The following is a 49522-nucleotide window of genomic DNA, read 5'->3' on the forward strand; positions in this document are numbered from 1 at the left end:
GATCGACACTGTCGTCGCGGTCGCCGGCAGCGCGAGCAGCCGGGGCACCAGCCGCTGTCCACCCGTACCGCCCGCGGGCGGCCACTGGATCAGTCGGAAGGTGGCCTGGACCAGGGTGCCGGACCGGAGCGTCGGCCAGGACTCCCGTACCGGATGACCGTCGTGGTGGGCCAGCTCGCCCAGGACGCGCAGCGCCGCGGGTACGCCGAGAGGCCGCGCGGTCAGCGACCCCAGCCGGCGGACGATCCGGCGGACCGTGCCGGCGAGCACCCGGCGCAGATCCTCCTCAGACCAACCGTCCACCCGCAGCACCCGGACCGCCAGCACCGCCCGCTCCCGCCCGGCGAGCCGTCCGTCGGTGAGTTGCCGGTACGACGTGCCGACCGTGCCACCCGCCGCGGGCACCGGCGCCGGTGCTCCCGCGAGCAGCAGTTGGACCCGCAGCGGGGGCACGTCCGGCCCGGCCGGGGGCAGCAACGCGGACGGCGCGGGGATCGCCTGGGACGCGTCACCGAGCAGATCGCCGGGGTCGCCGAGCTCCAGTAGCGCCACCAGGCCCGTGGTGTCCTCCAGCACCGCCGCCGGCCCGCCGGTCAGCTCCGTCGACCGGATGACGGTGCCCGGAGCGACCAGGTCGAGCAGTTCGGCCGCTCCGGCCGGCCCGGCCAGCGCCCGACGACGCGTCAGGTGCCCGACGGCGGTGCCCAGCCACTCGAAGAGCCACCGGCCCCGGACCCGGACCCACGCGGCCGCCACCAGCAGCACGGCCACCAGCACGGCCGCCGCGGTGACCGGTGCGGCCCGGCCAAGCGCGGTGAGGACGAGCGCCGCTGCCACCTGCGCGGTGACCAGTTGGCCGGCCCGCACTCCCGCGCCCGCACGTCGGCCGAACGAGGCCCAGCGGCCGACGGGCGAGCGGCGAGGAACTGTGCCGTCGGCTGAGCCCAGGCTGCGGTCGGCAGAACCGGCCGACCCGCTCGGCCCGCTTGGCCCGCTCGACCTGCTCGACCTGCTCGGCCCGTTCGGCCCGTTCGGCCCGTTCGGCCCGTTCGGCCCGTTCGGCCCGTTCGGCCCGATTGCTCGCGGCAGGGCGTTCGGCCCGGACCCGACCGGGGTCGCCGGGTGCGGCCCTCCGGAGGTGATCGCCGGCACCGCGCCTCCTCGACCAGTGGGGACCGTGTCGGGCGGCCGGCCGCCCTCGGACGGCCCGTCACGCGCCGCGACGTGGCTGCGGCACATCGTAATCGACCGATGGCTGTCGTGGTTGTCCACAGGGGAGGCGCGTGGGGTAGCAGAACCGCTACCAGGCCGCTACCGTCAGCCACGAAGTTCATCGCTGACCCGCGTCTCAGTGCTCGACGACCGGGCCAAGCGAACGACGCGTCCCCAGAGCGGGCGCGTCGACGGCCAGGTGCGATCAGAGAGATGAGGTGACGTCCTGGTGTCCCAGACCCAGGCAGAAGCCGCGGTGATGCAGCAGACCGCCGCGAAGTTCGAGCAGGTCGACCAGTCGTTGCAGTCCATGCTGACCGGCCTGCTGGCCGAGCTGGAGGTGTTGCAGCAGGCCTGGCGTGGCGCCGGTGGCCGGTCGTTCGAGCAGGTCAAGCAGCAGTGGTCACAGGACCAGGCGGCGCTGCACCGGGCGCTGCGCGAGACCGCCGGGGCGGTCCGCACCGCCGGCCGGCGTTACAACGTCTCCGACGACGAGGTGGCCAGCCGGGTGGCCGGCACCAACCGCGGCGGCATCCAGCTGCCGCTCTGATCCCGCTCGGGAGGGGAATCCGATGGACCATGGTGTGCTGGTCGTCAACTTCGCCGCGCTTCAGCAGGCCGGCGCGGACATTCAAAAGGCGCTGAAGACACTCGACTCGCAGCTCGGCCAACTCGAACGGGATGCCGCCCCGCTGGTGGCGAGCTGGACGGGCGAGGCCCGACAGGCCTACGAGCAGCGGCAGGCGCGGTGGCGGTCCGCCTCGCAGGATCTCCAGGCGATGCTGCGTGACATCAAGTTGGCGGTGGACGACTCCGCCACCGACTACCTGGACACCGAAAAGAAGAACACCGGGCTGTTCCAGTGACCGCAGTGGGCCGGGAGCGCTGACCGTGGTCGGGTCGGCGCCCCGACCTCTGTGGGTCAGGGGTCACGGCGGTGGGCTGGCGGGGTCAGGCCTGGTCGGCCGGGCGCCAGCGTCGGCGGGCACCGCGGGGCAACACCAGGGCGAACAGCGCCACGGTGACCGCCGTCGTGCCGACCACCGCACCGATCAGCAGGGCCCGGTCCCGCGCGATCGCCCGGCGGGCCTGGCGGGCGAGCAGTGCCGGGTCGGCCCGGTGATCGGCGAGCGCGGCGACCGGGCGAGGGTCGGTCGCTCGACCGCCGCTGGTCTCGGTGACCGCCCGGTACGGGTTCAGCACGCCGGCGCCGTACCCGCCGTGGCTCGCGCCAGGAGCGGGATCGGCGGTGGCGATGATCCGCTCCATGACCTGGGTGGCGGTCAGCTCGGGCCGATACTCGCGCACCAACGCGGCGGTGGCGGCCACGAACGGTGCCGCGTAGCTGGTGCCCTCGACCCGATGGTGGCCCGCACCGGGTGCGGCGGTCAGCACCTCACTGCCCGGTGCGACCAGGTCGACGTACGAACCGGTCTGCGAGAAGGCCGCCCGCCCACCGTCCGCGCCGATCGCCCCCACGCCGAGCACCCCGTCGTAGCCGGCGGGGAACGGTCGGGGGTCCCCGCTGTCGTGCAGGTTGCCGGCGGCGGCCACCAGCACCACGTCCCGGTCGACCGCGTACCGCACGGCCGAGCGGACTTCCGGGTCGTCCGCGTACAGCACCACGGACAGGTTCACCACGTCGGCGTCGTGGTCGACGGCCCAACGGATGGCCCGGGCGAACTCGTCGGCGCTGACCGTACGCCCCGACTCCCGCCCCTGCACCACCTGCTGCTCACTCACCCGCACCGGCAGAATCCGGGCACCCGGAGCCAGGCCGCGGAAGGCGACTCCGGGGCGGGGTGCCGCCGCGATGATGCTCGCCACGCCCGTGCCGTGCCCGGCGCAGTCCCGACTGCCGTCCCCGCCGGGGTCGAGCAGGTCGGTGCCGGCCAGCACGCGCCCGGCCATCTGAGGGTGCATCCGGTCCACCCCGGAGTCGACCACCGCGACGGTCACCCCGGCACCAGTGGCCAGCGGCGCGAGCCGGGCGGGGTCGTACCGTTGCTGCGGCCAGGGCACGGCCGTGACCGGTCGGACGGGGGCGAGCGCGGTCGCGCAGGCCGGTGCCGCCCGGAGGCTGCCGGCGGCGGCGTTGGTGGGGAGGGCCGGTACGGTCAGCAGGCTGACGGCCAGACCTGCGAGGACCGGGCGCGTGATCGACCGGGACATCGACAGCCTCCGTATCGTGTCGGCTCCGGGACGGGATGTTATCGCCTCGCCCGCGCCAGGGCAGACCGCCGATGGCCAGCAATTGTGATCTTGGTACCACCTTGTAGGTTGTACGCGATACCTGTGGCCTGTTCTCGGAAGGGGAGGTGGCCGTGACCGAATGGGAGCCGGCCACGGAGGCCGAGGTGGCGATGCGCGACGCGCTGCGCGCCAACGATCAGGAGCTCTACTTCCGGCTCCTGTCCCGCACCGATCTGTTGTTGCCGGTCTCCGCGCCGGCGCAGCCCGGCCAACCACCTGCCGGCTGGGGCACCTGGACCACCGGCGGTCGGACGCACGTGCTGGCTTTCACCTCTCCCGCCGCACTGCGGGCCTGCCTGGGCGAGCACCCCGGCAGCAACCGCCGCATCCCCTTCGCCGACCTCGCGGTCAGTTGGCCCAACGACGAGTGGTGGCTCGCCGTCAACCCGGGTCTGCCGGTCGAGGGCTACCTGCCGGCCTGGTTCGTGTCGCAACTCTCCCGGGGTGACGTGCGGCTGCCCGGTCGCGCCATGGGTGCCCGCGCCCGCCTGGAACGGGTGGAGAACCTGGCCCGCACCCGGACCGGCACGCCGGGCCGGGATGCCGCGCCGGCCGCTGGATCGCCTCCCGCAACGAGTGCGGCGTCGGCCGGCCCCGACCCGACCCCGCCCGCCCCGATCCCGCCTCGGCGGCCCGCCCGGGGTGCGGTGCCCCGGGTGAGCGCCCCGTCGGCGCCGGGCACGGCGTCCCCGACGCCCGGCCCCGTTGAGCCGTCGCGCCGATCCGGTGCGGAGGACCTGCCCGCCGCCGGTCAGCGACACCCGACCGACCCGCCCCGACCCGGCGCCTCGGGCCCCGGCGCCCTGCCCCGCTCGGGCCGGCCGTCCCGGTTCGCACCGTCGGCGCCCTCCGACCGTCCTCGTGTCGGTCCGGCCGATCAATCGGGCCCGGGTGCGGGCTGGCCGGCAGCTAATCGGCCGGGCGACGTCGACGGCCTGGCCGCCGGCAACGGCAACGGCGGTCCCGAGGCCGCTCGGCGCTCCTTCTTCGAACCATCGTCCGGGCGAGATCGGGCATCCGACCCAACGCCGGGCGGGGGTCGTTCCGGCGACCGTGCCGCCCCACCGACCCGATTCGGGCCAGGCAGCCAGCCGTTCCCACGCCGCCGTCCGGCCGACGAGACCGCTACGCGGGCCTTTCCGATGACGGATCCGGACACCACCCGGCCGCTGCGGCAGCCGGCGGGCGACCTCGGCGCGTCCCGAGGGGTGCGAGCACCGGCACCCGACGAGGAAGCCACCCAGCCCCTGCCTCCACGACGGCCCGATCCGGTGGCAGAGGAGCCGACCCGCGCCTTCCGGATGACCGCCGAGCCTCCGGCCAGGGCGGCGGGGCGGCCCAGCCCTCAGGCGGATGAGACTCAGGCGATCCCGCGCGACCGGCCGAGCCGATTCGGGCCGGTGGAGGAGCTGCCCGCGTCCGTCGCGGAACCGGTGTCCGGCCCGCCCGCGCCGCGCCGCGGCTTCACGCCCATCGTCATCGAGGGCACCATCATCGAGTCCCACGACCTCACCGACCCGGTCGAGACCAGCGGCCCGGTCGACGCGCCCCGGCGGCCCAGCCCCGCCGAGGCCCCTTCGCCATCGTTCGGCTCGGCGGCCTCCGGTCCGGGCCTGTTCGGTCCGTCGTCGTTCAGTCCGGGCCGGGCCGGTCCCCCGTCGTTCAGCCCCAGTCAGCCCGGTCCAGGCCCGTCCGCTCCGCGTCCCTCCGCGCCGGCCGAGGCGGGCCGGACCGGCGGTGACCTGGGCGGCGATGGTTCGGGCGGTGGCGGATCGTCGGTCGGGGTGACCAGCGCGGATCGGGCCGGCAGCGATTTTGGCGAGGTACCGGTCAACGCGGACCTCGGCGGGCAACCACCGCGACCCGACGCTCACAGCGACCCGGTGCCGGCACGGCCCGCCGCCGACGTCAGCGGCGAGAACACGATCGCGGACGGCGACGGGCAGCGACCGCCGACCGCCGAGCCGGCGCCGGTCGAGTTCGAGCCGGCCAACACGGTCGAGGAAGACCTGCTCGGCGCCGCCGGTTCCGGCAGCACGGACACGTTCCTGTCCACCCTGCTGCTGGCCCGGGTGCTGCTGCCGGCGGCACCGGAATCGACGCGAGGGAGTCGCCCCGGGGATCCGGGCTTCGTCTGGCGTACGGGGCAGCTCGACGGCGAGACGTACGTGGTGGTCTACACGTCGCCGGAGCGTCTCGCCGACCATGCCGAGGGTGACGTCGACACGGTCCGGGTGAAGTTCGCCCAACTGATCCGGCGCTGGCCGGACGAGGACTGGTCGTTCGCCGTCAACCCGGGCACCCCGGTCGGTGCCAAGTTGCCAGGGGAGCAGATCGTCGCGTTGGCCAACTGGGCCGCCGAGGTGGGGCTCGGTGACGACCTGGAGGTGGACCCGGAGGAGGCGCCGGCCGTGGCGGAGCCCGCCGCCCGCCCCCGGTACGCCCCAGCGGTGGTCGACCCGACCCGACCGACGGTCATGCAGAAGGCGATCGCGCCCAGTCAGCTCGCGTACTACCTGGATCGGGGGTACGACCGGGTCTCCGGCTTCGTGCACCGGGCCGGTGAACTGGCCCACCTGACCACGCCGGCTCAGGTGCACGACGCACTCGGCCTCAGCTACCCGGGTTCGCCGTTCGCCCGGGACGCCGAGGAGATCTACGTGCTGCGCTGGCCGGCGCACCGGCCGAGCCTCTACCGGATCCCGTACGGCGGTCAGAACGAGCCGGCGATGCGGGCCATGGAGGGCTGGGTCATCGAGCGTCCGCCATTCCGGGGCAACGGCTTCGCCCCGGGCGAGAGCAGCGACGTGGTGGCGGAGTTCAAGGTGGACAGCGCGCGCCTCCCGCACGGCACGCAGCTCTGGCGGATCGGCGCGGACGGCACCGAGCGGGTGGTCGCGAAGCTCGACACCGACGCGGTGGTCTGGCGACGGGTCGGTGAGGCGTGATGCGCGATGGATACGTGGCCCGTTGGCAGGGCCGGGAATACCAGGCCAGCCCGGACGGCGACGACATCCGCCTCTACCAGCCCGAGCCGGGCGAGGGCTTCGAGGAGATCCGCGCGGGCCGGCACGTCCGGGTGCTGCCGGCGAGCGAAATCGAGGATCTGGCGTACGTGCGGACAACCTGCACCTGGCAGGGGCAGCCGTTCATCGTGCTCGGCGAGCACGACGCCTGGCTGCGGGTCGAATACACCGGTGGCCGCTGGCCGGTGGCTGAGGCGATGCGGCTGGAGGTCTTCGACTTCGGCGTCTACCAGGGTTGGGCACCAGCCGCCGAGGTCACCGACCTGCGGGAGCAGCGGGTCTGACCGATCAGGTCTTGGCCCAGCGCAGGATTTCGCCGAGCACCAGCTCCGGTGCCTCCAGGTGCGGAAAGTGGCCCACCCCGTCGAGCAGCCGCCACTCGTACGGGGCGACGACGTAGCGGCCGGAGCCCAGGGCGGTCCGCGGCAGGGAGGCGACGTCCAGAGCGCCGTGCAGTTGCAGGGTCGGGGTGGACAGCGGCTTCTGCATCTGGCGGACGAACCGGTAGCCCTGCAGCCGCAGCAGCGAGCGGAACGCCCACCGGTACCCCTCCAGCGCGCAGAACGCGGCCTGGGGGATGCACATCGCCTCCCGGCACCGCTCGACGTACGCCTCGAAGTCCGGCCCGGCCACCCAGCGCGGCCCGCCCCAGCGGTGCAGGATCTCCGCGACGGCCGCCGCGCCGTCCCGGGTCAGCACGTGCTCGTAGCGGGGTAGCTGGAACTTCAGCGCCGGGGTGGAGGCGGCGAACTGCCCGCGCGGGTCGGCGAAGATGCCGGCGCGCAGCCGCAGCGGGTGCGGCGCCCCCAGCACCACGAGCCGGCGGACCAGGGACGGGTGGAACGAGGCCACCGTCCAGCCCACCATCCCGCCGACGCCACTGCCGACGATCGTCGTCGACCGCTCACCGAGCGCCCGGATCAGCCCGGCGATGTCGGCGGCGAGGGTGTAGCCGTCGTACCCCCGGGGTGGTTTGTCGCTGGCGCCGTAACCGCGCAGGTCGACGGCGACCGCCCGGAAGCCGGCGTCGGCGACCGCCGGCAGCATCTGGTGCCACGCCCACCAGTGCTCCGGGAAGCCGTGCAGGAAGAGCACCATCGGGCCGGTGCCGGCCTCGACCACATGGAACCGGGTGCCGTTGGCGCCGACGAAGCGGTGCGTCCACGGCCCCTCGGTGAGGACGCGGGACTCGTCGACGGCTCCGCCGCGCTGGTCGGTCATGCGCCCAGCCTAGGGCCCCTGGCACAGGATGCGGTCCGGGCCGTCCGGCGAGGCCGCTGCTCAGCCCGACACGGTACGACGGCTCACCGCGACACGATGCTCATCGGGAGGCCCGGCCCGCAGTTGATGCGAGCTCGCGCGATGGTGATCCGCAGCGTGACGAAGCTCCCGGTCCGCAGCTCGCCGGCGTCCGGACCGTGCAGCGCGTACTCGGTTCCGTCCTCGGCGACGAGCCCGTAGCAGGGACCGGTGCCGCCCCGGGTGACGGTGCCGCTGACCAGGTCGGTCTGCCGCAGGTCGCTGGGTGGGCTCGGTTTGACGACGGGTGGGCGCATCGTCGGCGGCTCGGTGGCGGACAGCGGAGGTCGGGCTCGCGACGCGCTGGCGGCCGGTGCTGGCGGGCTGCTCGGCTCCGGCGATGGCGTCGGCGTCGGCGTCACGCTCGGCGTGGGCGGGGTGGTGGACGGGGTGGGTCGGTCCTGGGGTGGCGTACCGCCGTCCCCGGTGCTGGCGCACGCGGCCATCGTCAGCAGCGTTATGAGCAGGAGCAGGGCACGGGGGGCTGTGGGCACGCCTCTTCGACGCCGGTCGTGGCACCCTGGTTCCGGCGGACCGCAGAGCTCAGTACTGGGGCGGCCGGCAGCGAGCCTCGGAAACGGCAACGGCGCCCGGGAATCCCGGGCGCCGCTGCCGTCTACTGCTGAAGAAACTAGGAGATACGGATCTTCATCGCGGTGCCGTCCTGCTCCAGAACCTTGATCTTGACACCGGCTGCGGGGAGCGTGACGCCGTGGTTCGGCAGCTCCGCGTAGAAGTACTTCTTGGTGTCGTCGAACAGCGGCTCGGCAGCCTGGCCACGGATGTACTGCGGCTGGCTGTTGAGGTGCAGGGTGAACGAGTCGGCCTTGTTGAGGCTGAACGGTGCGTCGTACACCTGGACGCGGGCCCGCCACGGAGCACCGGTCAGGTTGTAGATCGGGCGCGGGTGCGCGTCGATGTACAGGTTGCGACCCTCACCCGGGTGGGCGACCGTGTTGTTGTCGGTCCAGCGGGTGTTCCAGTACGAGATGAGCAGGCCCTCCTGGTACGCGTAGTGGTCCACCCAGTCCGGGCGGGTGTTCGCGTAGCCGAAGAAGTACGGGCCGGTCTTCAGGTACTTGTCGTACGAGACGTACGACCGGTTGCCCGCGATGTAGAAGTTGTCGAACAGGCGGGTGTAGGTCGCCCCGACCACCTGGAAGTTCTCCAGGGTCCAACCGGCGGCGGTCTCGGCGCCGTCGCTGAACACGGTCTGACCGTCGGCCGTCACGGTGATCGCGTCACCGAAGAAGCCACCGGACGAGACGCCACCGTCGGTGACGTAGTGCAGGCGAACCTGAGCGACCTTGCCGGCGAGCGAGGTCAGCGGGATGTTGATGTCCGCCCACGCGCCGTTGCTGGTGCCGTCGAGGGCCGGGCGACCGGCGTTGTCGACACCGATCGGCGCGCCGTTGACCGTGCCGTCCAGGTCGGCCCAGGTCTGACCGCCGTCCGTCGACGCCTCAAAGTAGAGGAAGTCGTAGTTCTCCTCGATGGCGTACTTGCCCTTGAGGGACATCGAGGCAGACGACTTGCCGGTGAGGTCGAACGTCCTCGTCATCTTGCTGTCGAGGTTGTCCTCGTTACCGGTGAAGTACTGCTTCGCGCCCTCGAAGGGCGCGCCGTAGTTGAACGTGTATTCCTTCTGGGGCAGCACGACCACGGCGGCCTGTGCTTCCTTCGAGTTGTACTCCTGCGGGCCGAGCTTCAGCGTGCGCTTGTCCCCGGCGACGATCACCTCGTAGTCGAGCCAGCCGAGCTGGAGCTTGTTCCACGCACCGAGGTCGCCGCCACGGTCGCCGATGCCCACGTCGTTCTTGGCGCCGAGCCGGCTCTGGGCCATCAGGGTCCAGTGCTCGTTGTTGTTGTCCGCCGGTCCGTAGTCGTCCGGCAGGCCCAGGTCGTGGCCGTACTCGTGGTAGAAGACGCTGCGGCCGCCGTTTTCCGGCTGGATCGTGTAGTCGCGGATCCAGACGCCGGTGTTGCCGATCTGGGTGCCGCCGATCGGGAAGTTCGGCGGGCCGACGGGCGAGCTGTTGAAGGCCGACCAACGGTGGCTCCAGATGGCGTCCTCACCCTGCTGCGGGTCACCGTCGGCCTGGTCGCCGCCGGAGTGGACGATCTGGAAGTGGTCGATGTAGCCGTCCGACTCGTTGAAGTCGCCGTCGCCGTCGTAGTCGAACCGGTCCCACTGGTCGAAGGACTTCATCTCCTCGGCGATCTGCGCGTCCGTCCGGCCCTTGGCCTTCTGGTCGACGACCCACTGGTTCGCGGCGTCGCGGATCAGAGCCCAGGTGTTCGAGCAGACGTTGTCGCCGCAGACGGCGGGGTCGCCGGTCGGGTCGTCGTCGGCCTTCGGGTCGTCGGAGCGACCGTAGCGGGCCTCGTTGTACCGGACCTTCACCCAGTCGGTCACCTCACCCTCGACGGTGTAGCGACCCGAGGACTGTGCCTCGTAGTACTGCTTGAGCGACTCGTCGCCCGGGTTGGTGCCGAAGTAGACCTGGCGGAAGTGCTCCGGGCTGAAGTCCGGCTGCCAGATGGTGGAGTTGTCCACGGCCCGGTTGGGCTCCGGGATCTTGTTGTGCAGCGGCCCCTCGAAGGTGGCCGGACCCGCGATGTTGGGGTCCGTGTCCTTGTCCGGGTAGGACGGGTGCCGCTCGTCACCGAACTCGGCCAGGATCACGAAGATCTTGTCGGTCCGCTCACGCTTGAGCTCGACGTACTGGTCCTTGGTCTTCTTCGCGCCAGCGGCGGAGCGGGCGTTGGTGCCCGTCCCGCTCGTCTCGCCGACCTTGACAACCGTGCTTCCGTTGCGCTCGATCGGCTTGCTGCGACCGCTCAGCACGTCGCTGAGACCCTGCTGAAGCATCGCCCGGCGCTTGTCCTCGAGCTTGTCGGGGAGTTCGTCCTTCAGCGCCTGCGGTTCGGCAGCAGTCGGTGCTGCTGCCGGCAGTTTGGGCGCAGGCGCCGCCGAGGCGGACGGGCCGAAAGCCAGGCCTGTCGCCGTCAGTGAGAGCCCGAGCAGACCCACTGCGACTTTGCGCACGTGGTACCTCCGGTGTGAGGGAACCGGCCCAACGGGGGTACGGGCCGGTGGGAGATCGATCCCACTAGTGGGACCAATGGTGAACATAGACACTGCTGGGACGGGTGGGAAGACGCACGCGTCGATTTGTTGCAAGATTTTGTTGGGAATGCTTTTCACCGTCACACACCCGCGCTTCATCAGCCACGTTGACCAGCGAGGACCCGACGCGGGCGTATACAACGACACTTTTCGATTGACGTGATCGCACATACGACAGTGGGGCCGTTGGCTTCTCCGCCACCGGCCCCACCGTCACCGCTGTTGTCAGATACCGCTCAGCAGAACTGTCACTTCTTCGCCGGGGTGACGAAGATCGTGGCGGACGAGTTGTCCCGCGCGGCCTTCTTGATGGTGAGCGAGACGCCGTAGTTCACGCCCTGGTCGCCGGGGTTGCCGGTGCCCAGCACGATCGCGCCGCCGCCCAGGGTCACGCCGTAGAACTCCGGCGCCGGGCTGCCGTCCGGGTGGGTGACCCGGGTGGTGTACGGCGCGTTGTTGCGCGACGGCAGGACCACCGACGCGTCGTTGTCCCGGGCGTACGCGGCACCATCGCGCATCTCGATGCCCGGGTACCAGCCCTTGGCGTCAGTGAACGCCTTCACCGGCGGCTGCCCCTTGAACTTGGTGCAGTACGCGCTGTACGGCTCGTCCGCCGCCTCCAGGCACTCCGTGAAGGGGTACGTGCGCTGCAGCGTGAAGGCCGCGTTCGACGACTGCGGACGGCTGGGCAGGTTGTCCGTCACCGACGGGTCCTTCTCGGCCGCCGTGCCCGTGCGGCGGTACGGGTCGAAGTGCGAGTCGACGATGAGCAACCCGCCCTTCGCGCCGTAGCTGGGCAGGGCGGTCATCTGCCCGGTGACGTGGTTGACGTCGCCGAGCGCGGTGTCCCGGTACCAGACCAGCATGCCGGGCGCGTTGTACGAGATCCGATCGACCTTCCACGCCTCGTGCGAGTAGATCGTGTCGTAGGCGTACTTCAGGCCCTCGTCGAACCCGTCGAAGTTGCGCCACTCCGCCAGGTAGTACTGGGCGTGGATCTCGGTGCCACCGGAGACCTTCCAGCCCGCGCCGGTGGTGTCGACGAAGGTGCCGCCGGTGGCGGTCCAGCCGTTGTCGCCGCCCTCGACGTCGTCACTCCAGGTGGTGGCACCGCCGCCGGTGACCGAGAAGTCGTCGGCGAACCAGTTGCGCTCCTCGAACGCCTCGTCGGTGGCGAGGCGCAGCCGCACCTGGACGGTCGTCCCGGCGTACGCCGACAGGTCGACGTAGTCGTGCCGCCAGCCGTTGGTGCTGCCGGTCAGGCCGTACTTCTTGCCGCCGAAGTCGTTCATCCTGCCGTTCGGGTCCGGGTAGCCGTCCGGCGTGGTGACCACGGTGCCGGCCTCGTTGTACACCTTCTGCTCGGTCCAGGACGTGCCGCCGTCCGTCGAGAGCTCGACGAAGCCGTAGTCCCAGTCCTGCTCGATGATGTAGTTGTTCCACATCCAGAACTTCGAGTCCGCGGCCGCCGGCACGTCGACCGAGCGGCTCAGCTTGACGTCGGCCCACTCCTGGTCGTTGTTGCTGTGCCACATCTTCGTGCCGCTGTGCGGCGTGGCCAGCGTGGTCACCTTGTCCGGCAGGTCGACCTTGATGCCGTCCTCGGAGTCGATCGGGGTCCGCGACGTCTGGCCGAGCTTCACCTCGCGGGGGTTCGACCCGGGGCGGATCGTCAGCGGGTCGGCCCAGCCGAGCACCCACTTGTCCCAGATGCCCATGTGCGTCGGCAGCGCCTGGAAGATCTCACCCGAGTGTGAGCCTGAGGCCATCAGGTCCCAGAAGTCCACGTCGGAGTCGGCGTTGCCGGACGTGTCGTAGAGGTCCGGCAGGCCCAGGTCGTGGCCGAACTCGTGGGCGAAGACGCCGACACCGGCGTCCTCCGGCTGCACGATGTAGTTCGACGCCTTGAGGTTGGTGCCCGGGATGGTGTAGCCACCGGCGACCGTGGAGGAGTGCGCCCACACGGCGTACACACCCTCGGCGCCACCGCCGCGCGACTTGCCCTGACCGGCGTGCACCAGCACGAGGTGGTCGATCACACCGTCCGGCTCGAAGACGTTGCCGTCACCGTCGCGGTCGGCCTGGTCCTCGATGTCGTAGTCGGCCCAGGGGAAGTTCGGGTCCTTCGCGACGAGCGCGTCGATGGCGTCGGTCGCCAGTCGGCCCGCGCCGGCCGGGTTGTCCGGGTGGCCGTTCATCGACTGCTCACGGCCGGCGACCCAGGCGCCGGTCTCATCCTGGAAGCAGCGGTTGGCGGCGTACCAGCCCTCCGAGTGCGGCACGCTGATCCACGGGCTGGCCTGCCCGTCCACCGTGTACGCGTTCTTGGACATCTCCAGGTACATGTTGTGCATGGTGCGACCGGACAGGTCGACACCCTTCTTGCCGTCCGGGCCCCGCAGGTCGGTGCGGACCCGCTCGGTGATGCCGTTCTTGCTGTAGAGCATCTTGTTGTAGTGCGTCGGCGAGAAGTTCGGCACCCACATCGAGTTGTTGTCCTCGTGGGGCAGGGTCGCCGGGTTCGGGATGTTGTTGTGCTTCGGCCCGTTCTGGACGGTGCCGGGGACGCAGGTCCGGTCCTCGAAGACCGTCTTGGGGACCATCACGCCGGTGAAGTCGTCGTTGGCCTTGTCGTTGAACTCGACCAGCAGCGTCAGCAGCTTCGCCGTCTGGGTGGTCGGCGCCTTCTTGAACTTACGGGGGTTCTGGCCCGTCTTGATCGACTTGGCCTCGTCCTTGGCCAGCTGCCGCGCGGTCACCGGGTTGCCCCGGGCGTGCTTCTGGTCGAACGCGCGCGCGGACTCCGCGGCAGGGGTGTAGACGCCACCCTTGCCCTTGACCTCACGGCCGGTGGTGTCCGGCTGCACCTCGGGCTCGGCGTAGTTGATGTAGTGCTCGTCGGCCCCGATCACCGCCCGGGGGGTGCTGGACGACGACTGGGCAGCCGCGCTGCCACTCACGGTCAGTGATGTGGCGGCGAGGGCGATGACGGGCAGCGCGACGAGTAGTCGTCGGCGCGACCTCGTTTGGGAGTTTTTGTTCATGCCACTCCGTTTCTCGGGCAGAGGACGTCGGCCGGATCAGGGTGCGCTGAGGCGCATCGAGACCGCCCGACCAGCGTGAAACTAAATGACAAACAACCCGTACGGCGGGATCGTGATCGATGCGTTATGCGTTCGGCCGTTGTGATTCACCGATGTCCCCCGGTCCGGGTGGGGCGCTGCCGGCGTACCTCCACAAAAGACAGCGGTGGGTGACGGTCCGTCCGGACCGCCACCCACCGCTGGGGTACGCCTACCGTCAGTCCTCGTCGGACTTCGTGCCGCTCATCCCGGAGGAGATCAGATCCATCACCGACGAGTCCTGCAACGTGGTCACGTCGCCCAACGACCGGTTCTCCGCCACGTCCCGCAGCAGCCGGCGCATGATCTTGCCGGAGCGGGTCTTCGGCAGCTCCGACACCAGCATGATCTGCCGCGGCTTGGCGATCGGGCCGAGCGTCTTCGACACGTGGTTGCGCAGGTCGGCGATGAGCTGCTCACCCGCCTCGCCGACGATGTCCGTGCTGCCACGCGGAATGGCGAACGCGACGATCGCCTGACCGGTGGTGGGGTCGGTGGCGCCCACGACCGCCGCCTCGGCCACCGACGGGTGCGACACCAGCGCCGACTCCACCTCGGTCGTCGAGATGTTGTGCCCGGACACCAGCATCACGTCGTCCACCCGGCCGAGCAGCCAGATGTGCCCGTCGTCGTCCTTCTTCGCCCCGTCCCCGGCGAAGTACATGCCCTCGAACCGCGACCAGTACGTCTCCAGGAACCGGTTGTCGTCACCCCAGATGGTGCGCAGCATCGACGGCCACGGTTCGCGCAGCACCAGGTAACCGCCACCGCCATTGGGCACCGACTGGCCCTGGTCGTCCACCACGTCGGCCACGATGCCCGGCAGTGGGGCCATCGCCGAACCCGGCTTGGCTGCGGTCACCCCCGGCAACGGGGAGATCATGATGGCGCCCGTCTCCGTCTGCCACCAGGTGTCCACGACGGGCAGCTCGCCCCGGCCGATGTGCTGCCTGTACCAGATCCACGCCTCGGGGTTGATCGGCTCACCGACGCTGCCCAGCAGGCGCAGCGAGGACAGATCGAAGCCGGCCGGGATGTCGTCGCCCCACTTCATCATCGTCCGGATCAGGGTGGGGGCGGTGTAGAGGATGCTCACCCCGTACCTGTCGATGATCTCCCAGAACCGGCCCTTGTGCGGAGTGTCCGGGGTGCCCTCGTACATCACCTGCGTGGCACCGTTGGAGAGCGGGCCGTACACGATGTAGGAGTGCCCGGTGACCCAGCCGATGTCGGCGGTGCACCAGTAGACGTCCGTCTCCGGCTTCAGGTCGAAGACCGCGTGCGTCGTGTACGACGTCTGGGTGAGGTAGCCGCCGGTGGTGTGCAGGATGCCCTTCGGCCGGGCCGTGGTGCCGCTGGTGTAGAGGATGAACAGCGGGTGCTCGGCGTCGAACGGCTGCGCGGTGTGCTCCGCCGACGCCGTCTCCACCGTCTCGTGCCACCAGTGGTCCTTCTCCGACCAGGCCACCTCCTCGCCGGTGCGGCGGACCACCAGCACGTGCTCCACCGACGGACAGCTCGCCACCGCCTCGTCCACGGTGGGCTTCAGCGCCGACGGCTTGCCGCGCCGGTAACCACCATCCGCGGTGATCACCACCTTGGCGCTGGCGTCCTGGATCCGGTTGCTCAGCGAGTCGGCGGAGAAGCCGCCGAAGACCACACTGTGCGTGGCGCCGACCCGGGCGCACGCCAACATGGCGACCGCCGCCTCCGGGATCATCGGCATGTAGATGGCCACCCGGTCACCGGCGGTCACCCCCAGATCGGTGAGCGCGTTCGCCGCCCGGCAGGTCAGCTCGTGCAGGTCGGCGTACGTGATGGTGCGGGTGTCGCCCGGCTCGCCCTCCCAGTGGATGGCGACCTTGTCACCCCGGCCCGCCTCGACGTGCCGGTCCAGGCAGTTGTACGCCACGTTGAGCTGCCCGCCGACAAACCACTTCGCGAACGGCGGGTTCGACCAGTCGAGCACCTGGTCCCACTTCTTCGACCAGGCCAGACGCTCGGCCTGCTTCGCCCAGAAGGCGAGCCGGTCGGCCTCGGCCTCGGCGTACGCGTCGATGGTGACGTTTGCGTGCGCGGCGAGTTCGGCCGGCGGGGGGAACTGGCGCGTCTCGTTCAGCAGATTGGCCAATGCCTCGCTCATGCCGTGACTCCTTGTCCTCGGGGTGACCTGCGCCTCGTGGGCACGAGGGTAGTCGTGGGGCTCTCGACCGGCGACGGCTGCCCACTCCGTCGCGCCAAGCGGCCCCCGCCGCGCGCCCGACGGCCGTCGCAGCCCGTATCCGCCCGCACGCCCGACCCTGATCGTCCCTCCCGCCCCGAGTGGCTTGTCCTCCTGTCCCGGTGCGGCGTGCCTCCTGCTCGGGTGCGGCGTGCCTCCCGCTTCCGGCGCGGCGTGCCTCCTGCCCGGCGCGAGGCGTGCCTCCTGGCCCGGCGTGGCTTGCCTCCTGCTCGGGCGTGGCTTGCCTCCTGCTCGGGCGTGGCTTGCCTCCTGCTCGGGCGTGGCTTGCCTCCTGCTCGGGCGTGGCTTGCCTCCCGCTTCCGGCGCGGCGTGCCTCCTGCCCCGGCGCGGCTCGATCAACACGAGGTCGGCGACATCGCGGTATCGGGCGGGGCGGATACCGCGACATCGGCCATCTCGTGTTGACCTTGCCCCGATTGGGCTCGGCGGCCGTGCGTGGCGTGCTCATCCGGGCGCCGCGGGCCGTGCGTGGCGTGCTCGTCCGGGCGCCGCGGGTCGTGCGTGGCGTGCTCGTCCGGGTGGAGCGGTCGTGCGTGGCTCGCTCGTCAGCGTGGAGCGGGTCGTGCGCTGCGTGGAGAGTCCGGCAGGTCGTCGTGGGCGGCACGGCCGGTGGTGCAGGGCCGGGGCGGGTGGCTTCGGTCGCGTTGCGAGCGGGTGCGGCCCGGACGGCCGGGCCGGGTCGCTAGCGTGGCGGGGTGACCACCGACCCGCTCGCGCCCCTGCTCGCGCTCGCCGACATCGCCACCGCCGTCGAGCGGGCCCGCGAGCGGTTCGACCAGGCGCTCGGGCACCGTGCGCTGCGCCGAAACGGTGGCCAGGTCGCGGCAGAGGTCAGTCTCCGCTCCGCGGTGGCCAGCGCCGCCCTTGAAGGGGCCGCGCACGAACGCGAGGCGGTCCGCGCCGGCACGGTCACCGACCCCGTGCTCCAGGGGGCGCTACGGGTCGCCGGGGCGCTGCCCGGTCTGAGCGAGCTCTGGCCGAAGGCCCCCCGGCAGGCTCTCGCGAAGCTGCACGTACTCGCCGCCCGGGACATGGTGCCGGAAGCCGAGCTGGGCCGCCCGGTGGCCGACCCGGTGGTCGCCACCCGGCTGGACGGGTTGGCCGGGCTGGTCGTCGGCGGCACGAAGGTCTCCCCGTTGGTGCTCGCCGCCGTCGTACACGGGGAGTTGCTGAACCTGCGCCCGTTCGCCGGGCCGTCCGGCGTGGTGGCCCGAGGGGCCGCCCGGCTGGTGCTGCTCGCCAGCGGCCTCGACCCGCGTGGCCTGCTCGCCGTCGACGTCGGGCACCGCGAGCGGGAGCCCGAGTATGTCGGCTCGGCCGGTGCCTTCGCCACCGGCACCCCGGACGGGCTGCGCTCCTGGCTGCGGCACTACATGGCGGCCGTGGAGGTGGGCGCCGACCAGCTCACCGCCATCGGTGACGAAATCCTCGCCGCCGCCTGAGCGCGGCCGGTCGCGCCGAACACCCCGACCCTGCCCGCCATCGGGGCGTCGATCATGGTGTTGTGGTGCCTCACAAAAGGCGCGAGATGGGCGAAGACGCCCACCACGAGTCCATGATCGACCGGGGAGTGGTGGGACGTGTATGTGGGGTTTAGGCGGTGGCGGCAGCGCGCGTGCGACGGTAACGGCCGTACCAGGCAATGCCGATGGCCACGCCCACGCCGACCCCCAGGGCCGCCGCGGCGACCGGGACGGCGGGCCGCTCCCGCAGCCGGCGGCCCAGCGGGATCGGATGCCGGAACTCCAGCACCGGCCACGCGTTCTCCGAGGCCAGCTTGCGTAGCTGCCGGTCCGGGTTGACCACGCTCGGGTGCCCGACGCACTCCAGGAGCGGACGATCGCTGTACGAGTCGGAGTAGGCGTACGAGTCGGCCAGGTCGTAACCCCGGGCGGCAGCCAGCTCGGTGACCGCCTCGACCTTGCTCGGGCCGGCCGCGTAGAACTCGACCTCGCCGCTGTACCGGCCGTCCTGCACCGTCATCCGGGTGGCGATCACGTCGGTCACGCCCAGCAGCTCGCCGATCGGCCGGACCATTTCCTCGCCGGATGCCGAGACCAGCACCACGTCCCGCCCAGCCGCCTGGTGCTCCTCGATCAGGGCGGCAGCTTCGGCGTACACGTAGGGGTTGATCAGCTCGTGCAGCGTCTCCGCGACGATCTGGCGGACCTGCTCCACCTGCCAGCCCTTGCAGAGCGCAGCCAGATAGTCCCGTGTTCGGGCCATGGTCTGCTCGTCGGTGCCGCCCAGCCGGAACATCAGCTGCGCGTACGCCGACTTGACCACGTCACGCCGGGTGATCAGCCCGTCCCGGTAGAACGGCCGACCGAACGCCAGGGCGCTCGACTTGGCGATGACGGTCTTGTCCAGATCGAAGAAAGCGGCACTTCGGCCCACGGCGCGAAAGTCTAGCCGGATGGTCTATCGTCGGCGGGTGCCCGGGGTCAGACCACCCCTCAGACCTGCGGGCTGGCGCCACCACCTCCGCTCCGCGTGATCGCGCTCACACTCCGCGAGCAAATTTTCGCGGTGAGTAGAGTCGGCACCACTCGACGTGACGGGCCCGCTCAGGCAGACTTGCCCGTACGACGAGTTTTCACATCCTCGAAAACAGACAAGACCCTCAGCGGTTGCACCCCCCGTGACCGCTGAGTGGTTCGGCTCGACCCCCCCGGAGCCGAACCTTCGACGACCCCCGTCTCCCCCCGACGGGGGTCGTCCCTTTCCATGGGAGCGCGCCCCGTCCCACTGGTGAGAGCCCACGGTCGACTGGTCGTGCCTGACACCGCCTGGTCGCGCGGTAATCGTCAGGCCCGTCGCGACACAAGCCAGGGTGAGAGTCGCCGAGGCAATGGGGGTTCGGGTGGGTCCACCTGAGAAACGTGGCGAAGGTTGGTTCACCAGCCTCTACGCCACCGAGTACGCGCACATCGTGAAGTACGGCCTGCGTCGACTCGCCGACGAGGACGCGTCGGCAGAGCTCGCCCAGGAGGTCTTCGTCGTCGCCTGGCGTCGTCGCGGCGAGGTGCCGGACCGCAGCCTGCCCTGGCTGTACGGGGTGGCCCGGCGCCTGTTGGCGAACCAGTGGAGGTCTCGGCGCTCCGCTCCGGCCATGCAGTCGATCACCGACGCCGACCTGGACCGGGTGGCGCACCCGTCCGGCGCCGATGTGACCGTGGGAGTCGCCGACGTCCGGGCGGCCCTGGCCACGCTCGGAGACCTCGATCAGGAGGTCCTCCGGCTGATCGGCTGGGAGGAGCTGACGGTCGCCGAGGCGGCCCAGGTGCTCGGCTGTACCCGCGCGACCGCGGCGGTGCGCCTGCACCGTGCCCGTCGCCGCCTTACCGAAGCCATGTCAGGCCAGCCCGCCTCGCCTCGACGCGCGGTGTTGGCGAGCATTCGAGAGGATCTGTGATGTTCGGAGCAGAACGAAGCCGTACCCTCCTCGGCCCGGTCGACCCGGCCCGGAACACCGTCGTCGCGCCACCGTTGGTCTCGGCGCGCGACCTGATCGACCGTGCCGGTGCCAGCGAGTCGGCCGTCGGTCATCGACGCGTACGGCCGGCTCGCCGGCTGGTCCTGGCGGCCGGGACGCTGGCGGTCGCGGCCGGTGCCGTAGCGGTCCTCCAGCCGTTCGAGGGGGCCACCCCGGACGTGCCCGGTGCCGCACCGGGATCGGTGCTCGTACCGGTCGCGTACCAGTTCGACTCGGACGCGCCAGCGGCCGGCCCCCAGCTGCGGGCCCTGGCCGGCATGCTCGTCGACGCGGAGTACGACAACCGCAGCGGGCGCTACATGTACCACCACACGAAGCTGTGGGGCGACCCGGTGATGACCTCCGCCGACGGTCGTCATCATGTCGCCTTCGCCGACGAGACGAAGGTCTGGCAGGCCGCCGACGGAACCGGTAACCAGGTCACCACGCAACTGGAACCGCAGTACCCCGACCAGGAATCCCAGGATTACTGGAAGCGGAATCTCGGGAAGCTCCCCGCGATCGCCGGCACCTCCGCACCCGCCACCGTTCCACTGCCACCCATGGCCCTCACGCCTCCGTCGGCTGACCGGTCGCGGCTACGCGAAGTGCTGAAGGCCGCCTTCGGCGCGGGCGCGGTGAGCAAGGAGGTCAGCACGGTGTACGGGCGGTACGTCGTGCCGCGTCAGACCCGCGCGGAGATCCTGCGGGTCCTCGCCGACGTCCCCGGCTTCCGGTGGCGAGGGCAGGTGACTGACCGTGCCGGCCGCAAGGGCGTCGCGGTCACCTTCGACGACCGCCCGCACGACGCGCAGTCTCTGCTGATCTTCGACCCGAAGACGGGTGGACTGCTCGCCCACGAGCGGCTGACGCTCGCGCCCGTCCGGATCAGCTCGTACAAGATGATTCTCACTACCGCCTGGACCGACCGACTCGGCTGAGCGACGACAGCGGGGCCGCTCCCTCGGGAGCGGCCCCGCTGCGCGTTCCCTCGATGCGGAGCTGCGGTCGTACAGGCCGCGCGCGTAGCAGATCAACAGTTCCGGCGGGCGTTGTCCACAGGTCGCCGCGTTGTCCACAGGCGACCCGTCGAGGTCGTTGTGCGGGGCCGTTTGGGAGCAGGGTCGGCGGCACACCTGAGCCCGACCGCTGGAGGCCGCGATGGCACCCCGTACCTCCGTTCCGCCGATCCGCCGGCTTCCGCTGGTCGTCACCGGCGACGACGATCTGCTCGACGATGTGCTCCGTCTCGCCGCCGCTGGTGGGACCGAGGTGGAGCTCGCCAGAGACCCGGCGGCCGCCCGTACCCGTTGGCTCGCCGCGCCGTTGGTGCTGCTCGGTGCCGATCAGGCGCAGTCGTGTCTGCGTGCCCGGTTGCCGCAGCGGCCCAGGCTGGTGCTGGTTGGCCGGGCCGGCCAGCTCGACCCCGGCTGGCAGATCGCCGAGCTGATCGGGGCCGAGCACGTCGCGATGCTGCCCGCCGCAGAGCCGTGGCTCGTGGATCGGTTCGCCGAGCAGGGTCCGGACCGTCCAGACGGCGTCGGTGCCCGAGTCGTCGCGGTGCTCGGTGGGCGGGGCGGTGCAGGGGCGAGTGTGCTCGCCGGTGGTCTCGCCGTCACCGCCGCCCGGGCCCGGTTGCGCACTCTGCTGGTCGACGCCGACCCGCTCGGTGGCGGCCTCGACCTCGTGCTGGGCTGGGAGCAGCTGGAAGGTTTGCGCTGGCCGTCGCTCACCGGTGCCGACGGGCGGGTGGACGCCCCGGCGCTGGTGCAGGCCCTGCCCAGCCGAGGTGACCTGGTGGTGCTCTCCTGGGACCGCGGCGAGGTGCTGGCGCTGCCGGCGGCGGCGATGGCGGCGACCGTCGACGCCGCCCGGCGGGGGCGGGACTTCGTGGTGGTCGACCTGCCCCGACAGTTGGATGACGCGGCCGTGGTGGCGTTGCAGGCGGCCGACCAGGCATTCATCGTTGTCCCGGCCGAGCTGCGCGCCACCGCTGCGGCCGCGCGGGTGGTGGCCTCAGCCGCTCCGCACTGCGCCGCGCTCTCGGTGGTGGTGCGCGGACCCGCCCCGGGCCGGCTACGCGCGACCGAGGTGGCACGGGCGGTCGGGCTTCCCCTGGCCGGCACGCTGCGCCCCGAACCGGGGCTCTGCCGCGGGCTGGAACGAGGCGAGGCGCCGGCCGCCGCGGGCAAGGGTCCATTGGCCGCTCTCTGCCAACGAATCGTCACCGACCTCACCGGTGTGCCAGCGACGGGTGCGGCATGACCGGCCGGCCGGAGGACGACACCCTCGCCGCCCGGGTGCGGCAGCGGATCGCCGCCGCCACCACACCGGTCACACCGGCGGCGATCGTTGCCGCGGTACGGGCCGAACCCACCGCCGCGGTGCTCGGTGACACCGCCGTGCTGCGGATCGCCGACCGGGTGCACGACGACCTCGTCGGCGCCGGGCCGCTGGCGCCGCTGCTCGCCGACCCGGATGTCACTGACGTCCTCGTCAACGGGACCCGTGTGTGGGTGGATCGTGGGTCGGGGCTGCACCAGGTCGCTGTCCCGGTGGGCTCGGTGGAGGACGTCCGCCGGTTGGCGCAGCGACTCATTGCCAGCGCCGGGCGGCGGCTCGACGACGGCTCCCCGTACGCGGACGCCCGGCTCCCCGACGGCACCCGGCTGCATGCCGTGCTGCCGCCGGTGGCGACCGAGGGGCCCTATCTGTCCCTGCGGACCTTCCGACACCGGCCGTTCACCCTTGATGAGTTGGTGCGTCAGGGGACGGTGCCGCGGCCGGTGGCACCCCTGCTCGCCGCCGTCGTCGCGGCCCGGCTGGCGTACCTGGTGACCGGCGGCACGGGGTCGGGCAAGACGACCCTGCTCAACACGCTGCTGGGGATGGTGCCGGCCACCGAGCGGATCGTGCTGGTGGAGGACGCCGCCGAGCTGCAGCCGGGGCACCCGCACGTGGTGGGGCTCCAGGCGCGTACCGCCAATGTGGAGGGGACGGGCGTGGTCAACCTCGCCGACCTGGTCCGGCAGGCGTTGCGGATGCGCCCGGACCGGCTGGTGGTCGGGGAGTGCCGGGGCGGTGAGGTGGTCGACCTGCTGGCCGCGCTCAACACCGGCCACGACGGGGGCGCTGGCACGCTGCACGCCAATTCCCCGTCCGACGTGCCGGCCCGGCTGGAGGCGCTGGGCATGTTGGGTGGGCTACCCCGAGCCGCGCTGCACGCCCAGGTGGCCGCCGCGTTGCAGGTGCTGTTCCAGGTGCGACGTGGCGACCGGGGACGCGTGCTGGAGTCGGTCTGCCTGCTGCTACCCGAGGGGCCCGAACGGTTGGTGACCGTGGTGCCCGCCTGGGTACGCGGCAGCGGGCTCGGGCTGGCCGCCCGTGCACTCGGGGCGCTGCTGCGGGAGCGTGGCGTGGCGGTGCCACCGATTCTCAGCGAGCCGTGGCCCGGATCGGCGGGCCCAGCATGACCGGCGGGACGGTGCTGGTGGCGGCGCTGCTCCTGGTCGCCGCCGCCCTGGTGGCGTGGCCCGTGCACAGCATCCGGGCCCGCCGACGCCGCGTGTTGACCACGGGACGTGGGAGCGGCGGTGCTGATCCGGACGACGCGCTGATGGAGTGGATCCGAGAACTCGGTCGTACGCCCGACGGACCGGTCGACGGGGCCGGCGGCTCGCCCACCTCGGGGCATCCGTCCGGCGTCCCGTACCAGCCGCAACCCACTGCGGGTCCCAGCGATAGACGGACGGCACTCGGCTGGCCCGCCCGGGACATCAGCGGGAGCCCGAGCCGGGCCGGGGCGACGGGAGGGCCCGTGGGGCCATCGGGTCCGGTAGGCCCAACCCGCCCGCCGACCCGTCGGGATCCTCGGCGCCCGGCCGGCACAGCGCGACCGGAGGCCATGACCCCGGACGCCGGACGCGGGGGCGGCACGTCCGCGGTCGTGATCGACGGCGGAAGCGTGGAGGCCGGCCGTCGGAGCGACGCGTCAGGCGCAGTGACGGCCGTTGGGCGCGGAGACGTGGAAGCGGACCGTTGGGGCGACACGGCCGGCTCGGTTATGGCTGAGGGGCGCGCGGACGTCGACCTCGTCGACCTCGCCGACATGACAGCCGACGGGCCGAGTGCCGTTGCGTCGGCGCGTGCCTCGCGGTCGCCGGCGCGTGTGCTGCCGCTGGTCGGCCTGCTGGGAGGCGGTGTCGGTGCCGTGGTCGGCGGCCCGGTGGCTGCGGTCGCGGTGGCCGGCTACTGCACGTTGGCCGTGCGCGCCGTGCTGCGCTGGCGGGCGAACCAGCGCGCCGAGCGAGCCCGACGACGTGGGTTGGACCAGCTCTGCGGCCTCGCGGCGGACCTTCGGGCGGGCCTGTCTGTCCCGCACGCGCTCGAGGTCGCCGTCGCCGGTGAGCGGGACGGGCCGGACCGGCTGCGCCACCTGACCTCCGCGGCGGTGCGACTGGCCGACCGGACCGGCGCACCACTGGCGGAACTCGTCGAGCGGATCGAGGCGGACGCTCGGGCGACCGACCGGGGTCTGGCCGCCGCAGCGGCACAGGCTGCCGGCGCCCGTGCCACGGCCTGGTTGCTGGCGGCGTTGCCGATCGGCGGGATCGGGCTCGGGTACGGGATAGGCGTCGACCCCGTGGCGGTGCTCCTACACAGCACGGTCGGCGGCGCCTGTGCGGTTCTCGCAGTCGCTTTGCAGGTCGTGGGCCTCCTCTGGGCTGAACGGCTGGGCGCGACACCAGGGCGGGCCGGCTGATGTCCCGCACGGTTCTCGTGGCTGTCGGTCTGGTGGTCGTGGCCCTGCTCGTCGCGCCCCTGCGGCCAATCCGGCGCAGGCCAGCCAGCCGGTACGGGCAAGCGAGTCAAGGCGGCCCAGCAAGGCAACGCGGCCCAGCAAGGCAACGCGGCCCGGCAAATCAAGGCGGCCCAGCGAGTCAAAGCGGCCCGGCCGGTGGACGGCGGCTGGACGCGATCCGGCTCGCCGCGGCGCTGGGTGGGCTCGCCGTAGCCGTGGTCGTCGAGGGCTGGCTCGGGCTGCTCGGCGCGGTCCCGATCGCGTTCCTACTGGATTTCCTGCTGCGCCGGATCGAGTCGCCGGGTGTGCGCAAGCGGCGGCTTCGAGAGGCGGTCGACCTCCCGCTCGCCGCCGACCTGCTGGCTGCGGCAATGCGAGCGGGCGCGCCGGTTGACCGCTCGGTGTTGGCAGTCGCCGAGGCGCTGGACGGGCCACTTGCCGGCCGGCTGGCCCGGGCCGGCCGCATCCTGTTGCTCGGCGGTGGTCCAGCGGAGGCATGGTCCGCGCTGGACGGGGTGCCAGGCGCGGAGCGGTTGACCGCAGCGGCGATGCGCTCGGCCAACAGTGGTGCCGCCCTGGCCGGTGCACTGACCCGGCTCGCCGACGACCTGCGCGCCGACCGGGCCACCGCGGCAGAGGCGTCGGCCCGCCGGGCGGGCGTACTCATCGTCCTGCCGCTGGGGCTCTGCTTCCTGCCGGCGTTCATTCTCGCCGGCCTGGTGCCGGTGATCGTCGCCGTTCTCGGCGACGTGCTCTGACCCATCGAGAAGGGAAACAGCCATGCGCAAACTCATCGCCCGCCTGCGGGGCGACGACGGAATGAACACGGCCGAGTACGCCGTCGGCACGCTCGCCGCGGTCGCCTTCGCCGGGATCCTGTTGAAGGTGTTGACCTCCGGCAACGTCCAGTCGGCGCTGACCGCCGTCATCGACCGGGCGCTGAAGTGATCGAGCGCCGGCAGGCCGGCCGCGATCGGAGCTCCGGCACCGCCGGACGGCCGGCGGGCGGCATGCGGCGATTCCGCGCTGTCGAACGGGCCGCTGGCGGGGATCGAGGGTCGTTCACCGCCGAACTGGCGGCCGGCCTGCCGGCGCTTCTCCTGCTCCTGGTGGCCGGCCTGACCGCGGTCAACGCCGTCAGCGCCCAGGCGGGCTGCCTGCACGCGGCCCGGGAGGCGGCGCTTGCCGCCGCCCGCGGCGCGGACGGCAGCGCGGAAGGCGGGCGGGCGGCACCGCCGGGGGCGGAGGTGTCGGTGTCCGTCGACGGCGGCCGGGTGCAGGCGACGGTACGCGCGCCCGTCCGCACGCTGGGTGGCCGGCTACCGCGAATCACCGTGGTCGCCACCGCCGTCGCAGCCGTGGAACCGGGCGCTGGCGAGGGGAACTGGTAGTGCGTCGAACTGGTGGTTGGTTACTCGGCCTCGGCCTCGGCCTCGGCCTCGGCCTCGGCCTCGGCCACGGCCACGGCCACGGCTGCGGACCGAACGCCGAGCCACTCGATGATGGTCGGCCCGACGCGGAGCGAGGTGGTGCGACCGTCCTGCTGCTGGCGATAGGGCTGGTCTTCGTGCTGTTCGGGACGTTCGGCGCCGCCATCGCCGCAGCCGGGATGGCAGGTCAGCGGGCGGCGGTGGCAGCCGACCTCGGCGCGCTCGCCGGGGCGGCCCGGGCGCTCGACGGCGACGCGATGGCCTGTTCGGCCGCTGCCGACATCGCCGGCCGCAACGGTGGGCGGCTGGTCGGCTGTCGCCTCGACGGACTGGACGTGCTGGTGACCGTCGAGGTGGTGTTCACACCACTTCCCGGACTGACCCGGGTCGCCTCGTCGACGGCCCGCGCCGGCCCGGTTCGCGGCTGAATGAGACAGGGCTCGTCGGTGCGAGGTCGGCGAGCGCTTCGGAAGTGAGTCGGTTGCGACGTCGGGCGTGATGCGTTTACGACATCAGCTCCAGAGGGGCACCCGAGCATCCGGGGCGCCAAGCCAGAGGCCGAGCCACCGAGGGCCTGCTGGCCGGGACCAGGCCGAGCCACCGACCGCCTGCCGGCCGGGACCAGGCCGAGGCACCGACGGCCTGCTGGCCGGGACCAGGCCGAGGGCCGTGTCCCGGCCAGCGGCCGAGGAGTGGGTGGCCGGGTGGGCCGGGTTTGTCAGCGGGACTGGAGCGCGTCGAGGGCGACGGCCATTGCGATGACCAGGCGGCGGTCGATCTGCGGGTTCTGCACCTCGACGACGTACTTGTCGCGCAGGCCCCACTTCTTCACCACGGTGAAGATCGGCTGACCGCCGGCGGTGAAGTCGAAGTGGTACGGCAGCCAGGACAGCGAGTCGACGAACCGGCGCAGCAGTGCCACCGGCATGCTGCGCTCCTGGCCCGTCACCTGCGGCAGGCCGCCCTGCTCGACGTGCCAGGTGGACCGGAGCAGCGACTGGGCGAAGTCCTTGCGGAACAGACCGATCGGGTTACCGGCCGCGTCGGTGACGTCGTACGTGGCACCGAGGTCGATGCGCTGACGGGCCTTGAAACCGAGCAGGGGCTGCTGCTTGGAGTCATCGGTGTAGATCGTCACCTGCTCCTTGAAGGCGAGCCGCTTCTGCTGCGCGAACGCCAGCAGCTCACCCTCGGTGCCGTCCGGCGCGACTGCCCGGACCTCGTACTGGTTGACCATCATGCGCAGTCGCTGGCGGATGTGGAACTGGTGCTGGCTCTGCAGATTGTCTGGCTGCATCTGAACTCCTCAGGGGGTTGGTCCGCCGGAGTCTCGCACAGCGCGACATTTGCTGCGGGTTCGCTCCCACTCGCCACGATCACTTGATGCTGAGTAGCCCTCGGGCCGTCTGACGGCTGCTCAGCATCAGGTGATCGTCGGCGCTCCCCCAGAGGTCAGCGGCCTTCGACTGTGGCGCGGAGTGCCCAGCCGTTGAGGACCTGGTGGATGTCGCGTAGCCGTTCGTTGATCTGCTCCAGCCGTTCCGCCTGAGCCAGGGCGGCCAGCGCGGACCCAAGCGCGATCTGCTGGTCGAGGGTGAGGTGTTCCTGGTCGATCGTGTAGAGCAGGTCGACGGTCTCGGCGATGGTGTCGGCCACGGCTCCTCCTCAGGCGCGGGGGGCGAACAGCAATATAGGCATCGATGGAAGCGCTCCCACCATTGTGCCCAGCAGCACGTGGATTCATGCAAGACGACTCAGGCGGGCAGGTTCGCCAACACCACGTCGAGCACTCGGATCGCGTCCGGCTTGGAGAGCGGGCTGTTGCCGTTGCCGCACTTCGGTGACTGCACACAGGACGGGCAGCCGGTCTCGCAGCCGCACTCGGCGATCGCGTCCCGGGTGGCCCGCAGCCACGACGACGCCGTCCCGTACGCCCGCTCGGCGAACCCGGCGCCACCCGGGTGCCCGTCGTAGACGAAAACGGTCGGCGCCTCGGTGTCCGGGTGAACCGCGGTCGAGAGCCCGCCGATGTCCCACCGGTCGCAGGTGGCCATCAGCGGCAGCAGGCCGATCGCGGCGTGTTCGGCGGCGTGCAACGCGCCCGGCACGTCGGCCGACTGGACCCCGGCACGAGCCAACGACTGCGGCGACAGGGTGAACCAGACCGCCACCGTGCGCAGCTCCCGGGTAGGCAGGTCGAGTGGCCGGGTGTCGATCACCTCGCCGGTGGCGATCCTCCGCCGCTGGTACGACACCACCTGACTGGTCACGTCCACCTCGCCGAGGAACATGCCGACCGGCCCGGCGTCCACGTAGGAGCGCACCGACACCACGGACAGGTCGGTGACGTCGCGGGCGTGGGTGGACCAGTCCGGCTCCTCGGTGTGCACCAGCGCGCAACCGTCGGCGAGGTCGAGGTCGTCGACCACGTACGAGACGCCCTGGTGCAGATAGATCGCGCCGGGGTGGAGCAGGAAGTGCGAGGACCCGCCGTCGACCGTGCCGAGAAGCCGGCCGGTCGACGACTCCACCACGCAGACCGGTGCGCCGCCCTCGCCGCGCAGGTCCACCTCGGGTCGCTCCCGGTGTCGCCAGTACCAGCCGGTGGGCCGCTGCCGCAGCGCCCCGGCCGCCACCAGCTCGTCGACCGCCTCCTTCGCCCCGTCACCGAAAAGTGCCAGGTCAGCCGGTGTGAGCGGTGCCTCGACCGCGGCGCAGGCGAGTTGCGGTGCCAGCACGTACGGGTTGGCCGGGTCGAGCACCGTCGCCTCCACCGGCGCACCGAAGATCGCCTCCGGGTGGTGCACCAGGTAGGTGTCCAGTGGGTCGTCCCGGGCCACCAGCACGGCGAGTGCCTCCTGCCCGGAGCGCCCGGCGCGGCCCGCCTGCTGCCACAGTGACGCCCGGGTGCCCGGGTAGCCGCAGATCAGTACCGCGTCCAGCCCGACCAGGTCCACGCCCAGCTCCAGCGCATTGGTGGAGGCCAGGCCGAGCAGGTCACCGTGCAGCAGCGCCCGTTCCAGCTCACGCCGCTCCTCGCGCAGGTAGCCGCCCCGGTAGGCGGCCACCCGGTCGCCGAGCCCCGGCACCGCGTCGTCCAGCGACCGGCGCGCACTGGCCGCCACGACCTCGGCGCCCTTGCGGGAGCGGACGAACGCGAGCGTGCGTACTCCCTCGGCGACCGTGTCGGCGAGCAGGTCCGCGGTCTCGCGTAGCGCGGACCGGCGGACCTGGATGAGATCCGTCGTGCCGTCGTGCCCGCCCGTCGTCTGCGCGGGCACCGACGAGGAGGTCGATGAGTCGGGTGGCAGCAGCGGCGGCTCCCAGAGCGCGAAGGTCACCCCGCCGCGCGGTGAGGCGTCCTCGGTGACCGCCGTCACCGGCAGGCCGGTCAGCCTCCCGGCTGCGGTCGCCGGGTCACCGGAGGTCGCCGAGGCGAGCACGAACACCGGGGTGGCCCCGAACCGGGCGCACTGGCGGCGCAGCCGTCGCAGTACGTGCGCCACGTGCGAGCCGAACACCCCCCGGTAGGTGTGGCACTCGTCGATCACCACGTACGCGAGTCGGCGCAGGAAACCGGACCACTGGGCGTGCCCGGGCAGGATGCCGTGGTGCAGCATGTCCGGGTTGGTCAGCACGAACCGGGAGTGCCGGCGGATCCACTCCCGCTCGGCGCGCGGAGTGTCCCCGTCGTAGCAGGCGGGGCGTACCCCTTCCAGTCCCAGCGCGGCGACGGCCCGCAGCTGGTCGGCGGCGAGCGCCTTGGTCGGTGCCAGGTAGAGCACGGTGGCCCGGGGGTCGGAGAGCAGGGTGGCCAGCGCCGGGAGCTGGTACGCCAGTGACTTGCCGGACGCGGTGCCGGTGGCGACCACCACGTGCTCGCCCTCGTACGCCAGGTTGGCCGCCTCGGCCTGGTGCTGCCAGGGCGCGACCACGCCGCGCTGGGTGAACGCCGCGCGCAGCTCCGCCGACGCCCACGGCGGCCATGGCGCGGGCACCCCGACGCGTGCGGGCACCCGTTCGACGTGGGTGACCGGGTCGGCGGCGCCCCGGGCGCGCAGCCGGCGCAGCAGGTCGGCCGGCGATGGTCCGGGGCCGGGACCAGCGGATACGGTGGCGGCGGACGACGCCTCCAGGTCGTGGCGCGGCGCAAGACGCGCCGAGCTGGAGTCGTTGGAGGTCACGCCCTGCACTCTCGCACTGGTGTTCGGAGATGAAAAGTCGAGCCGGGGGGTAAGGGGAAGCCGCCGCTGGCGTTCGCAGGCCGCACCGGCGGTAATGGTTAGATGCCCACGAGAGTTTACGGCTCTGGCGAGGAGGACCGATGGAGCTGTCGCTGGCGACCCGCACCGTGGGCGAGCACACCGTGCTCGAGGTTGGCGGTGAGGTGGACGTCTACACCGCGCCCCGGCTCCGCGAACGACTCCTCGAACTGATCGACGGTGGCGCCCGTCACGTGGTGGTCGACCTCGGTCGGGTGGACTTCCTCGACTCCACCGGGCTGGGCGTGCTGGTCGGCGCGCTCAAGCGGCTCCGCTCGGCCGGCGGTTCGTTCGCCCTGGTCTGCGACAAGGAGCCACTGCTCAAGATCTTCCGCATCACGGCACTGGACCAGGTGTTCCCCCTGCACCCGACGGTCGACGCGGCGATCAGCGCCGACCCGGCGGGCGCCGGCGCGTGATGGCGACCGTCAAGCTTTCGTTCTCGCCCGCCCCGGTGCACGTGCGCACCGCCCGGCTGGTCGGCGTCGCCGTCGCCCGGCGCGCCGGCGTCCGGGAGGACCTGTTGGACGAGGTGCGCCTGGCCATCGGCGAAGCGTGCACCCGGGCGGTGGCCCTGCACCGCCAGTACGGCCTGGCCGACCCGGTGTTGGTGGAGATGTCCGACGGCGGCTCGTACTCGGTGCGGGTGGTGGACCGGGCGCCGATCGAGGCTGGCATCGGTCTGACCGCGCTGCCGCCGGACGAGCTGGCCAACGAGTCGCTCACCGACGAGGCGCTGACCACCGGCGTCGGCTTCGCGCTACTCGCCGGCTTCGTCGAGGATCTGCAGGTGCGCCCGGTCGACGAGGGCATCGGCACTGAGGTGCGAATGGTGTGGCCGGTCGGCCACTGACCCAATCCGGTTCGTAGGCCGCATCCCATCGGGATGCGGCCTTGTTTCATGGATGGGACCCTATATCAGATTTCGTTTCATAACACAGCGACGAAGATCATCGCGACACGGTGGCACCTGGGTGTGACCTCCAACACTGCGGAGGGCTACAGTACCCGGGTTGTCAGCAAGTGATCCATCCCGCAGCCAGCGGGAATGGGTGGTCATCGCTGATCCGCTGGGGTGGGTTGGCGCGCGCTTGCGAGTCCGCATCCAGGCGTCGGTCGGTGCGTCTCCACTCACCGGCGCGAGTGTTCGGTAACAGGAGGACACAGATGTCCGAGACCTTGGCCGCCGACGGCGGCGGGCTTTCCCTTACCGGAAGCAATCTCACCTACGTCGTCATCGCCGCGGTAATCGCGCTGGTGGCGCTCGTTTTCGCCGCCGCCCTCACAAAGACGGTGCTGGCGGCCGGCAAGGGCACGACCAACATGCAGGAGATCTCGGCGGCGGTCCAGGAGGGCGCCTCGGCCTACCTGCTCCGTCAATTCCGCACCCTGGCGATCTTCGTCGTCATCGCGGTGGTGCTGCTCTTCCTGCTGCCGGTGCACGACACCGATGGCAGCGAGATCGCCGTGAAGATCGGCCGCTCGCTCTTCTTCGTGGTGGGCGCGCTGTTCAGCGCGTTCATCGGCGGCGCCGGCATGTGGCTGGCGACCCGCGCCAACCTGCGCGTGGCCGCCGCCGCCCGGGAGCGACAGGGTGGCCGCGAGGCGGCCATGAAGATCGCGTTCCGGACCGGCGGCGTCGTCGGCTTCTTCACCGTCGGCCTCGGCCTCTTCGGTGCCGCGCTGGTCGTCCTGCTCTACCGGGGTGACGCGCCGACCGTGCTGGAGGGCTTCGGCTTCGGCGCCGCGCTGCTCGCGATGTTCATGCGGGTCGGCGGTGGCATCTTCACCAAGGCCGCCGACGTCGGCGCGGACCTGGTCGGCAAGGTCGAGCAGGGCATCCCCGAGGACGACCCGCGCAACGCCGCCACCATCGCCGACAACGTGGGCGACAACGTCGGTGACTGCGCCGGCATGGCAGCCGACCTGTTCGAGTCGTACGCGGTGACGCTGGTCGCCGCGCTGATCCTCGGTCGGGCCGCGTTCGGCGAGGACGGCCTGGTCTTCCCGCTGATCATCTCCACCATCGGTGTGCTGGTCGCGATCGTCGGCGTCTTCATCACCCGGCTGCGCGCGTCCGACCGCAACGCCCTGACCGCGATCAACCGGGCGTTCTACCTCTCCGCGGTGCTCTCCGCGGTGCTGGTGGCGATCGCCGCCTACGCGTACCTGCCGGCGACCTTCGGCGAGTTCGACGGCGGGCTCACCGACGCGGCCGGCAACCCGCGGCTGGTGGCCATCGGCGCCGTGGTGATCGGCATCGTGCTGGCCGCCGCGATCCAGGCACTGACCGGCTACTTCACCGAGACCAACCGGCGCCCGGTGCAGGACATCGGCAAGAGCTCGCAGACCGGTGCGGCCACCGTGATCCTGGCCGGCATCAGCATCGGCCTGGAGTCGGCGGTCTACTCGGCGCTGCTGATCGGCGCCGGCGTCTTCGGCGCGTTCCTCCTCGGCGGCAGCTCCATCACGCTGTCGCTGTTCGCGGTGGCACTGGCCGGGACCGGCCTGCTCACCACGGTCGGCGTGATCGTCGCGATGGACACCTTCGGGCCGATCTCCGACAACGCCCAGGGCATCGCCGAGATGTCCGGCGACATCGACGAGCACGGCGCTCGCACGCTCACCGAGCTGGACGCGGTGGGCAACACCACCAAGGCGATCACCAAGGGCATCGCGATCGCCACGGCGGTGCTCGCCGCGACCGCGCTGTTCGGCTCGTACACCGACTCGCTCCGCAGCGCGTACGCGACGGCTGGCGTGGGCGACGTCGGGAACGAGATCCTCAACTCGCTGAACGTGGCGAACCCGCGCAACCTGGTCGGCCTGATCATCGGTGCGGCGGTGGTCTTCCTCTTCTCCGGGCTGGCCATCAACGCGGTGTCCCGCTCGGCCGGTGCCGTGGTCATGGAGGTCCGCCGGCAGTTCCGTGAGCTGCCCGGCATCATGGACGGCACCCAGCGCCCGGAGTACGGCAAGGTCGTCGACATCTGCACCCGGGACGCGCAGCGCGAGCTGATGACCCCCGGCCTGCTCGCCATCCTGGCGCCGATCGCGGTCGGCTTCGGTCTCGGGCCCGGCGCACTCGCCGCGTACCTGGCCGGGGCGATCGGGGCCGGCACCCTGATGGCGGTCTTCCTGTCCAACTCCGGTGGCGCCTGGGACAACGCCAAGAAGCTGGTCGAGGACGGCGCGTACGGCGGCAAGGGCTCCGAGTCGCATGCCGCCACTGTCATCGGCGACACCGTCGGTGACCCGTTCAAGGACACCGCCGGCCCGGCGATCAACCCGCTGATCAAGGTGATGAACCTGGTCTCGCTGCTGATCGCGCCCGCCGTGGTGGCCTGGAGCGTCGGCGACGAGCGCAACGTCGGCCTGCGGGTCAGCATCGCGGTAGTCGCGACGCTGATCATCGTGGCGTCCATCGTGTTCAGCAAACGCAAGGGCATCGCGATGGCGGACTCCGACGCCGATGGCAACACCGGCGCGGGCAGCACCGACCACCGGCCGGAGACGGTCAACGCCTGACCCACCGCCGGCACCGGGTCCCCGGTCGACGTACCGCGTCGACCGGGGACCCGGCCGTCCGGACCGATGCCACACCTGGCCAAAGGTCGTACGCTGCAACGCATGCGTACGTGCCGGGCGTCTGCCGCCGGAAAGCTCACGGTGGTCCTGGCCACGATCGTCGTCGTACTCGCCGGTTGCGGCGGGGGCCCCAGCCCACGGGCCTGGGCGGCCTCGGTCTGCGGCGCGCTCACCCCGTGGCGCTCCGAGATCAGCAAGTTGACCAGCAGCACGGACGAGCAGATGACCGCGCAGACCACGCCGGCGCAGGCCAAGGAGAACCTGGTGCGGCTCTTTGGTGGGGCGGAGCAGGCCAGCGAGACCGCGCGCCGCAAGGTCGAGCAGGCCGGCGTCCCGGAGACCGACAACGGTGCGACCATCTCCGCCGGTTTCCGCAACTCACTGGGGAAGATGCGGGACGCCTACGGCCGCGCCCGGAACACCATCGACGGGTTGGGCACCGGTGAGCCGACCGTCTTCTACGACGGGGTCCGGGCCGCCGTGGAGACCCTCAACAAGGAGTACGACGCCAGCGCGCTGGACACCAGCAAGCTCAACTCCGAGGAGCTGAAACAGGCCTTCGACGAGGTGCCGGAGTGTCGCTGAGTGGGCGTGGCGACACCGGAGCGGCGCAACCACCGGCGCTGTTCCCCGCCCCCGAGCCCGGCGAGCCGACACCCGGCACAACGGCACCCGGCACAACGGCACCCGGCACAACGGCACCCGGCACAACGGCACCCGGCGCAGCGACATCCGGCACGCGGCGACGCAGCGGCCCGGCGCAGCCCCGCCCACCCCAGACCGACGACGCGGGCCGGCAACTTGTCTTCTTCGGCGCGGAAGCGGCAGAGCCGACGGTCGCCGACCTGGCCGGGCTGCTCGCCGGGCCCGGTGAGGTGGTGCGGATGGGCGGCACCGCCCGTCTCTCAGTGCAGGTGGACGCCGCGTGGCGGGTGCACGTGCTCGTCGCCGAACTGGCGTCGCGGGGGCTGGCGGCGAGCTGGGAGCCGACCGAGGGCGAGCGACACGCCGTCCGTACGTCGTACACCCGGGTTTTGAAGCCGCTCGCGGCGGCCTGGCTGCACGGCCCGGCGAAACGCCCGCCGGCCACCTTTCACCTGACCGGCCGGCGGCTGCGGTTGTGGCTCGCCGCCGCCGGGGCGCCGGAGCTACCCGGCGGCTTCCTGCTGGGGCTCGGCGCGGACGACCAGGAGTGCTGGGAGTCGATCGGAGTGGCGCTCGCCGCGGCGGGGCTCGCGGGCACGCTGCTCGGCCCGGGCGAGGGTGGCCCGGCGTACCGGATCACCGGCCGACGCCGACTCTCCCGGCTCGCCGAGTTGGTCGGCGCGCCGCCGCGAGCAACGCCAACCAACGCCTGGCCAACCTGACCCACCCCACCCCATCCCCACCCCTCACCCCCCACCCCCACTGCGTTGATCATGGAGTTGTGGTGGGGGACGTATTGCTCCTCCGGGGTTAAAACGCCCACCATAAGTCCATGATCGACGCGGTAAGGGGTGGGGCGTCGCGGTGTCCGGTGCCGGACATCCGGCGGGTCGATCCAGGCGGAAAACGGGCGGGTCGCACCTCGGCCGTGGGTCCGCCATCGTCACAGTGACCCGCTTTGAGCCCTACCCACGGTGTACGGTGGCGCCGTCCGGCAGTGCCGAGCGCGGCGGGGCGGACGTTGACCGCCGCGCCGTAGCGGTTTGCGGCCCGCGAAACCCGAAACGTGGGCGGCGCGTTACGTTGGACATCCGGACCGCCGTGCGACGGCGGGGTCGAAAAGCGGTCGCTGTCCGGGCGCCGGCAGGCCACGAGCAGAGTGAGGTCGGGGAGAGACGTGCCGAGCAACGCTGGAACCACCCGTCTGGTCATCGTCGAGTCACCGGCGAAGGCCAAGACGATCTCGGGCTACCTCGGCCCGGGGTACGTCGTGGAGGCCAGCTTCGGTCACGTCCGCGACCTGCCGCGCAACGCCGCCGACGTGCCGGCCAAGTACAAGAAGGAGCCCTGGGCGCGCCTCGGGGTGGACGTGGACAACGGCTTCCACGCGCTCTACGTCGTCTCCGCCGACCGCAGGCAGCAGATCAGCAAGCTGGTGAAGCTGGCCAAGGAGGTCGACGAGATCTTCCTGGCGACGGATGAGGACCGCGAGGGCGAGGCGATCGCCTGGCACCTGGTCGAGACGCTCAAGCCCAAGGTCCCGGTCAAGCGGATGGTCTTCCACGAGATCACCAAGCCGGCGATCCAGGCGGCCGTCGCCAACCCCCGGGAAATCGACCGCGACCTGGTCGACGCCCAGGAGGCCCGGCGGATCCTCGACCGGCTCTACGGCTACGAGGTCTCCCCGGTGCTGTGGAAGAAGGTCATGCCGAGGCTCTCGGCCGGCCGGGTGCAGTCCGTGGCGACCCGCATCGTGGTCGAGCGGGAGCGGCAGCGGATGGCCTTCCGCACCGCCGAGTACTGGGACATCCTCGCCACCCTCGCCGTGACCAACGCCGGCGAGGGCCCGCGCACGTTCAACGCCACCCTCATCGCGTTGAACGGCGACCGGATCGCCACCGGCAAGGACTTCGAGCCGACCACGGGTCGCGTTCGGGCCGGCGCTGGGGTCGTCCACCTCGACGAGAGCGGAGCCAGAGGGCTCGCGGCCCGGCTCGACGGGCGGCCGTTCACGGTCACCCGGGTCGAGGAGAAGCCGTACCGTCGCCGCCCGTACGCACCGTTCATCACCTCCACGCTCCAGCAGGAGGCGGCCCGCAAGCTGCGCCTGTCCTCGCAGCAGACGATGCGCACGGCGCAGCGCCTGTACGAGAACGGCTACATCACCTATATGCGTACCGACTCGGTGAACCTGTCGGAGACCGCCATCTCGGCGGCCCGCCGGCAGATCGTCGAGCTGTACGGCGAGCGCAGTGTGCCGCCGGAGCCGCGCCGCTACACCGGCAAGGTGAAGAACGCGCAGGAGGCACACGAGGCGATCCGCCCGGCGGGGGACAATTTCCGCACCCCGGGCGAGGTGGCCAAGGAGCTGTCCGGCGAGGAGTTCAAGCTCTACGAGCTGATCTGGCGCCGGACCATCGCCTCGCAGATGACCGACGCGGTCGGCTCCAGCGTCTCGGTGCGCATCCGCGCCGTCTCCGCCGCCCAGGAGGAAGCCGACTTCGGCGCGACCGGCAAGACCATCACGGACCCGGGCTTCCTGCGCGCGTACGTCGAGTCCAGTGACGACGAGAACGCCGAGGCCGAGGACGCCGAGCGCCGGCTGCCCACCCTGGTCAAGGACCAGCCGCTGACCGCCGACCAACTGGCTGCGCAGGGCCACCACACCCAGCCGCCGTCGCGCTACACCGAAGCGTCGCTGGTCAAGGCCCTGGAAGAGCTGGGCATCGGCCGCCCGTCCACCTACGCGTCGATCATGCAGACGATCCAGGACCGGGGGTACGTCACCAAGCGCGGCCAGGCGATGATCCCGACCTTCCTGGCGTTCGCCGTGATCGGGCTGATGGAGCAGCACTACCCGCGCCTCATCGACTACGACTTCACCGCCACCATGGAGAACGAGCTGGACGAGATCGCCGGCGGTGACCACGCCGCGGTCGACTTCCTCACCGCGTTCTACTTCGGCAGCTCCAACGGTGCCGGCGACCAGGGCATCGCCCGTTCCGGCGGGCTCAAGAAGCTGGTCACCGAGAACCTCAGCGACATCGACGCCCGCAGCGTCAACTCCATCCCGCTCTTCACCGACGACGAGGGCCGCGAGGTCGTCGTACGGGTCGGCCGGTACGGGCCGTACCTGCAGCGGGAGCTGCCCGGCGGCGAGCAGCCGACCCCGGCCACCGGGGGCGAGGGCGAGGAGACCGGTGCCCAGGGCGACCGGGCGCCGATCCCGGAGGGACTGGCCCCGGACGAGCTGACCCCGGAGAAGGTGCACGAGCTGTTCCTCGGCGGCAGCGGCGAGCGCAAGCTCGGCGACGACCCCGCCACCGGTGAGCCGATCGTGCTCAAGGCCGGCCGGTTCGGCCCGTACGTGTCCAGCGGCGAGCGGAAGTCCTCGCTGCTGCGGACGCAGACACCGGACTCGCTGACCCTGGAGGAGGCACTCAAGCTGCTCAGCCTCCCCCGGCTGATCGGTGTCGCACCCGACGGCGTCGAGGTCTTCGCCAACAACGGCCGCTACGGTCCGTACGTCAAGCAGGGCGAGGAGTTCCGTTCGCTCGAGTCCGAAGACCAGATGTTCACGGTCGGCCTGGACGAGGCGCTGGCCCTGCTGGCCGCTCCGAAGGCCCGTGGACGGCGGGCTGCGGCACCGCCGCTGCGCGAGATGGGCGTCGACCCGGCGACCGAGAAGCCGTTGGTCATCAAGGACGGCCGATTCGGCCCGTACGTCACCGACGGGGAGTTCAACGCGTCGCTGCGGCGCGGGCAGACCCCGGAGGAGCTGAGCATCGCGGAAGCCTCCGAGATGCTGGCCGAGAAGCGGGCGAAGGGTCCGGCGCCGCGTAAGAAGGCGGCGGCGAAGAAGGCTCCCGCGAAGAAGGCCACGGCCACCAAGAAGACGGCCGCCGCCAGCAAGTCCACTGCGGCGAAGAAGACCACGACTGCCAAGGCCACGACGGCGGCAAAGAAGGCCCCAGCCAAGAAAGCGGCTCCCCGGAAAGCCGCAACAACCACGGACTAACCCAGCTCCTGCGAGATCTTGGAAGGAATCCGCCCCTCCAGGGGCACTTTCCTTCCAAGATCTTTCCGTTGTCCACAGGGGCAGCTTTTGGGGGCGGTTGTACGGAGACTGGCTGTCATGAGTCTCCGGACGGGGTCGTCACTGGCTGCTCTGAGCCGCCGGCTGCCGCGCGACGACGCGGATGAGCTGACCTGGCTGCTCTTCCACCAAGAGGACGTGTTGAGCCTCGACCAGGCGAGGCGGCACCTGTCACCCAAGGCTATCCGGCACCGGGTGGCCACCGGGAGGTGGAGGCAGGTCCACCGCGCGGTGTTCGTTGCCCACAACGGCCCGGTCAGCGCCGGCCAGCGCCGATGGACGGCCGTCCTCGCCGCCGGGCCGCAGGCGGTTCTCGGCGGCCTGACCGCCGCGCAGTCCGGAGGTCTCCGAGGCTTCTCGGACCGGCCGGTCCACCTCTTACTTCCCGCCTCCAGTCGACGTGGATCGCTGCCACCGGGCGTGCTGCTGCACCGGACCGCCACACTTACCGACCGGGATGTGCTGGCCGTTGGGCAACCCCGCCGGACCATGCCGTCCCGTTCGATCGTGGACGCCGCGCAGTGGGCATCCGGTGATCAGGAGGCGCGGGCGATCGTGGCCGCCGCATTTCAACAACGGCTCGTGGCTGCCGACGACCTGCATCAGATCGTCAACCGGCTGCCTCGGGTCCGCCGCCGCCAACTGATCCTGGCCACAGCAACGGACGCGGCGGGTGGGTCGCACTCGCTGCCCGAGCTGGCCTTCCTGGGTCTGATCCGTCGCGCAGTGCTACCCGAACCGACGCGGCAGAAGATCCGCTACGACTCGACCGGGCGACGTCGCTACCTGGACGCCTACTTCGAGGAGTGGGGAGTGCATGTCGAGATCGACGGCGGGCAGCACGTCGATCCGCGCGCCTGGTGGGCGGACATGAGCCGGCAGAACGGCCTGTGGGTGGCCGGCGATCGGCTGCTGCGCTTCCCGGCCTGGGCCGTGCGCGCCCACTCGAACGAGGTCCTCACCCAACTCGGCGGAGCCCTCAAAGCCGCTGGCTGGCAAGGCCAACCAAATCCGTAGATCTTGGAAGGAAAGTGCCCCTCGAAGGGCCGTTTCCTTCCAAGATCTACGGATGGGTGCCGGCGGGCTGCCGTCAGGCGCCGAGGACGTGGGTTAGGTGGGGGTTGGTGAAGACGCGGTTGGGGTCCAGGCGGTCGCGGATGGCCTGGAAGTCCGCGAAGCGGGGGTACGCGCCGGCCAGAGACGCGGCGTCGCGGTAGTGCAGCTTGCCCCAGTGCGGGCGGCCGCCCAGCCCGGCGGCCACCTTCTCGAAGGCCCGGAAGTACGGCTCGTACGGCATGCCGACGTACTGGTGCACGGCGATGTAGGCGTTGTCGCGGCCGTAGCCGTGCGACAGCCAGATGTCGTCGGCGGCCGTGAATCGCACCTCCACGGGGAAGAGCACCTTGAACGGCAGCCCGTCGACGATCCGTTGGAGCGCGGCGAGCGCCTCGGGCAGCGCCTCGCGGGGCAGGCCGTACTCCATCTCCACGAACCGGACCCGGCGCGGGGTGCAGAACACCCGGTCGGAGCGGCCGGTGTACTGGCGTTCGCTGAGGGCGCGGGCGGAGACCGAGCTGATCCCCGGGGCGAGCGCGGGCACGGCTCGGCCGAGTCGGCAGGCGCCGGCGAAGACGGTGTTGGACAGGAAGTCGTCGTCCAGCCAGCCGCGCCAGCGGGGCAGCGGCCGGTCGTTGGCGGGTACCCGATTGTTGGTCTTGACCTGGACCCGAGCGGTGTAGGGGAACCAGTAGAACTCGACGTGGTCGTGCCCGCCGATCAGCGTGGGTAGGTCGCCGAGCACGTCGGCCAGCTCGGCCGGGCGTTCGTGGGCGTGCAGCACGAAGGCGTCGACGCAGCGCAGGGTCACCTCGACGAGTACGCCGAGAGCGCCGAGTGACACCCGGGCGGCGGCGAAGACGTCGGGATGCTCGTCGGCGGAGCAGCGCAGCACCTCGCCCGTGCCGGTGACCAGGGTGATCGCCTCGACGAAGGTGGACAGGCACCCCCACCCCGCGCCGGTGCCGTGGGTGCCCGTGGAGATCGCCCCGGCGACGGTCTGCGCGTCGATGTCACCAAGGTTGGGCAGTGCGAGGCCGTTCCGGGCGAGCAGACCGTTGAGCGCGTGCAGGGTCATTCCGGCCGGTACGGTGACCAGCCGATGTGCGACGTCGACGCTGACCGTGCTCTCCAGCTCGGACATTTCCATCCGACGGTCGTCGGCGAGCGCGACGGCGGTGAACGAGTGGCCGCTGCCGGTCACGCGGATCCGACCACCGGCGGCTGCGGCCTCTCGGACGGCTTCTGCGACGTCGGTCGGCGAGCCGGGGCGCAGGATCGCCGTGGCGCTGCCACGCTGGTTGCCGGCCCAGTTGGACCACGGGGCGGTGAGCGGTGCTGTGCCGGCCATGCGCGCTCCTCATTCATGAATATGAACTGACTTCATATCAGGAACGTTCTACCTGGTAAATACCGCAATTGCGATCCGCTCGTTGTACCGGTAGTCACGGACTCGTGACGTGGAGATATGTTCATCCGTCGAAGGGGGGTGGCACCGAGTGTCCACACCAGCCGCCACGACCGGGCCGCTGCGCCGCGTACCGGTGCAGGGTCGAAGTGTCGCGCGGGTACAGCGCATGTTGGATGCCTGCGCCGAACTCGTCGACGAGGTGGGGTACGAGGGGTTGACCACGACCCTGCTCGCCGAGCGTGCCGAAGTAGCGATCGGGTCGGTCTACCAGTTCTTCCCGGACAAGCGGGCGATCGTGCAGGCGTTGACCCTGCGCACGATGGAGTCCTACCTCCAGCGCCTCGACGAGCGGTTCGCCTCCGACGAGATGACCCACTGGTGGGACGGCGTCGACGCGGGGATCGACGAGTACATCACGATGCACCGCACCGTCCCCGGCTTCCGCACCCTGCACTTCGGCGACGTGGTCGACCTGCACCTGCTGGATGAGCAGCGGGACAACAACGGCGTGATCGCCGACCAGTTGGCCCGGGTGCTCACCGAGCGTTTCGGCCTCACCGACGTACCGAAGCTCCGTTTTGTCCTGGAGATCGCGGTCGAGGCGGCGGACGCGCTGATCAAGCTCGCGTTCCGACGGAAGTCCGACGGCGACGAGCGGGTGCTGCTCGAGGCGAAGGCACTGATCCGGGAGTACCTGCACCGCCAGGTCGACGGCCCGGACAGCGGCCGGTCCACCGTGGGGCAGCAGGCCGAGGCGGCCCAGCCCGTCTGAGCCGGCGCGGGGCGATGGCCTCAGAGGAAGGCCTGCCCCTCACCCCGGTAGGTGGGGACGGTCGCCACGACCGCGTCCCCCTCGATCAGGTGCAGCTCGTTGACCCGTTCACACAGCTCACCCGCCTTGGCGTGCCGGAACCACACCCGGTCGCCGACGCGCAGGGTCGCCGCCGCCGCGCCGGACAGCGGGGTCTGCACCTCGCCGGCACCCTCGGTGCCGACCAGTTTCAGCCCAGCCGGCAGCCACGGCCGGGGCAGTCGGCTGTCGGCGGCCGGGCCGGAGGCGATCCAGCCGCCGCCGAGCACGGTCGCCAGCTCCGGCGTCGGCCGGCGGACCACCGCGCAGGCGAAGAACGCCGCAGGGGTGGGGCGCCAGGCACGGTACGCGTCGAACAGCGTCGGCCCGTACAGGCCCGATCCCGCGGTGACCTCGGTGACCGCGGGATCGGCGCTGGTGGCGGCCACGCTGCCGGTGCCGCCGCCGTTGACGAACTCCAGGTCGGCGTGCTCGCGTACCGCGGCCACCGCCGCGCCCCGGCGGGCCAGCAACTCGCGGTACGACCCGCGCTGGGCCAGCCTGATCGCGCCCGCCAGCAGCGTCTGCCCGGGCGGCGCGTCGCCCAGGCCGGCGATCTGCGCCTCGTACGACATGAGCCCGACCAGCCGGAAGCCGGCCCGACCGGCGACGGTGGCGGCGAGTGCGCCGGCCGCCCGTGCGCTGTGCACCGGTGAGCGGCGCACGCCGACGTGCACCCGCCCGCGCAACGGTCGCCAGGAGGCGTCCAGATCCAGGCAGAGCCGCAGCTCCGCGCGCTGTCCGGGGGCCCGGACGTCGTCGATCACGTCGAGCTGCCCGGTGCCGTCGATCATCAGGGTGATCGCGGCGGCAAGCGCCGGGTCGGCGGCAAGCTCGGCGAGCGCCGCGCGATCCACACTCGGGTACGCGACCAGCACGTCCTCGGTCACGCCGGCCCGGACCAGCCAGATCGCCTCGGGCAGGGTGAACGCCATCACACCCCGCCAGCCAGGTCGGGCGAGGGCTCGACTGATCAGCTCCCGGGCGCGGACCGACTTGCTGGCCAACCGGACCGGTTTACCGGCGGCGCGGTCGGCCAGGGCGGCCGAGTTGGCGTCGAAGGCGGTGAGGTCGACCACCGCGTACGGCGGGTCGAGGTGGGCGGTCGCCCGTTCCAGACGCTCGCGAAGTTTGTCGCTTTCGATGGCCACGTGTGCACGCTAACTGTCCGACGGTAAATGCGAAATACCCTCGCGTACGTCCGGGCTGCGGCCGGTGCCTCCAGCGGCCTAGGCTCAGCGAGCAGGAGAATGTCGCCGGTGGGGCGGCCCCCCACCGGGTCTAGAGTGTTCCACCGGAGGTGCCCAGCGATGGGCCGGCACGTGGAGGTACGGCCATCGAAAGCCAGAACAGCGGCGAGTCGCCCGGCGTGTCGCGATCAAGCGACCAGTCGGGCAAAGCCGCCAACCCGTCCAGCGGTGGCCAGGTGGATCCGTCCGGCTACGCCGCCATCCGTTCGGTGCTGCGCATCCGGCCGTTCCGGCGGCTCTGGCTCGTGCTCGGCGCGGCCTCCTTCGGTGACTGGCTCGGCCTGCTGGCCACCTCGGTCTTCGCCGCCTCCCAGGTCCAGGGCAGCACCGCCCAGGGCGCGGTCTTCGGTGGCGTCATCGCGATCCGGCTGCTTCCGGCGCTGGTGCTCGGGCCGGTCGCCGGCGTGCTCGCCGACCGGTTCGACCGCCGCTGGACGATGGTCATCTGCGACCTGCTCCGGTTCGTGCTCTTCGCCTCGATCCCGATGGTGGCGCTGGCCGGTGCCAGTGGCGCGATAGTGGTCCTGTGGGCGACCATCGCCACCTTCCTGATCGAGTCGATCACCCTGATCTGGATCCCGGCCAAGGAGGCCGCGGTCCCCAACCTGATCCCGCGCGCCCGGCTGGAGGCGGCCAACCAGCTCACGCTGATCACCACGTACGGCCTGACCCCTGTGCTCGCCGCGGCCGTCAGCGCCGGCCTGGACCGCAGCGTCCGGGGCGTGACCGGTGGCAACTTCCCGGACTGGGCCGAGCCGGCCCAGCTGGCGCTCTGGTTCAACTCCCTGTCCCGGCTGGCCACCGCCCTGGTGGTCGCATTCGGAATCAAGGAGATCAGCCAGGGGCAGACCGTCGATGGCGACCGCCACGAGCAGAGCATGCTGAGCCAGTTCAAGGAGGGCTGGCAGTTCATCGGGCAGACCCCGCTGGTGCGCGGGCTGGTCCTCGGCATCCTGGGCGCGTTCGCCGGCGGCGGCATCGTGATCGGCACCGCGAAGTTCTTCGCCAGCTCCCTGGGTGCCGGTGACGCGGCGTTCTCGCTGCTCTTCGGCGCGATCTTCGTCGGCCTGGCGCTCGGCATCGGCCTCGGCCCGATGATCGTCAAAGACATGTCCCGGCGTCGCTGGTTCGGCATGAGCATCGTGCTGGCCAGCGCGGCCGTGATGACCCTCGCCTTCGCCATCCACCTGTCCATGGCGATCGTCGGCGCGGTGCTGGTGGGCGCCGGCGCCGGCATGGCCTTCCTGGCCGGCACCACCCTGCTCGGCGGCGAGATCAAGGACGAGGTGCGCGGCCGGGTCTTCGCCGTGGTGCAGATCGGCACCCGGCTGGTGCTGATCCTGGCCATCGCGCTGAGCAGCCTGCTCGCCGGTGTCGGCGGCTCACGCAAGCTGGAGATCGCCGACCTGGGCCTGTCCATCTCGTCGACCCGGCTGCTGCTGCTCGCCGCCGGTGCCGCCGGCATCTTCGCCGGCATCAGCGCCTTCGGCCAGATGGACGACAAGAAGGGCGTCCCGGTCCTGGCCGACCTCTGGGGCTCGATCCGGGGCCGCCCACTGATGCCCTCCGAGCCGTTCGTCTCCGCCGGGCTGTTCGTGGTGTTCGAAGGCGGCGAGGGTGCCGGCAAGTCCACCCAGCTCGCCGCGCTCGCCGAGCGGCTGCGCGGCCAGGGGCGCGACGTCGTGGTGACCCGCGAGCCCGGGGCGACCGCGGTCGGTCAGCGGATCCGGTCGCTGGTGCTGGAAACCTCCGGCGACGAGGCACCTTCCCCCCGGGCCGAAGCGCTGCTCTACGCCGCCGACCGGGCGCACCACGTGGCCGCCGTCGTCCGGCCCGCGCTGGTCCGGGGCGGCGTGGTGATCAGCGACCGGTACGTCGACTCGTCCCTGGCGTACCAGGGCGCCGGCCGGACGCTGCCCGTCGACGAGGTCTCCTGGCTCTCCTCCTGGGCCACCGGTGGGCTCAAGCCCGACCTGGTGGTGCTGCTGGACGTCGAGCCGCACACCGGCCTGTCCCGGGTGGCCTCCCGCAACGCGGGCACCGACCGGCTGGAGGCCGAGTCGATCGCCTTCCACGAGCGCGTCCGGTACGCCTTCCTCGACCTCGCCGCCTCCGACCCGAAGCGTTACCTGGTCCTCGACGCCTCCCGCCCGACCGAGGAGATCACCGGGCGGGTTGTCCGGCGTGTCGAGGAGATGCTCGGCAGCCCGGGCGGCATCGTGCATCCCCGGCCGGCGCAGGGCCCGGACACCTCGGTGCAGCCCGAGTTATCCGACGCGGAGCTGGTGACGATGGAGCACAAGACCTGATGCCGGGCGTCTTCGCCGACCTGGTCGGTCAGGACGAGGCGGTGGCCGAGCTGCGCCGGGCCGCCGCCGCTGCGGCTGCCGTGCTGCGCGCGGGCGCGGCCGACCGGGCACCCGCGCTGATCGCCGCCGGCCCGGCCAGCGACGTGGCGGCCCCGTCCGCGCTCGCGGCCGGCGATGCTGCGCCCGGCGAGGCGGATCCGTCCGCCGGGATGACGCACGCCTGGATCTTCACCGGGCCGCCCGGCTCCGGCCGCTCGGTCGCCGCGCGGGCGTTCGCCGCCGCCCTGCAGTGCGTGCACGGCACCGGCTGCGGTGAGTGCCCCGGCTGCCGCACCACGATGGGTGGCACCCACGCCGACGTCCGACTGGTGGTGCCGGAAGGGCTCTCCGTCGGCGTCGGCGAGATGCGCTCGCTGGTGCTGCGCGCGGCCAGCACCCCGTCCGGCGGGCGCTGGCAGGTGGTGGTCATCGAGGACGCCGACCGGCTCACCGAGGCGGCCGGCAACGCGCTGCTCAAGGCGATCGAGGAGCCTCCACCGCGTACCGTCTTCCTGCTCTGCGCCCCGTCCACCCACCCGGACGACATCTCGGTGACCATCCGGTCGCGCTGTCGGGTCGTACCCCTGCGGCAGCCGCCGGCCGCCGCGGTGGCCGAGGTGCTGGTCCGTCGGGACGGCATCGCGCCCGAGGTGGCGCAGTGGGCCGCGGCGGCCGCGCAGGGGCACGTGGGTCGGGCCCGCCGGCTGGCCCGCGACCCGGAGGCCCGCAAGCGGCGCGAGGCGGTGCTCGCGGTGCCACGCCGACTGACCGGTGTCGGCGCGGCCTTCGACGCGGCGTCCGCACTGATCGAGGCCGCCGAGGCGGAGGCCGAGGCGGCGGTCACCGACGCCGACACGTCCGAGCGGGCGGCACTGGAGACCGCGCTCGGCGCGGGCGGCACCGGCCGTGGCGCGTCCGGCGCGATACGAGGTGCTGCCGGGCAACTCAAGGAGCTGGAGAAGCGGCAGAAGTCCCGGGCCACCCGGGCCCAGCGGGACGCGCTGGACCGAGCGCTGGTCGACCTGGCGGGCTTCTACCGGGACGCGCTCACCATGGCGCTGCGCGCGCCCGTCGCCCCGGTGCACACCGACACCGCCGCACTGGCCGGCGCTGGCGCGCAGAAGTGGGACGCTGAGGGGTCGCTGCGCCGGCTGGAGGCCGTGCTCGCCTGCCGGGCGGCGATCGAGGTGAACGTCAAGCCGCGGATCGCGGTCGAGGCGATGATGCTCGCCCTCTGGAAGGGCTGACCCGCACTCCTCGGCCGTGGTCCCGCTCGCCGGACCGGTCATCCACAGGCATCGACACGCGCAATTGCTGTGCGGTACGGTCCGGTGTGCCGTGGTGACGGTGGCAGCACGCTGAGTGAGGGATCACCCGGGAGGAGTCGGCCGATGCCGCGGGGGGAGATCGACGAAGCCTGGATCGAGGAGGCGGTGCGGCGCTACCGCCGGATCGAGTCGCTCCAGGCCGAGTTCGACCAGGCGGTGTCGACCGTCGAGGTGACCGTCCGGTCGCCGGACGGTCTGGTCGAGGTGGTGGTCACCGCCGGTGGGCGGATCACCGACGTCCGGTTCCTCGGGCCGCTGCACACCCGCAGCCCACGGGACGTGGCCGGCTCCGTGCAGGCCGCGGTCACCGCGGCGGCCGACGCCGCCGAGTGGGCTCGGGAGAAGCTGCACAACGAGACGTTCGCCGCCTACCGACCGCTCGCGGGGGCCTGAGATGGACACACTGCGCGCGCTCTCCGCCCGGCTGGACGAGGCGAGCGCCACGCTCACCGCCGTTTCGCACACCGTCACCGCCAGCGATCCGGCCCAGGCCGCGTTCGGCGCCGACGCCCCCGGTCGCCCCGGCGAGATCGGTCGCGCGCTGCACCGACAATGGACCACCGCCACCGACGATCGGGCCCGGGAGGCCCGCGCCGCCGCCGGTCGGCTGGCCGCCGCCGCCGCGGCTGTCCGGGAGGCCGCCGACCGCTATGCCGACGTCGACCGGGCAGCCCGCCGCCGGCTCGCCGGGGAGCCGTAATGGACGCGCTGGACCGGCTCGCCGAGCCCGGCCTCGACCTGCTGCGCAGGGTGGACACTCTGATCGCCGCCGGCGTCCCGGAGGGGCACCGCGTCTGGCCGCTGCTGCGCCGGATGCAGGTGCTGCCGGGCAACGCGGTGCGCGGCTTCCTCGACCTGCACCCCGCGCCGCTCGCCGGCGCCGGGCACGCGGTGCGCCGGCTGATCCGGGGGTACGACGACGTCTCCGCCGCGCTCACCGACGGCGTGCTCTGGTCCGGTCCGGCCGCCACGGCGTACGGGCAACAGCGGGCGGCACTGCTGCGCCACCTCGACGAGGGGCCGGACAGCCTGGTCGGGCGGCTGGAATCCACCGCTGGGTACGCTGACGCGCTCGCCGACTGGGTGGAGGGCAGCCGTCTCGCCCTGGCCCGGACGTTGGCCGACGTTCTCCGCTCGGCCGAGGCGGTAGCCGTGGTCTCCGCCACCGCCACAGGTGTGTCGACGCGCCCCGGGCCGGTGGGGCCCGGTGTGGCCGACGCGGCTGAGATCGCCGCGCGGGTGCTGGCGGTGCTCTGCGTCGCGTACGACGGTGCGGAGACGCTGCTGCGTCAGTGGGCGCCGAGCCTCGCCGAGGCTGCGTGGCGGCCGTTGGCGGACGGTCGACCCCGCTACGACCAGCCCACCCGGGTCGGCTGGTAGCCGGTCTGGGCGTCCGTCCCGGTCTTCGGTCGCCGTCGCCGAGCCCCGGACAGGCCGCGGCGCCGCTCGCGGGCGCCGCCGCGGCGCCGCTCGCGGGCGCCTGACCTGAGCCGGCGCCCACGGCGACGCCGTGGTCTTCCCCCTGCACCCCCGCAGGTCTGCCTCCACTCAACGCCGCCGGAACGCGTTTTGTCTCCTACCCGGGCCCGGATTCAACCGTCCGGGCGAGGAGCAACGGCACGACGGGCCGCCCGGCAATAGGTCGGATCGGCGGTCATGGATGGCAGCGGCGTGTAGTCGTCCGACGACGGCCGACGCGCCCCACTGCGGTCAACCGTCGTAGGGTGGGGGGATGGGCATGCTCTGCGCGGTCAGCTTCAACCGGTACGGGCGCCTCTACTACCTCGACCCCGGTGAGTCGCGTCCGCAGGTGGGCGACAAGGTGCTGGTGCCCACCGACGACGGGCCCGAGGTGGCGGAGTGCGTGTGGGCGGCGCAGTGGGTGACCGAGGAGACCGACGGCTTCCCCCGGTTGGTGGGGCTGGCCGGCGACGACGACCTACGCCGGGACGAGGCGCTGCGTCGGCGTAAGGCCGAGGCGAAGGTTGCCGCGAAACGGCTGATCCGCTCGCACGGCCTGCCGATGAAGGTGGTTGCCGTCGACCATGTGCTCGGCTCCGCCGAGGGTGGCGGCGAGCGCAGCACCGTGTACTTCACCGCCCCGCACCGGGTTGACTTCCGCTCCCTCGTCCGCGACCTGGGCGCGACCCTGCACTGTCGGGTCGAGTTGCGCCAGCTCTCCGCACGCGACTCGGCGCGGGTGCAGGGCGGCATCGGCTCCTGCGGTCGGGACCTGTGCTGCGCGACGTTCCTCACCGACTTCGAACCGGTGACCATCCGGATGGCGAAGGACCAGGACCTGCCGCTGAACCCGCTGCGCATCTCCGGCGCGTGCGGCCGGTTGATGTGCTGCCTGAAGTACGAGCACCCTCTCTACCAGCGCTTTCAGGAGACCGCCCCCTCGGTCGGCAGTCGGGTCTCCACGCCGGAGGGCGACGGCCGGGTTGTCGGCCACAGCGTCCCCCGCGACGCGGTGACGGTTCGGCTCGACGCGGACGGCTCCCGCTGCTCCTGCTCGCGCGCCTCCGTCTGCGCCCCCCGCCAAGCCCACGACCAGCACTACACCCCCTAACCCCGCCCCCGGCCACCCCCCACCGGCCCTGCGCCTCGTCCCGTTGATCATGAAGTTATTGCCATCTTGCCCGGCGTGTCGGGGCAATAACTTCATGATCGCGCGGGAGAGCGGTCGGGGCCGGGG

General features: G+C 71.9%; 40 protein-coding genes and 1 pseudogene (1 of these 41 cut by a window edge). 28 read left to right on the forward strand and 13 right to left on the reverse strand.

The genetic code is table 11. From position 1 onward, the window contains the following. Positions 1-867, reverse strand: partial view of a type VII secretion protein EccE gene (gene eccE, locus ABZS37_RS22295; RefSeq protein ID WP_355171738.1) — the 5' portion only. 858 nt of this gene lie to the left of the window's left edge; 867 of the gene's 1725 nt are visible here — the first part of the coding sequence; it begins with the start codon at positions 865-867; its stop codon lies beyond the left edge, outside the window. Positions 868-1441: 574 nt separating this feature from the next. On the opposite strand from eccE, the gene ABZS37_RS22300 reads away from it, so the two are divergent. Both ABZS37_RS22300 and ABZS37_RS22305 read left to right on the forward strand, forming a co-directional pair. Continuing rightward, positions 1442-1762 (forward strand): WXG100 family type VII secretion target, encoded by a 321-nt coding sequence (locus tag ABZS37_RS22300; RefSeq protein ID WP_355171740.1) that lies wholly within the window; start codon positions 1442-1444, stop codon positions 1760-1762. Positions 1763-1784: 22 nt separating this feature from the next. Next, the gene (locus tag ABZS37_RS22305; protein WP_354992674.1) at positions 1785-2078 is read left to right on the forward strand and encodes a WXG100 family type VII secretion target; all 294 of its coding nucleotides are present in this window, start codon (positions 1785-1787) and stop codon (positions 2076-2078) included. 85 nt (positions 2079-2163) lie between these two features. Here ABZS37_RS22305 and mycP read toward each other — a convergent pair whose 3' ends face one another. Next, positions 2164-3384 (reverse strand): type VII secretion-associated serine protease mycosin, encoded by a 1221-nt coding sequence (mycP, locus tag ABZS37_RS22310; RefSeq protein WP_355171742.1) that lies wholly within the window; start codon positions 3382-3384, stop codon positions 2164-2166. Positions 3385-3536: 152 nt separating this feature from the next. Here mycP and ABZS37_RS22315 point away from each other — a divergent pair, with 152 nt between their 5' ends. Both ABZS37_RS22315 and ABZS37_RS22320 read left to right on the forward strand, forming a co-directional pair. Continuing rightward, the gene (locus ABZS37_RS22315) at positions 3537-6413 is read left to right on the forward strand and encodes an SseB family protein (RefSeq protein ID WP_355171744.1); all 2877 of its coding nucleotides are present in this window, start codon (positions 3537-3539) and stop codon (positions 6411-6413) included. Then, entirely contained in the window at positions 6410-6775 is a 366-nt protein-coding gene (locus ABZS37_RS22320) for a hypothetical protein (protein WP_354944436.1), read from the forward strand. Before ABZS37_RS22315 ends, ABZS37_RS22320 begins: the two co-directional genes overlap by 4 nt. Before the next feature lie 4 nt (positions 6776-6779). Here the strand turns inward: ABZS37_RS22320 and ABZS37_RS22325 are convergent, their stop codons facing one another. From ABZS37_RS22325 to acs, 5 genes are all read right to left on the reverse strand, one after another. After that, a complete protein-coding gene (locus tag ABZS37_RS22325; RefSeq protein ID WP_355171746.1) occupies positions 6780-7712 on the reverse strand; it encodes an alpha/beta hydrolase in 933 nt (310 codons plus the stop codon). 83 nt (positions 7713-7795) lie between these two features. Further along, complete coding sequence (locus ABZS37_RS22330; protein WP_355171748.1) at positions 7796-8284, reverse strand: hypothetical protein; 489 nt, start codon at positions 8282-8284, stop codon at positions 7796-7798. 137 nt (positions 8285-8421) lie between these two features. Continuing rightward, positions 8422-10824 carry an immune inhibitor A domain-containing protein gene (locus ABZS37_RS22335; RefSeq protein ID WP_355171793.1) on the reverse strand — a complete coding sequence of 801 codons (2403 nt, stop codon included), beginning with the start codon at positions 10822-10824 and terminating at the stop codon, positions 8422-8424. A gap of 344 nt (positions 10825-11168) precedes the next feature. After that, a complete protein-coding gene (locus ABZS37_RS22340) occupies positions 11169-13964 on the reverse strand; it encodes an immune inhibitor A domain-containing protein (protein WP_355171750.1) in 2796 nt (931 codons plus the stop codon). Positions 13965-14220: 256 nt separating this feature from the next. Continuing rightward, the gene (gene acs, locus ABZS37_RS22345) at positions 14221-16185 is read right to left on the reverse strand and encodes an acetate--CoA ligase (protein WP_355171752.1); all 1965 of its coding nucleotides are present in this window, start codon (positions 16183-16185) and stop codon (positions 14221-14223) included. A 794-nt stretch (positions 16186-16979) separates the two neighbouring features. Between acs and ABZS37_RS22350 the strand changes: the two genes are divergently transcribed. Next, complete coding sequence (locus ABZS37_RS22350; protein ID WP_355171754.1) at positions 16980-17726, forward strand: oxidoreductase; 747 nt, start codon at positions 16980-16982, stop codon at positions 17724-17726. A 151-nt stretch (positions 17727-17877) separates the two neighbouring features. On the opposite strand, the gene ABZS37_RS22355 is transcribed toward ABZS37_RS22350, so the two are convergent. Further along, positions 17878-18681 (reverse strand): HAD-IB family hydrolase, encoded by an 804-nt coding sequence (locus tag ABZS37_RS22355; protein ID WP_354992665.1) that lies wholly within the window; start codon positions 18679-18681, stop codon positions 17878-17880. Between the two features lie 466 nt (positions 18682-19147). On the opposite strand from ABZS37_RS22355, the gene ABZS37_RS22360 reads away from it, so the two are divergent. The 9 genes and pseudogenes from ABZS37_RS22360 (at position 19148) to ABZS37_RS22400 (ending at position 26418) form a co-directional block, all read left to right on the forward strand. Continuing rightward, positions 19148-19699 (forward strand): sigma-70 family RNA polymerase sigma factor, encoded by a 552-nt coding sequence (locus tag ABZS37_RS22360; RefSeq protein ID WP_355171756.1) that lies wholly within the window; start codon positions 19148-19150, stop codon positions 19697-19699. Beyond that, positions 19699-20700, forward strand: coding sequence for a CU044_5270 family protein (locus ABZS37_RS22365; protein ID WP_355171758.1), 1002 nt, complete (start codon positions 19699-19701; stop codon positions 20698-20700). The genes ABZS37_RS22360 and ABZS37_RS22365 overlap by 1 nt, the downstream gene beginning before the upstream one ends. A 220-nt stretch (positions 20701-20920) precedes the next feature. After that, complete coding sequence (gene ssd, locus ABZS37_RS22370; RefSeq protein ID WP_355171760.1) at positions 20921-22024, forward strand: septum site-determining protein Ssd; 1104 nt, start codon at positions 20921-20923, stop codon at positions 22022-22024. Beyond that, positions 22021-23232, forward strand: coding sequence for a TadA family conjugal transfer-associated ATPase (locus tag ABZS37_RS22375; protein WP_355171762.1), 1212 nt, complete (start codon positions 22021-22023; stop codon positions 23230-23232). Before ssd ends, ABZS37_RS22375 begins: the two co-directional genes overlap by 4 nt. Positions 23233-23918: 686 nt before the next feature. Continuing rightward, a pseudogene (locus tag ABZS37_RS22380) lies at positions 23919-24521 on the forward strand (hypothetical protein); the annotation flags it as partial. 206 nt (positions 24522-24727) lie between these two features. Further along, positions 24728-25318: a type II secretion system F family protein gene (locus ABZS37_RS22385; protein ID WP_355171795.1), complete on the forward strand. Its 591-nt coding sequence runs from the start codon at positions 24728-24730 to the stop codon at positions 25316-25318. Positions 25319-25340: 22 nt separating this feature from the next. Continuing rightward, positions 25341-25508, forward strand: a complete 168-nt coding sequence (locus tag ABZS37_RS22390; protein WP_234584142.1) for a DUF4244 domain-containing protein — start codon at positions 25341-25343, stop codon at positions 25506-25508. Positions 25509-25570: 62 nt separating this feature from the next. Continuing rightward, positions 25571-25951, forward strand: a complete 381-nt coding sequence (locus ABZS37_RS22395; protein ID WP_355171764.1) for a TadE family type IV pilus minor pilin — start codon at positions 25571-25573, stop codon at positions 25949-25951. Then, a complete protein-coding gene (locus ABZS37_RS22400) occupies positions 25951-26418 on the forward strand; it encodes an Rv3654c family TadE-like protein (protein ID WP_355171766.1) in 468 nt (155 codons plus the stop codon). Before ABZS37_RS22395 ends, ABZS37_RS22400 begins: the two co-directional genes overlap by 1 nt. A gap of 290 nt (positions 26419-26708) precedes the next feature. Here ABZS37_RS22400 and ABZS37_RS22405 read toward each other — a convergent pair whose 3' ends face one another. The 3 genes from ABZS37_RS22405 to ABZS37_RS22415 form a co-directional block, all read right to left on the reverse strand. After that, the gene (locus tag ABZS37_RS22405; RefSeq protein WP_355171768.1) at positions 26709-27287 is read right to left on the reverse strand and encodes a hypothetical protein; all 579 of its coding nucleotides are present in this window, start codon (positions 27285-27287) and stop codon (positions 26709-26711) included. A 155-nt stretch (positions 27288-27442) separates the two neighbouring features. Then, positions 27443-27646 carry a hypothetical protein gene (locus ABZS37_RS22410; protein ID WP_354992658.1) on the reverse strand — a complete coding sequence of 68 codons (204 nt, stop codon included), beginning with the start codon at positions 27644-27646 and terminating at the stop codon, positions 27443-27445. A 98-nt stretch (positions 27647-27744) separates the two neighbouring features. Next, a complete protein-coding gene (locus ABZS37_RS22415; protein ID WP_355171797.1) occupies positions 27745-30126 on the reverse strand; it encodes a DEAD/DEAH box helicase in 2382 nt (793 codons plus the stop codon). Positions 30127-30314: 188 nt separating this feature from the next. On the opposite strand from ABZS37_RS22415, the gene ABZS37_RS22420 reads away from it, so the two are divergent. From ABZS37_RS22420 to ABZS37_RS22450, 7 genes are all read left to right on the forward strand, one after another. Continuing rightward, positions 30315-30671 carry an STAS domain-containing protein gene (locus ABZS37_RS22420; protein WP_088986718.1) on the forward strand — a complete coding sequence of 119 codons (357 nt, stop codon included), beginning with the start codon at positions 30315-30317 and terminating at the stop codon, positions 30669-30671. Then, positions 30671-31105, forward strand: coding sequence for an ATP-binding protein (locus tag ABZS37_RS22425; RefSeq protein WP_354993106.1), 435 nt, complete (start codon positions 30671-30673; stop codon positions 31103-31105). Before ABZS37_RS22420 ends, ABZS37_RS22425 begins: the two co-directional genes overlap by 1 nt. A 314-nt stretch (positions 31106-31419) precedes the next feature. Beyond that, a complete protein-coding gene (locus ABZS37_RS22430; RefSeq protein ID WP_355171770.1) occupies positions 31420-33780 on the forward strand; it encodes a sodium-translocating pyrophosphatase in 2361 nt (786 codons plus the stop codon). A gap of 102 nt (positions 33781-33882) precedes the next feature. Then, entirely contained in the window at positions 33883-34425 is a 543-nt protein-coding gene (locus tag ABZS37_RS22435; protein WP_355171772.1) for a hypothetical protein, read from the forward strand. Beyond that, positions 34416-35207 (forward strand): hypothetical protein, encoded by a 792-nt coding sequence (locus ABZS37_RS22440; protein WP_355171773.1) that lies wholly within the window; start codon positions 34416-34418, stop codon positions 35205-35207. Before ABZS37_RS22435 ends, ABZS37_RS22440 begins: the two co-directional genes overlap by 10 nt. 455 nt (positions 35208-35662) lie before the next feature. Then, complete coding sequence (topA, locus tag ABZS37_RS22445; RefSeq protein WP_355171775.1) at positions 35663-38503, forward strand: type I DNA topoisomerase; 2841 nt, start codon at positions 35663-35665, stop codon at positions 38501-38503. 117 nt (positions 38504-38620) lie between these two features. Further along, positions 38621-39598: a hypothetical protein gene (locus ABZS37_RS22450; protein WP_355171777.1), complete on the forward strand. Its 978-nt coding sequence runs from the start codon at positions 38621-38623 to the stop codon at positions 39596-39598. Positions 39599-39671: 73 nt separating this feature from the next. On the opposite strand, the gene ABZS37_RS22455 is transcribed toward ABZS37_RS22450, so the two are convergent. Then, the gene (locus ABZS37_RS22455; protein WP_355171779.1) at positions 39672-40988 is read right to left on the reverse strand and encodes a D-arabinono-1,4-lactone oxidase; all 1317 of its coding nucleotides are present in this window, start codon (positions 40986-40988) and stop codon (positions 39672-39674) included. A 226-nt stretch (positions 40989-41214) separates the two neighbouring features. On the opposite strand from ABZS37_RS22455, the gene ABZS37_RS22460 reads away from it, so the two are divergent. Beyond that, positions 41215-41820: a TetR family transcriptional regulator gene (locus tag ABZS37_RS22460; protein ID WP_355171799.1), complete on the forward strand. Its 606-nt coding sequence runs from the start codon at positions 41215-41217 to the stop codon at positions 41818-41820. Positions 41821-41840: 20 nt separating this feature from the next. Here ABZS37_RS22460 and ABZS37_RS22465 read toward each other — a convergent pair whose 3' ends face one another. Then, the gene (locus ABZS37_RS22465) at positions 41841-43049 is read right to left on the reverse strand and encodes an amino acid deaminase/aldolase (protein WP_355171781.1); all 1209 of its coding nucleotides are present in this window, start codon (positions 43047-43049) and stop codon (positions 41841-41843) included. A 308-nt stretch (positions 43050-43357) separates the two neighbouring features. Between ABZS37_RS22465 and tmk the strand changes: the two genes are divergently transcribed. The 6 genes from tmk to ricT all read left to right on the forward strand — a co-directional run bounded on the left by tmk (position 43358) and on the right by ricT (position 49396). Next, positions 43358-45457, forward strand: a complete 2100-nt coding sequence (gene tmk, locus ABZS37_RS22470) for a dTMP kinase (RefSeq protein ID WP_355171801.1) — start codon at positions 43358-43360, stop codon at positions 45455-45457. Next, positions 45457-46743, forward strand: a complete 1287-nt coding sequence (locus ABZS37_RS22475; protein WP_355171783.1) for a DNA polymerase III subunit delta' — start codon at positions 45457-45459, stop codon at positions 46741-46743. The genes tmk and ABZS37_RS22475 overlap by 1 nt, the downstream gene beginning before the upstream one ends. Positions 46744-46887: 144 nt before the next feature. Further along, complete coding sequence (locus ABZS37_RS22480; RefSeq protein ID WP_007454690.1) at positions 46888-47217, forward strand: YbaB/EbfC family nucleoid-associated protein; 330 nt, start codon at positions 46888-46890, stop codon at positions 47215-47217. Position 47218: 1 nt separating this feature from the next. Further along, entirely contained in the window at positions 47219-47524 is a 306-nt protein-coding gene (locus ABZS37_RS22485) for a hypothetical protein (protein ID WP_354992647.1), read from the forward strand. Next, entirely contained in the window at positions 47524-48204 is a 681-nt protein-coding gene (locus ABZS37_RS22490) for a hypothetical protein (protein WP_355171785.1), read from the forward strand. The genes ABZS37_RS22485 and ABZS37_RS22490 overlap by 1 nt, the downstream gene beginning before the upstream one ends. 352 nt (positions 48205-48556) lie before the next feature. After that, positions 48557-49396: a regulatory iron-sulfur-containing complex subunit RicT gene (gene ricT, locus ABZS37_RS22495; protein ID WP_355171787.1), complete on the forward strand. Its 840-nt coding sequence runs from the start codon at positions 48557-48559 to the stop codon at positions 49394-49396. Positions 49397-49522: the final 126 nt, after the last annotated feature.

The sequence above is a fragment of the Micromonospora sp. NPDC005413 genome, assembly GCF_040606435.1.
Lineage (GTDB): Bacteria > Actinomycetota > Actinomycetes > Mycobacteriales > Micromonosporaceae > Micromonospora.

Coding starts and splice junctions, on each gene's coding strand:
- ABZS37_RS22305 (WP_354992674.1), top strand. CDS start 1,785: ATGGACCATGGTGTGCTGGTCGTCAACTTCGCCGCGCTTCAGCAGGCC.
- mycP (WP_355171742.1), bottom strand. CDS start 3,384: ATGTCCCGGTCGATCACGCGCCCGGTCCTCGCAGGTCTGGCCGTCAGC.
- ABZS37_RS22325 (WP_355171746.1), bottom strand. CDS start 7,712: ATGACCGACCAGCGCGGCGGAGCCGTCGACGAGTCCCGCGTCCTCACC.
- ABZS37_RS22340 (WP_355171750.1), bottom strand. CDS start 13,964: ATGAACAAAAACTCCCAAACGAGGTCGCGCCGACGACTACTCGTCGCG.
- acs (WP_355171752.1), bottom strand. CDS start 16,185: ATGAGCGAGGCATTGGCCAATCTGCTGAACGAGACGCGCCAGTTCCCC.
- ABZS37_RS22365 (WP_355171758.1), top strand. CDS start 19,699: ATGTTCGGAGCAGAACGAAGCCGTACCCTCCTCGGCCCGGTCGACCCG.
- ssd (WP_355171760.1), top strand. CDS start 20,921: ATGGCACCCCGTACCTCCGTTCCGCCGATCCGCCGGCTTCCGCTGGTC.
- ABZS37_RS22375 (WP_355171762.1), top strand. CDS start 22,021: ATGACCGGCCGGCCGGAGGACGACACCCTCGCCGCCCGGGTGCGGCAG.
- ABZS37_RS22390 (WP_234584142.1), top strand. CDS start 25,341: ATGCGCAAACTCATCGCCCGCCTGCGGGGCGACGACGGAATGAACACG.
- ABZS37_RS22395 (WP_355171764.1), top strand. CDS start 25,571: ATGCGGCGATTCCGCGCTGTCGAACGGGCCGCTGGCGGGGATCGAGGG.
- ABZS37_RS22405 (WP_355171768.1), bottom strand. CDS start 27,287: ATGCAGCCAGACAATCTGCAGAGCCAGCACCAGTTCCACATCCGCCAG.
- ABZS37_RS22420 (WP_088986718.1), top strand. CDS start 30,315: ATGGAGCTGTCGCTGGCGACCCGCACCGTGGGCGAGCACACCGTGCTC.
- ABZS37_RS22425 (WP_354993106.1), top strand. CDS start 30,671: ATGGCGACCGTCAAGCTTTCGTTCTCGCCCGCCCCGGTGCACGTGCGC.
- ABZS37_RS22430 (WP_355171770.1), top strand. CDS start 31,420: ATGTCCGAGACCTTGGCCGCCGACGGCGGCGGGCTTTCCCTTACCGGA.
- ABZS37_RS22435 (WP_355171772.1), top strand. CDS start 33,883: ATGCGTACGTGCCGGGCGTCTGCCGCCGGAAAGCTCACGGTGGTCCTG.
- ABZS37_RS22450 (WP_355171777.1), top strand. CDS start 38,621: ATGAGTCTCCGGACGGGGTCGTCACTGGCTGCTCTGAGCCGCCGGCTG.
- ABZS37_RS22455 (WP_355171779.1), bottom strand. CDS start 40,988: ATGGCCGGCACAGCACCGCTCACCGCCCCGTGGTCCAACTGGGCCGGC.
- ABZS37_RS22460 (WP_355171799.1), top strand. CDS start 41,215: ATGTTGGATGCCTGCGCCGAACTCGTCGACGAGGTGGGGTACGAGGGG.
- ABZS37_RS22475 (WP_355171783.1), top strand. CDS start 45,457: ATGCCGGGCGTCTTCGCCGACCTGGTCGGTCAGGACGAGGCGGTGGCC.
- ABZS37_RS22480 (WP_007454690.1), top strand. CDS start 46,888: ATGCCGCGGGGGGAGATCGACGAAGCCTGGATCGAGGAGGCGGTGCGG.
- ABZS37_RS22485 (WP_354992647.1), top strand. CDS start 47,219: ATGGACACACTGCGCGCGCTCTCCGCCCGGCTGGACGAGGCGAGCGCC.
- ABZS37_RS22490 (WP_355171785.1), top strand. CDS start 47,524: ATGGACGCGCTGGACCGGCTCGCCGAGCCCGGCCTCGACCTGCTGCGC.
- ricT (WP_355171787.1), top strand. CDS start 48,557: ATGGGCATGCTCTGCGCGGTCAGCTTCAACCGGTACGGGCGCCTCTAC.